This window comes from Williamsia phyllosphaerae (assembly GCF_014635305.1).
Lineage (GTDB): Bacteria > Actinomycetota > Actinomycetes > Mycobacteriales > Mycobacteriaceae > Williamsia_A > Williamsia_A phyllosphaerae.
The window spans coordinates 1251344-1307636 of the sequence record NZ_BMCS01000001.1 but is presented as its reverse complement, the minus strand read 5'-3'; the positions used below and the strand labels follow the sequence as shown (position 1 = coordinate 1307636).

Annotated in this window: 60 protein-coding genes (2 of these 60 cut by a window edge); 33 read left to right on the top strand and 27 right to left on the bottom strand. The window is 67.7% G+C overall.

Translation table 11 applies throughout. The features are described 5' to 3' along the window. Window positions 1-248 carry the beginning of a HAMP domain-containing sensor histidine kinase gene (locus IEV93_RS06080; protein WP_229705127.1) on the bottom strand. It extends 1330 nt beyond the left edge of the window, so 248 of the gene's 1578 nt are visible here — the first part of the coding sequence; it begins with the start codon at window positions 246-248; its stop codon lies off the left edge, out of view. A 5-nt stretch (window positions 249-253) separates the two neighbouring features. Next, window positions 254-952 carry a response regulator transcription factor gene (locus IEV93_RS06075; RefSeq protein ID WP_229704913.1) on the bottom strand — a complete coding sequence of 233 codons (699 nt, stop codon included), beginning with the start codon at window positions 950-952 and terminating at the stop codon, window positions 254-256. Between the two features lie 133 nt (window positions 953-1085). On the opposite strand from IEV93_RS06075, the gene IEV93_RS06070 reads away from it, so the two are divergent. Further along, a complete protein-coding gene (locus IEV93_RS06070) occupies window positions 1086-1781 on the top strand; it encodes a hypothetical protein (protein ID WP_188487879.1) in 696 nt (231 codons plus the stop codon). Between the two features lie 80 nt (window positions 1782-1861). On the opposite strand, the gene IEV93_RS22590 is transcribed toward IEV93_RS06070, so the two are convergent. Then, a complete protein-coding gene (locus tag IEV93_RS22590; protein WP_268237454.1) occupies window positions 1862-1996 on the bottom strand; it encodes a hypothetical protein in 135 nt (44 codons plus the stop codon). Next, window positions 1993-2430, bottom strand: a complete 438-nt coding sequence (locus tag IEV93_RS06065) for a DUF6263 family protein (protein ID WP_188487877.1) — start codon at window positions 2428-2430, stop codon at window positions 1993-1995. The genes IEV93_RS22590 and IEV93_RS06065 overlap by 4 nt, the downstream gene beginning before the upstream one ends. 178 nt (window positions 2431-2608) lie before the next feature. Between IEV93_RS06065 and IEV93_RS06060 the strand changes: the two genes are divergently transcribed. The 6 genes from IEV93_RS06060 (at window position 2609) to IEV93_RS06035 (ending at window position 6696) form a co-directional block, all read left to right on the top strand. Continuing rightward, on the top strand, window positions 2609-3256 hold the full coding sequence (locus tag IEV93_RS06060; protein WP_188487875.1) for an HNH endonuclease family protein: 648 nt from the start codon (window positions 2609-2611) through the stop codon (window positions 3254-3256). A gap of 2 nt (window positions 3257-3258) precedes the next feature. Next, the gene (locus IEV93_RS06055) at window positions 3259-3507 is read left to right on the top strand and encodes a hypothetical protein (protein ID WP_188487873.1); all 249 of its coding nucleotides are present in this window, start codon (window positions 3259-3261) and stop codon (window positions 3505-3507) included. A gap of 79 nt (window positions 3508-3586) precedes the next feature. Next, window positions 3587-4150, top strand: a complete 564-nt coding sequence (locus tag IEV93_RS06050; protein WP_188487872.1) for a hypothetical protein — start codon at window positions 3587-3589, stop codon at window positions 4148-4150. Between the two features lie 118 nt (window positions 4151-4268). Continuing rightward, on the top strand, window positions 4269-4415 hold the full coding sequence (locus IEV93_RS06045) for a hypothetical protein (RefSeq protein ID WP_188487870.1): 147 nt from the start codon (window positions 4269-4271) through the stop codon (window positions 4413-4415). Further along, window positions 4412-5173 carry a putative protein N(5)-glutamine methyltransferase gene (locus IEV93_RS06040; protein WP_188487868.1) on the top strand — a complete coding sequence of 254 codons (762 nt, stop codon included), beginning with the start codon at window positions 4412-4414 and terminating at the stop codon, window positions 5171-5173. Before IEV93_RS06045 ends, IEV93_RS06040 begins: the two co-directional genes overlap by 4 nt. Before the next feature lie 59 nt (window positions 5174-5232). Then, a complete protein-coding gene (locus IEV93_RS06035; RefSeq protein WP_188487866.1) occupies window positions 5233-6696 on the top strand; it encodes an SDR family oxidoreductase in 1464 nt (487 codons plus the stop codon). Window positions 6697-6699: 3 nt separating this feature from the next. Here the strand turns inward: IEV93_RS06035 and IEV93_RS06030 are convergent, their stop codons facing one another. The 4 genes from IEV93_RS06030 to IEV93_RS06015 form a co-directional block, all read right to left on the bottom strand. Continuing rightward, a complete protein-coding gene (locus IEV93_RS06030; protein WP_188487864.1) occupies window positions 6700-7398 on the bottom strand; it encodes a YoaK family protein in 699 nt (232 codons plus the stop codon). A gap of 12 nt (window positions 7399-7410) precedes the next feature. Next, a complete protein-coding gene (locus IEV93_RS06025; RefSeq protein WP_188487862.1) occupies window positions 7411-8676 on the bottom strand; it encodes an APC family permease in 1266 nt (421 codons plus the stop codon). Window positions 8677-8763: 87 nt separating this feature from the next. After that, window positions 8764-9699 (bottom strand): alpha/beta hydrolase, encoded by a 936-nt coding sequence (locus tag IEV93_RS06020; RefSeq protein ID WP_188487860.1) that lies wholly within the window; start codon window positions 9697-9699, stop codon window positions 8764-8766. 99 nt (window positions 9700-9798) lie between these two features. Next, the gene (locus IEV93_RS06015; protein WP_188487858.1) at window positions 9799-10287 is read right to left on the bottom strand and encodes an SRPBCC family protein; all 489 of its coding nucleotides are present in this window, start codon (window positions 10285-10287) and stop codon (window positions 9799-9801) included. Window positions 10288-10439: 152 nt separating this feature from the next. Here IEV93_RS06015 and IEV93_RS06010 point away from each other — a divergent pair, with 152 nt between their 5' ends. The 3 genes from IEV93_RS06010 (at window position 10440) to IEV93_RS06000 (ending at window position 14256) form a co-directional block, all read left to right on the top strand. Continuing rightward, a complete protein-coding gene (locus IEV93_RS06010) occupies window positions 10440-10892 on the top strand; it encodes a MarR family winged helix-turn-helix transcriptional regulator (RefSeq protein WP_188487856.1) in 453 nt (150 codons plus the stop codon). A gap of 86 nt (window positions 10893-10978) precedes the next feature. Beyond that, a complete protein-coding gene (locus IEV93_RS06005; protein ID WP_188487854.1) occupies window positions 10979-12850 on the top strand; it encodes an MFS transporter in 1872 nt (623 codons plus the stop codon). Between the two features lie 158 nt (window positions 12851-13008). Next, window positions 13009-14256, top strand: coding sequence for a S1C family serine protease (locus IEV93_RS06000; RefSeq protein WP_229704912.1), 1248 nt, complete (start codon window positions 13009-13011; stop codon window positions 14254-14256). A gap of 6 nt (window positions 14257-14262) precedes the next feature. On the opposite strand, the gene IEV93_RS05995 is transcribed toward IEV93_RS06000, so the two are convergent. Next, window positions 14263-14703 (bottom strand): PaaI family thioesterase, encoded by a 441-nt coding sequence (locus IEV93_RS05995; RefSeq protein ID WP_188487852.1) that lies wholly within the window; start codon window positions 14701-14703, stop codon window positions 14263-14265. A gap of 24 nt (window positions 14704-14727) precedes the next feature. Beyond that, window positions 14728-15510 carry a crotonase/enoyl-CoA hydratase family protein gene (locus IEV93_RS05990; protein ID WP_371873831.1) on the bottom strand — a complete coding sequence of 261 codons (783 nt, stop codon included), beginning with the start codon at window positions 15508-15510 and terminating at the stop codon, window positions 14728-14730. A gap of 117 nt (window positions 15511-15627) precedes the next feature. Between IEV93_RS05990 and IEV93_RS05985 the strand changes: the two genes are divergently transcribed. The 10 genes from IEV93_RS05985 to IEV93_RS05940 all read left to right on the top strand — a co-directional run bounded on the left by IEV93_RS05985 (window position 15628) and on the right by IEV93_RS05940 (window position 26886). Next, window positions 15628-16092, top strand: a complete 465-nt coding sequence (locus IEV93_RS05985; RefSeq protein WP_188487847.1) for a hypothetical protein — start codon at window positions 15628-15630, stop codon at window positions 16090-16092. Continuing rightward, window positions 16089-16391 carry a transcriptional regulator gene (locus IEV93_RS05980; protein ID WP_188487846.1) on the top strand — a complete coding sequence of 101 codons (303 nt, stop codon included), beginning with the start codon at window positions 16089-16091 and terminating at the stop codon, window positions 16389-16391. Before IEV93_RS05985 ends, IEV93_RS05980 begins: the two co-directional genes overlap by 4 nt. Before the next feature lie 52 nt (window positions 16392-16443). Further along, the gene (locus tag IEV93_RS05975; protein WP_188487844.1) at window positions 16444-18246 is read left to right on the top strand and encodes a DUF6924 domain-containing protein; all 1803 of its coding nucleotides are present in this window, start codon (window positions 16444-16446) and stop codon (window positions 18244-18246) included. Window positions 18247-18395: 149 nt separating this feature from the next. Beyond that, window positions 18396-19541: an acyl-CoA dehydrogenase family protein gene (locus IEV93_RS05970; RefSeq protein WP_188487843.1), complete on the top strand. Its 1146-nt coding sequence runs from the start codon at window positions 18396-18398 to the stop codon at window positions 19539-19541. A 55-nt stretch (window positions 19542-19596) separates the two neighbouring features. Next, window positions 19597-20358, top strand: a complete 762-nt coding sequence (locus IEV93_RS05965; RefSeq protein ID WP_188487841.1) for an SDR family NAD(P)-dependent oxidoreductase — start codon at window positions 19597-19599, stop codon at window positions 20356-20358. Between the two features lie 112 nt (window positions 20359-20470). Next, window positions 20471-21280: a DsbA family protein gene (locus tag IEV93_RS05960; RefSeq protein WP_188487838.1), complete on the top strand. Its 810-nt coding sequence runs from the start codon at window positions 20471-20473 to the stop codon at window positions 21278-21280. Continuing rightward, complete coding sequence (locus tag IEV93_RS05955; RefSeq protein ID WP_188487836.1) at window positions 21280-21912, top strand: vitamin K epoxide reductase family protein; 633 nt, start codon at window positions 21280-21282, stop codon at window positions 21910-21912. Before IEV93_RS05960 ends, IEV93_RS05955 begins: the two co-directional genes overlap by 1 nt. 49 nt (window positions 21913-21961) lie before the next feature. Further along, a complete protein-coding gene (locus IEV93_RS05950; protein ID WP_188487833.1) occupies window positions 21962-23092 on the top strand; it encodes a GmrSD restriction endonuclease domain-containing protein in 1131 nt (376 codons plus the stop codon). A 114-nt stretch (window positions 23093-23206) separates the two neighbouring features. Then, on the top strand, window positions 23207-26128 hold the full coding sequence (locus IEV93_RS05945) for a DEAD/DEAH box helicase (RefSeq protein WP_188487831.1): 2922 nt from the start codon (window positions 23207-23209) through the stop codon (window positions 26126-26128). Beyond that, window positions 26128-26886, top strand: a complete 759-nt coding sequence (locus tag IEV93_RS05940) for an SWIM zinc finger family protein (RefSeq protein WP_188487829.1) — start codon at window positions 26128-26130, stop codon at window positions 26884-26886. Before IEV93_RS05945 ends, IEV93_RS05940 begins: the two co-directional genes overlap by 1 nt. A 90-nt stretch (window positions 26887-26976) precedes the next feature. Here the strand turns inward: IEV93_RS05940 and IEV93_RS05935 are convergent, their stop codons facing one another. After that, window positions 26977-28227, bottom strand: a complete 1251-nt coding sequence (locus IEV93_RS05935) for an FAD-dependent oxidoreductase (RefSeq protein WP_229704911.1) — start codon at window positions 28225-28227, stop codon at window positions 26977-26979. Between the two features lie 240 nt (window positions 28228-28467). On the opposite strand from IEV93_RS05935, the gene IEV93_RS05930 reads away from it, so the two are divergent. Together IEV93_RS05930 and IEV93_RS05925 are read left to right on the top strand one after the other, a co-directional pair. After that, window positions 28468-28911: an Hsp20/alpha crystallin family protein gene (locus IEV93_RS05930; RefSeq protein ID WP_188487825.1), complete on the top strand. Its 444-nt coding sequence runs from the start codon at window positions 28468-28470 to the stop codon at window positions 28909-28911. A 129-nt stretch (window positions 28912-29040) separates the two neighbouring features. Continuing rightward, complete coding sequence (locus tag IEV93_RS05925; RefSeq protein WP_188487823.1) at window positions 29041-29184, top strand: hypothetical protein; 144 nt, start codon at window positions 29041-29043, stop codon at window positions 29182-29184. A gap of 18 nt (window positions 29185-29202) precedes the next feature. On the opposite strand, the gene IEV93_RS05920 is transcribed toward IEV93_RS05925, so the two are convergent. From IEV93_RS05920 to IEV93_RS05910, 3 genes are all read right to left on the bottom strand, one after another. After that, window positions 29203-31014 (bottom strand): potassium channel family protein, encoded by a 1812-nt coding sequence (locus IEV93_RS05920; RefSeq protein WP_229704910.1) that lies wholly within the window; start codon window positions 31012-31014, stop codon window positions 29203-29205. A gap of 73 nt (window positions 31015-31087) precedes the next feature. Further along, complete coding sequence (locus IEV93_RS05915) at window positions 31088-31600, bottom strand: hypothetical protein (protein WP_188487821.1); 513 nt, start codon at window positions 31598-31600, stop codon at window positions 31088-31090. Between the two features lie 98 nt (window positions 31601-31698). After that, on the bottom strand, window positions 31699-32784 hold the full coding sequence (locus IEV93_RS05910; RefSeq protein WP_188487819.1) for an isocitrate/isopropylmalate dehydrogenase family protein: 1086 nt from the start codon (window positions 32782-32784) through the stop codon (window positions 31699-31701). 41 nt (window positions 32785-32825) lie between these two features. Between IEV93_RS05910 and IEV93_RS05905 the strand changes: the two genes are divergently transcribed. Beyond that, complete coding sequence (locus tag IEV93_RS05905) at window positions 32826-33374, top strand: DUF305 domain-containing protein (protein ID WP_188487817.1); 549 nt, start codon at window positions 32826-32828, stop codon at window positions 33372-33374. Between the two features lie 18 nt (window positions 33375-33392). Here IEV93_RS05905 and IEV93_RS05900 read toward each other — a convergent pair whose 3' ends face one another. Beyond that, the gene (locus IEV93_RS05900) at window positions 33393-33887 is read right to left on the bottom strand and encodes a MarR family winged helix-turn-helix transcriptional regulator (protein WP_188487815.1); all 495 of its coding nucleotides are present in this window, start codon (window positions 33885-33887) and stop codon (window positions 33393-33395) included. 103 nt (window positions 33888-33990) lie between these two features. Here IEV93_RS05900 and IEV93_RS05895 point away from each other — a divergent pair, with 103 nt between their 5' ends. Then, window positions 33991-34356: a DoxX family protein gene (locus tag IEV93_RS05895; protein WP_188487813.1), complete on the top strand. Its 366-nt coding sequence runs from the start codon at window positions 33991-33993 to the stop codon at window positions 34354-34356. A 27-nt stretch (window positions 34357-34383) separates the two neighbouring features. On the opposite strand, the gene IEV93_RS05890 is transcribed toward IEV93_RS05895, so the two are convergent. Beyond that, the gene (locus tag IEV93_RS05890; RefSeq protein ID WP_188487812.1) at window positions 34384-34608 is read right to left on the bottom strand and encodes a hypothetical protein; all 225 of its coding nucleotides are present in this window, start codon (window positions 34606-34608) and stop codon (window positions 34384-34386) included. A 130-nt stretch (window positions 34609-34738) separates the two neighbouring features. On the opposite strand from IEV93_RS05890, the gene IEV93_RS05885 reads away from it, so the two are divergent. Continuing rightward, complete coding sequence (locus tag IEV93_RS05885) at window positions 34739-35908, top strand: acyl-CoA dehydrogenase family protein (RefSeq protein ID WP_188487810.1); 1170 nt, start codon at window positions 34739-34741, stop codon at window positions 35906-35908. On the opposite strand, the gene IEV93_RS05880 is transcribed toward IEV93_RS05885, so the two are convergent. From IEV93_RS05880 to IEV93_RS05870, 3 genes are all read right to left on the bottom strand, one after another. Next, window positions 35909-37390, bottom strand: a complete 1482-nt coding sequence (locus IEV93_RS05880) for a flavin-containing monooxygenase (RefSeq protein ID WP_188487808.1) — start codon at window positions 37388-37390, stop codon at window positions 35909-35911. A gap of 114 nt (window positions 37391-37504) precedes the next feature. Then, window positions 37505-38107, bottom strand: a complete 603-nt coding sequence (locus IEV93_RS05875; RefSeq protein ID WP_188487806.1) for a pyridoxamine 5'-phosphate oxidase family protein — start codon at window positions 38105-38107, stop codon at window positions 37505-37507. A gap of 60 nt (window positions 38108-38167) precedes the next feature. Continuing rightward, window positions 38168-38737 carry a TetR/AcrR family transcriptional regulator gene (locus tag IEV93_RS05870; RefSeq protein WP_188487804.1) on the bottom strand — a complete coding sequence of 190 codons (570 nt, stop codon included), beginning with the start codon at window positions 38735-38737 and terminating at the stop codon, window positions 38168-38170. 117 nt (window positions 38738-38854) lie between these two features. Between IEV93_RS05870 and IEV93_RS05865 the strand changes: the two genes are divergently transcribed. From IEV93_RS05865 to IEV93_RS05850, 4 genes are all read left to right on the top strand, one after another. Continuing rightward, the gene (locus tag IEV93_RS05865) at window positions 38855-40225 is read left to right on the top strand and encodes a lipase family protein (protein ID WP_188487802.1); all 1371 of its coding nucleotides are present in this window, start codon (window positions 38855-38857) and stop codon (window positions 40223-40225) included. A 152-nt stretch (window positions 40226-40377) separates the two neighbouring features. After that, on the top strand, window positions 40378-40539 hold the full coding sequence (locus tag IEV93_RS05860; RefSeq protein WP_188487800.1) for a hypothetical protein: 162 nt from the start codon (window positions 40378-40380) through the stop codon (window positions 40537-40539). A 330-nt stretch (window positions 40540-40869) separates the two neighbouring features. Beyond that, the gene (locus IEV93_RS05855) at window positions 40870-41763 is read left to right on the top strand and encodes an SDR family oxidoreductase (protein ID WP_188487798.1); all 894 of its coding nucleotides are present in this window, start codon (window positions 40870-40872) and stop codon (window positions 41761-41763) included. Then, the gene (locus IEV93_RS05850; protein ID WP_188487797.1) at window positions 41760-43664 is read left to right on the top strand and encodes a glycoside hydrolase family 15 protein; all 1905 of its coding nucleotides are present in this window, start codon (window positions 41760-41762) and stop codon (window positions 43662-43664) included. The genes IEV93_RS05855 and IEV93_RS05850 overlap by 4 nt, the downstream gene beginning before the upstream one ends. Before the next feature lie 33 nt (window positions 43665-43697). On the opposite strand, the gene IEV93_RS05845 is transcribed toward IEV93_RS05850, so the two are convergent. Both IEV93_RS05845 and IEV93_RS05840 read right to left on the bottom strand, forming a co-directional pair. Further along, on the bottom strand, window positions 43698-44582 hold the full coding sequence (locus tag IEV93_RS05845) for an aldo/keto reductase (RefSeq protein WP_188487795.1): 885 nt from the start codon (window positions 44580-44582) through the stop codon (window positions 43698-43700). 19 nt (window positions 44583-44601) lie between these two features. Then, window positions 44602-45483 (bottom strand): SDR family oxidoreductase, encoded by an 882-nt coding sequence (locus IEV93_RS05840; RefSeq protein ID WP_188487793.1) that lies wholly within the window; start codon window positions 45481-45483, stop codon window positions 44602-44604. Window positions 45484-45569: 86 nt separating this feature from the next. Here IEV93_RS05840 and IEV93_RS05835 point away from each other — a divergent pair, with 86 nt between their 5' ends. Continuing rightward, on the top strand, window positions 45570-46145 hold the full coding sequence (locus tag IEV93_RS05835) for a TetR/AcrR family transcriptional regulator (RefSeq protein ID WP_188487791.1): 576 nt from the start codon (window positions 45570-45572) through the stop codon (window positions 46143-46145). 17 nt (window positions 46146-46162) lie between these two features. On the opposite strand, the gene IEV93_RS05830 is transcribed toward IEV93_RS05835, so the two are convergent. Next, window positions 46163-47827 (bottom strand): ABC-F family ATP-binding cassette domain-containing protein, encoded by a 1665-nt coding sequence (locus tag IEV93_RS05830; protein ID WP_188487789.1) that lies wholly within the window; start codon window positions 47825-47827, stop codon window positions 46163-46165. A gap of 43 nt (window positions 47828-47870) precedes the next feature. Continuing rightward, a complete protein-coding gene (dnaB, locus tag IEV93_RS05825; RefSeq protein WP_229704909.1) occupies window positions 47871-50081 on the bottom strand; it encodes a replicative DNA helicase in 2211 nt (736 codons plus the stop codon). Between the two features lie 686 nt (window positions 50082-50767). On the opposite strand from dnaB, the gene IEV93_RS05820 reads away from it, so the two are divergent. Further along, window positions 50768-51292, top strand: coding sequence for a hypothetical protein (locus IEV93_RS05820; protein WP_188487784.1), 525 nt, complete (start codon window positions 50768-50770; stop codon window positions 51290-51292). Between the two features lie 118 nt (window positions 51293-51410). Then, the gene (locus IEV93_RS05815) at window positions 51411-52493 is read left to right on the top strand and encodes a DUF3089 domain-containing protein (protein ID WP_229704908.1); all 1083 of its coding nucleotides are present in this window, start codon (window positions 51411-51413) and stop codon (window positions 52491-52493) included. 74 nt (window positions 52494-52567) lie between these two features. Here the strand turns inward: IEV93_RS05815 and rplI are convergent, their stop codons facing one another. From rplI to rpsF, 4 genes are all read right to left on the bottom strand, one after another. Beyond that, the gene (gene rplI, locus IEV93_RS05810) at window positions 52568-53020 is read right to left on the bottom strand and encodes a 50S ribosomal protein L9 (protein WP_188487782.1); all 453 of its coding nucleotides are present in this window, start codon (window positions 53018-53020) and stop codon (window positions 52568-52570) included. 15 nt (window positions 53021-53035) lie between these two features. Continuing rightward, the gene (gene rpsR, locus IEV93_RS05805; RefSeq protein WP_188487780.1) at window positions 53036-53296 is read right to left on the bottom strand and encodes a 30S ribosomal protein S18; all 261 of its coding nucleotides are present in this window, start codon (window positions 53294-53296) and stop codon (window positions 53036-53038) included. A gap of 41 nt (window positions 53297-53337) precedes the next feature. After that, a complete protein-coding gene (locus tag IEV93_RS05800) occupies window positions 53338-53865 on the bottom strand; it encodes a single-stranded DNA-binding protein (RefSeq protein WP_188487778.1) in 528 nt (175 codons plus the stop codon). Between the two features lie 192 nt (window positions 53866-54057). Continuing rightward, entirely contained in the window at window positions 54058-54345 is a 288-nt protein-coding gene (gene rpsF, locus IEV93_RS05795) for a 30S ribosomal protein S6 (protein WP_188487760.1), read from the bottom strand. Window positions 54346-54534: 189 nt separating this feature from the next. Here rpsF and IEV93_RS05790 point away from each other — a divergent pair, with 189 nt between their 5' ends. After that, window positions 54535-56293, top strand: partial view of a DUF7064 domain-containing protein gene (locus IEV93_RS05790; RefSeq protein WP_188487758.1) — the 5' portion only. It continues 245 nt past the right edge of the window; only the first 1759 of its 2004 coding nucleotides appear in the window; its start codon is at window positions 54535-54537; the stop codon falls past the right edge of the window.

Sequence of the window (56293 nt, the reverse complement as noted above, 5' to 3'; positions counted from 1 at the left end):
AGATCCTGCGGGCTGTACCCCTCGGCGGACAGCGACATCGACCGGTCGGCGCGGTCGGCCAACCGGGACGACAGGTCGCTGCGCAGTTGGTGTCCGAGCGCGATGTCGACCGAGACTCCGACCACGACGAGCAGGAACGCGAACAGAGCGACCACGACGACGAGCACACGACGGCGCAGCGACGGGGTGGCGGTGGTGGGCTGATCGCCGGGCGGCGTCGGCCGCGCGCCTCTGCGCAGGGGCCGCAGTGGCCTCACCGGTCCACCCGCAGCACGTATCCGAGGCCGCGCACCGTGTGGATGAGGCGCGGTCCATGGGCTTCCATCTTGCGACGCAGCGCGCTGACGTGGACCTCGACGAGGTTCACGTCGTAGGCGTCGTATCCCCAGACCGCCTGCAGGATCTGTGGTTTGGTGACGGTCCGCCCGCGCTGGTTGACCAGGAACTCGGCGAGGCGCAGTTCGGTGGCGGTCACGTCGAGGACGGAGTCGCCGCGCGTCACGGTGCCCGCGTCGGAGTCGACGAGCAGGTCCCCGACCGACACCGCCGTCTCGGCGCGGCCGCGCCGCCGCAGCACCGCCGACGCCCGGGCGAGGAGTTCGTCGAGCAGGAAGGGCTTCACGAGGTAGTCGTCGGCGCCGCCGGTGAGCCCGCGCAGCCGGTCGTCGATGTGGTCGCGCGCGGTCACCATGATGATCCCGGCGTCGCACCGCTGGCGGATGACCTCGATGAGGTCGAAACCGTCGCGTCCGCCCGGCAGCATCACGTCGAGGATGAACAGGTCGGGCCTGCGCCCGTCGATGATCTGCTCGAGATCGTCTCCCGACACGGCGCCGTGCGCGGCGTACCCGGCGTCGGCGAAGGCGGCCACCACGGGTTCGCGGATCGCGTCGGAGTCCTCGACGACCACCACCCGTCGTGCGGTTCGGAAGTCCTGCTTCTTGTCGGCCACACCTCAATTGTTGTCACACGCCTGAAGCTGCGCTGAAGAGTTGCTGTCCGGGCCCGGACCTTCAGGGTGACTTCAGCCTGCACCGTCACCGTCGAGGAAGTCGAGATCAACCCAACACACGAAGGAGCACGACGTGGCTGACAAGAATTCCCCCACCAATCCAGACGAGAACCCCACCAGCCGGATGGAGCCGGTCGGCCAGGGCCAGTCGCCGTCGACCGCCCCGATGCAGGGACCGACCGCCTACTCGGCAACCACGCCGACTCCGACCGAGCAGCCCGCTGATCAGCCCGTCGCGACGCAGTCCCGCTGGTCGCGGATGCGTAACCAGGCAGGCAGCAAGCCGTGGGTCCCGGTGACCGCTGTGGGTGTGGGCGCGGCGATCATCGGTGCCGTCGTGGCGTCGGCCGTCTTCCTCGCCAACCCGGTGCACGAGGAAGTGAGCAATGCGTCGTCGAGCAGCGCACTGCCCGCCTCGGGTGGTCCGGGTGAGTCCGGTGCACCGGCTGCGCCGGGCGAGTCGGGAGCACCCGCGGCGCCGGATGCCAACGGTGGTCCGCAGGGTGGACCCGCCGGGCCCGACGGCAAGGGTGCGCCGGACGCCAAGGGTGGTCCCGGTGGACCGGGCGAGAAGGGCGGCCCGATGTGCATGCCCGCCCCCGACGGCAAGGGTGGCCCCGGCGCCGGACCGGACGGCAAGGACGCGCCGAAGCCGCCGGCCGCAGGACAGGGAGCGCCCACGCCGCCGGCCGCAGGCCAGGGAGCACCGACACCCCCCGCCGCAGGCCAGGGAGCACCGACGCCCCCGGCGCCTGCCACCGGTAAGTAGTCCGCAGACGACGAAGACCGGAAGCCGAGGGCCCAGTGGGCCGTCGTCTTCCGGTCTTTCGCGTTCGGTTCAGCGAGCGGTCAGGCCTCGTCAGCCGGTGCCACGTAGGTGTCCGGCTCTTCGGCGGTCTCCTCGTGGCGCTCGCGAGCGCGCTCGAGATGCTCGGTGAGCGGGACGACCGGCTGATCGGCCGAGGTGTCGTCGCCGGCGATCACGCCGACAGTCCGTTCAGCACCTCGGTGAGCTGCTTCTCGGTGTCGACACCGACCTTCTCGAAGACCAATTTCATTGCCGGAGCGCCGATCTTGGCCGCGCCGTGGAGTTCGATCTCGTTGGTGTAGGTCAGCTCCGTGCCCGCGCCTGCGGGCTTGACCTCCATCGTCTCGGTGGACGTGGCGGTCTTGTTCTCACCCACCAGGACGATGGTGTCAGCGGTCAGGGTCTTGAGCGTGTAGGTCAATTCAGTGCTGACGCCGGCGATCTTGGACTCGTTGTGCCAGCTCGATCCGACCTTGACCGGACCGTCGTCGACGCGCACACACTTCTCGGTTCCCGGGTCCCACTCCGTGGCGTTCGAGAAGTCGGACAGGTACTCGACGACCTTGTCGGGCGTGGCGTTGACGGTGAAGGTGCGTGAAACAGTAGGCATCCGTGCTCCTAAGGGAGTTGCGTGAGGGCTTGCTACTGAACCCGGAGTACTCCTCCACCGTAACCACAGCCACTTTCATTAGTTTTTCTAACATTCGGTCTGCGTCCACATCGCGTCCACCCGTCCCCCCTAGCGTCCATCACAGGGGGTCGACGGGGGTCGAACCAAGGGCGCAGACATGTTCCATCGCTTCACCATTCGATCGGCGGCCACCGTGTCCGTCGTGATCGGCTGCGTCGCAGCCGGGCTCGGCTTGACGACCTCGGTTGCCGGTGCCACACCACCGGCCATCCCGTCGGTCGCGACCGCGAAGTCGGAACTGGCCGGGCTCCCGGTCGCCACCGAGGGTTCGATGAGCGGCTACTCACGCGAGCAGTTCCCGCACTGGATCGCCCAGTCGGGCACCTGCGACACCCGCGAGACCGTGCTCAAACGCGACGGGTCGGGTGTGACCGTGGGCAGCGATTGTCAGCCGACGGCGGGGTCGTGGCGTTCGCCGTATGACGGTGTCACCGTCGCCACCTCCTCGGGTGTCGACGTCGACCACATCGTCCCGCTCGCCGAGGCCTGGCGGTCCGGCGCCGCGTCGTGGACCACCGCGCGCCGCCAGGCGTTCGCCAACGATCTGACGAACTCGCAGCTCATCGCCGTGTCGGCGAGCTCGAACCGCTCCAAGGGCGACCAGGATCCGTCGACCTGGCTGCCGCCGGTCAGCTCGTATCACTGCACCTACGCTCGGATGTGGATCGGCTCCAAGCACGCGTGGGGTCTCTCGCTGCAGTCGAGTGAGAAGTCAGCACTCACCTCACTACTGAACGGATGCTAGAGATGGCCGAACTGTCGACGATCGTGACCGCCGCGCCGGGCGGGGTGATGACCGACGAGGTCGGTGTCATCACCGGTTCGGTCGAGATCGCGTGTGCCTGCGGCGATGACAACCTCGGCGTCGCCCGCGTCCGCTACGAGGACGCCGGCGAGTGGTACACGATCACCGACACCTCGCGGCCCCTGACCGGGCCCGACGAGCTCGAGTCCTACCACCGGTCCGTCGTCGACAAGTTCCGCGCACCGGCGTAGCCGCAACAGCCGCAACGTCCCCTCAGCGGGAAAATCAGTACCGATTCGCAACAGTCGTGAGCCGTGCATACTTCTCGGGGTGACAGACCATCGGGCGTTTCGGATCTGCAGGGTCACCGGCCACGCGGCCTTCTGGTTGCTGATTGTCGCGACGTTGTTCGCGGGTGGGCTCACCTGGCTGGTCGCCGACGACGGAAGTGCCGCGGCCACCTCACTGATCCGTCTGCCGAGCGGTGCCGAGTCGTTCGTCGCCTCGGATTCCGGGGTAATCACGCAGACAGCCGGCACGCCGGTTTTCGACACCCGCATCGGCACCGCCAGTGTCCTGGAGAAGCGGTCGACCAGCTTCCCCACGTTCTCGCAGATCTCGTTCGCCTGCGCCGCGGTCCTCGTCTTCGCCGCCCTGGGTGAGGCGATACTGATGCGTCGGCAACCTCGGAAGCTCGTCACCATCGCGATCCCGTTCCTCGTCCTGGCCATCCTCTGGTACGCGACGCCGGGCGCGCGGTCGAGCGTCCGACTCGACCCCGAGGTGGCCTTTCTCTTCGTCCTCGCCGCCATCGCGGTCCGAGAGATCTGGTTCCGACGTTTCGCGCCCACCCTCGCGGTGGCGCAGGACGAGGCAGCCACCGACGATCCGTAGCAGTTCCGCTCGCCTGACGACACGAACTGCTACAGATCTGGCCGTCCGACGTACGGTGGGAGTCTGCCGTGCAACGGTGAAGCAGCGAACACCATCACCGACGAGAGCGAGGGTCACCATGACCTTTCCGCACCAGAACGAGAAGCCCGTGGGCGAAACCGAGGAGATCTCGGACGAGGAAGCCGCCTACGAGGCCTCCGAGAAGAGCACCGACAAGCGCGACCACGCGGTCGGCGGGAGCAAGGGAACCACCGACGGCCAGTGACGCCTGACGACATCGTCGCCTCCCTGCGATCGGCGGGATGTGTTTTCGCCGAGGACGAGGCCGCACTCCTGATCGATGCCGCGGACGGTCCTGCGGAGTTGGCGGCGATGGTGTCCGACCGCGTCGCCGGCCGTCCACTGGAATACATCGTCGGCTGGGTTGCGTTCGGAGACCTGCGAATACAGGTTGCCGACGGCGTCTTCGTGCCCCGCTCCCGAACGCAGCTGCTCGCGGCGCAGGCCGCCCGACTCGTGAGCGGCGACGCCGTGCTCATCGAGATGTGTTGCGGGGCAGGCGCGGTCGCGGCGACGGTGGCCAGTCGGGTACCGACCGCGCAGATCGTCGCCTGCGACATCGATCCGATCGCCACGGACTGCGCCCGTCGCAACCTGTCCGATGCGCAGGTGTGCACCGGCGACCTGTTCGACGCCCTCCCCGACACCCTCCGCGGGCGAGTCGGCGTGATCGCGGCGAATGCGCCCTACGTCCCCACCGACGCCATCGCGACGATGCCGCGTGAGGCCCGACAGTACGAGCCGCGGACCACGCTCGACGGCGGTCCCGACGGCCTCGACATCGCCCGGCGGATCGTGGTCGGCGCACCGGACTGGCTCGGACCGGGCGGGCATCTGCTGATCGAGACATCCACCCGCCAGGCCGGCGCCTTGTGTGCGGCGATGGTGCGGCGTGGGTTCGACGCCCGCACGATCACCGACGAGGACAACGGCGGCACCGTCGCCGTGGCCGCCCTTCCGTAGGGTTGATCACATACCGGCACCGGCAGTTCCCGGCGCCGAGAGCAGCAACGGAGTGATTGATGACGAAGACGACCTGCGTGGTCACCGGCGCCACCGGATACATCGGAGGCCGCCTCGCGCCGCGCCTCATCGATCGGGGCCACACCGTGCGCGCCCTGGTCCGCACGCCGTCGAAACTCGCCGACGCGCCGTGGGCCGACGAGAACACCGTGGTCAAGGGTGACCTCTCCGATCGCGCGTCCCTCGATCGCGCGTTCGCGGGCGCCGACGTCGTCTATCACCTCGTGCACTCCATGGGCGGTTCCGACGACTTCATGGCCGAGGAGCGCCGCACGGCCACCAACCTCGCCGAGGCCGCGAAGGCCGCGGGCGTGTCCCGCATCGTCTACCTGAGCGGTCTGCACCCGCTCGAGAAGGAACTGTCGGACCATCTGACGTCGCGCGTCGAGGTGGGCGAGATCTTCATCGCGTCCGGCGTCGACACCATCGTGCTGCAGGCGGGCGTCGTGATCGGCACCGGATCGGCCTCGTTCGAGTTGATCCGGCACCTCACCGACCGCCTCCCGATCATGACCACGCCGCGCTGGGTGCACAACAAGATCCAGCCGATCGCTGTTCGCGATGCGCTGTACTACCTGGCCGAGGCGGCCACCGTCCCCATCACCGAGAGCCGCACCTACGACATCGGCGGCACCGAGGTCTTCGAGTACGGCGACATGATGCAGATCTACGCCGAGGCGGCCGGGCTGCGGCGCCGGCGGATGGTCGTGCTGCCGTACCTCACCCCGTCGATCGCCAGCCGGTGGGTTCGCCTGGTGACACCGGTGCCCAGCGGACTGGCACGCCCACTCATCGAGTCCCTCGAACACGACGCCGTCATGCACGAGCACGACATCGACGATCTCATCCCCCGCCCCGAGGGCGGACTGTTGACCTATCGGCAGGCGCTCGACGCCGCTCTGGACCGCAAGCATCGCGCCGACACCGACAACACCTGGTCCAACGCCGACGCGTCCGTGCCTGCCGCAGAACCACTCCCGACGGATCCGTCGTGGGCGGGCGAGGACGTCTTCACCGACACCAGGTCGGTGAACACCGGCGCCTCGCCGGAGGCGTTGTGGAAGGTCGTCTCGACCATCGGTGGCGACAACGGCTGGTATTCAACACCTCTCGTGTGGTCGGCGCGGGCCGCGGTCGACGGCGTGGTCGGCGGACCCGGCTTGCGACGCGGCAAGTCCGGCGACACCGCCGCCGAGGGCGAGGCACTGGACTGGTGGCGCGTCGTCGACGTCGAGGACGGTTCCGTGCTCCGCCTGCGCGCGGAGACCAAGATGCCCGGCGTCGCATGGCTCGAATTACGAGTCGTCCCCGAGGGTTCCGGCGCGCGACTGGAGCAGAAGACCATCTTCTACGCCCGCGGCCTGGCCGGTCTCGCCTACTGGTACGGCCAGCTGCCGTTCCACAAGGTGATCTTCTCGCGGATGGCACACAACATCGTGTCAACGGCCGAAGCCGCGCACTGAGGTTCAGCGTCGCCGACGCACCGACCACTCGTCGTAGGAGAACAGGGCCAGTGCGAAAGCCAACAGCGGCAGGGCCAACCACACCGTGTGGACGCCCAACGTCGGCGACGACACCGCGCAGACCACTGCGCCGGTGAGGAACGACCCGATGATGGCGGCCAGGTTCACCGCATGCGGCCGAGCCACGGGATCGTGCCCGAAAACCCAGTCGTACAACGCCATCGACATGCTCTTGAGGTTGCCGGTCGTCATGGTGGTCGAGTAGGCGACGTCGACCAGCGTCTTGAACACCGCGATCTGTATCGCGGCCGCGTAGGCGATCACCACCGTGGACAGCTCGTCGCCGTAGTTCAATCGCTCGGAGCTGGGGATGAACCCCACCGCCAGGAGCAGGACGAACTCGACGACCAACACGCTGCGCACCGGATACCTCAGCCAGGTCCGGGCTGCGGTGGTGGTGAGGTACTGCGCCGTCATCACGCCGGCGACGAACGCGATCACGGGCGGGACGTGCGCTGCGGCATCGCACCAACGCCCCTGCGAGGCCTTGATGCCGAGGAAGATCAGATTGCCGGTCTGGGCATTGGCGAACACCCCGCCCCGATTGACGAACGTGTACACGTCGAGGAAACCCCCGACCGCGGCCATGAGCATGCCGAGTCGGACGGTGGTGGAGGTGACGACCCGAGGCTCACGCGCCATCAGGTCACCATCTCACGGCGTTTCCCCTCCACGTCGGCCGATGAGCCGGTAGGCCACTCCGACGATCACCACGAGCAGTCCGACGGCGATCGCCGATCCCGGTAGTGCGACGACGAGAACCACGCAACCGACCGCCCCCACCACCGCGAGTCCACGGGGATAGCGCCGATGCTCTCGTTGCTGGGTGAGGGCAGCCACGTTCGCGACGAGGTAGTAGACCAGCACCCCGAACGACGAGAAACCGATGGCGTCGCGCAGATCGAGGGTGAGCACGAGGACGGACACCACCGTCGCCACGGCGATCTCGGCTCGGTGCGGAACCCGGTGGCGGGGATGTACGGCCGCCAGCGGACGCGGGAGGTCGCCGGTACGAGCCATCGCCAGGGTCGTCCGGCCCACGCCTGCGATGAGACCGAGCAGCGCGCCGAGTGTGGCCGCCGCGGCCCCGATTCGCACGATCGGGTCCATCCATCCGCTACCGCCCGACGTGGCGACATCGACCAACGGCGCAACCGATCCGGCCAGGCGATCCGGTCCGAGTACGGCGAGGGAGATAGCGGCGATGACGACGTACACGGCCAGCGCGATGGCCAGGGCGAGCACGATCGCCCGCGGGATCGACCGCGCCGGGTCATGCACCTCTTCACCCAACGTCGCGATCCGCGCGTAGCCGGCGAACGCGAAGAACAACAGCCCGGCGGACTGAACGATCCCGTACCACCCGTGCCCCACGACGTCGTCGATCAGATTCGATGTCTGTGGGTCGCCGCCGACGATTCCCGCGACAACCACCCCGGCGAGCACCAGCACCACGACCGTCACGATGACCTTGGTGACGCCGGCGGTCCGTGTCACGCCGAAGTAGTTGACCGCGGTCAGCACGACCACCGCTGCCACCGCGCCCGGTCGGGCCCATCCGTCCGGCAGTGCGTAGACACCGAACGTGAGCGCCATGGCCGCGCAACTGGCCGTCTTGCCGACGACGAACGACCATCCGGCGACGAATCCCCACCAGTCGCCCAGTCGTTCACGGCCGTACACGTACGTGCCACCGGACTGCGGGTACTGAGCTGCCAACTGTGCCGACGACGTCGCGTTGCAGAAGGCGACGAGCGCAGCGATCGCCAGACCGATCAGCAGGCCCGACCCCGCGACGGCGGCAGCCGGGGCGAACGACGCGAAGACCCCCGCGCCGATCATCGACCCGAGACCGATGACCACGGCATCGACCGTGCCGAGACGTCGGGCCAGGGTGTGGTCGGCGCCGGTGCTGCTCATCGGGCTGTCATCGCCTCCATCGGAAACGACACCGCGGACCGATCGCCCTGGGGCGAACGATCCGCGGTGTCGGTGAAACCGGGTGGGTCAGGCTCCGAGCGACGGCCCGAGAGTCGAGAACCACGACTCGTGCAGACGCGCCTGCCAGAAGTTCCAGTCGTGCGTGCCCTCGTTAGTGATGCGCGAGACCACTCGGACACCGTTCATCTGCAAAGTCCCGAGGTACTGGCGACTGGCGATGCCGGACGCGACCTCGAGCGGGACCACCTGCGCGAACTTGGTCGGGTTGGTCACCGGGTCGATGTTCGATCCACCGGTACCCGCCGAGATGTAGACGCGCTTGCCACGCAGAGCCGCGGCCCGCAGCGCGGGGTCGTTCTCCAGCCACCGGCCGCCCGGCCAGACGCCCCACATGTTGTCGGCGTTGCCGCCGACCTGGCTGATCGCGACCTGGATGCCCTGCGCGAAGCCCGGCTCGGTGGTCAGCGGGTAGCCGCTGTAGGACGCGACGCCACGGAACATGCCCGGGTGGCGGGTCGCCAGGTTGAGCGCAGAGGTGCCGCTCATCGACAGACCGGCGATCGCGTTGTTGGTGCGCGAGCTGTTGTAGCGGTTCGCCATGAAGTTGGGGAGCTCACGCGTCAGGAAGGTTTCCCACTTGTTGAGGCCCAGCACCGGGTCGCGACGGTCCCAGTCGGTGTAGAAGCTGCCTGCGCCACCGAAGGGCATGACGACGTTGACGTTCTTGTTGGCGAAGAAACGACGGACGTCGGTGTTGATCAACCAACCGTTGTCGTTGTTCGGCGCACGCAGTCCGTCGAGGAGGTACAGCGTCGGCGCGCCCCGGCGCTGGGCGCCGAGGATCTCGACCGGGATGTTCCGCTTCATCGCGGGGGAGTAGACCTGGGTCGTCGCGACGCGGGCCTCAGCGGGTCCGGCGGTGACGACGGTCGCGAGTCCGGTGGTCGCGACCACCGCGCACACACCGGCCAGCAGGCGAGTACGAAGCCTGTGAATCGACATTGAAGGGTCCTTCGTTTCTCACATGAGCTGGGGGACCCACGCAGAGTAACAGCCGCATAACGAGACGGCAGAATCGCCGACGGCGTGCTGGTGAAGCGGCTATCGCGGGGTCGGTTGTGGATATCCCCGGCGAACTGTGCGATCGAGGATGCCCAGTGTCCCCGACAGCGCCGCCTCGGAGATGACAGGGAAGATGCCGCGGTCCTTGATCTCCTGGCGGGCGTTCGACCAGTCGTAGAACGATGTCACCAGCGTCCCGTCGTCGTTCGGCTCGAGTCGGTAGCCGTAGACATGACCGATCGGCGGCTGCACGGTGCCGCTGATACTCCACGAGATCTCCCGTTCTGCCTCGAACGACTCGATGATCACCGTGACGTCGTACTTCCCCATCTCGGGGATGTCCTTGATCGACTCACGGTCCATGTGGACGACGAACCGATCCCCCACCGCGGTGACCCGATTGCCGTCGGCACTCATCAACATCCCGGACGCGTCGATCGCGACGTGGCCCTGCGGATCGGCCAGGACGGCGAACACGTCGGCCGGCACCGCGGCGATCTGACGGTGGACTTCGAGACGTTCGGTCATGGATTCGCGCCTTTCGTGGGTCGCACCGATGTGGCGTGGGTCTCATCCTGCGAGGTCACTGGCCTTTACGGTTCGATTACTTAGCGTTATGCAACTAACGTCATTCAAGCACAGCCGAGACGACCGTCATCGACAGAGAGGTGGGCCGGGAGATGACCAACACGCAGTCACGCGCGGTATCGGTCTACACCGCGCTCGCCCGCATCAACCGCATGCTGCGCAACGGGGTCGGTCCGGGAGCACTGACCCTGGGCGCCACCTCGGCGCTGTGGGTTCTGGTCAACAGTTCGCCGATGCGTCTGTCCGATCTCGCCGCCAAGGAGAACGTCAGCGCGCCGACGATGTCTCGTCTCGTCGCGGCCCTGGAGCGCGACGGGATGGTCGAGCGCACCGCCGACCCGCTCGACGGACGCGCCAGCCTGATCGCACCGACGCCGGCCGCGGTCGAACTCATCCGTGGCGCCACCTCGCGTCGCGCCCAGTTGATGGAGTCCGCGCTCAACCGCCTCGCCCCCGAAGATCGTGCCGCCGCCGAACGATCGATCGAGCTGCTGGCCGAGGTGCTCGCCGAACAGGTCTGCGCCAGCGGCGACCCACCGCTGTAGATCCGACCCGACCTCCACGGACTCCGCGTACGACGCCGTCGCCCCCGTGACCCGCCCGATTCATCCCACCCGCTGAGGAAGAAGTCATGGCCAATCACCTTCTCGAGAAACCGGCCGAGTCGGCCGACAAGCGCAGCCGCACGCGGTCGCTGGAAGAGCTCGGTCCCAACTACAAGTGGATCGCCCTGTCCAACACCACGCTCGGGATGCTCATCGCGACGATCAACTCCTCGATCGTCCTGATCGCCCTCCCCGACATCTTCAAGGGCATCAAGCTCAACCCGCTGGAGTCGCAGAACACCAGCTACCTGCTGTGGATGATGATGGGATTCCTCGTCGTCACAGCGGTTCTCGTAGTCAGCTTCGGACGGCTCGGCGACATGTTCGGCCGCGCCAAGATGTACAACATCGGCTTCCTGGTCTTCACCGTGTCGTCGATCTTCCTGGCGGCCACCTGGTTCGACGGCAGCAAGGCCGCGATCTGGCTGATCTTCTGGCGGGTGATCCAGGGCGTCGGCGGAGCGTTCCTGATGGCGAACTCCTCGGCCATCCTCACCGACGCGTTCCCGCAGCATCAGCGCGGACTCGCACTCGGCATCAACGGCGTCGCCGCGATCGCCGGATCGTTCCTCGGCCTGCTCGTCGGCGGTGTCCTGGCACCGATCGACTGGAACCTCATCTTCCTGGTGTCGGTCCCGTTCGGTGTGGTCGGAACCATCTGGGCCTATATGAAGCTGCACGACACCGGCGTCCGTCAGAAGGCGACGATGGACTGGTGGGGCAACATCACCTTCGCGGTCGGTCTGATCGCGATCCTGGTCGGCATCACCTACGGCATCCAGCCCTACGGCGCGTCGAACATGGGGTGGATGAGCCCGATGGTGCTCACCTGCCTCATCGGTGGCGCCGCAGTGCTCGCCGCCTTCGCCGTGATCGAGACGCGGGTGTCGAACCCTCTGTTCAACCTGTCGCTGTTCAAGAACCACTCGTTCCTCTACGGCAACATCGCGAACCTGATGGCCTCCATCGGTCGCGGCGGACTGCAGTTCATCATCATCATCTGGCTGCAGGGGATCTGGCTTCCGCAGCACGGATACGACTACACCCGCACCCCACTGTGGGCCGGTATCTACATGGTCCCCATGACGATCGGATTCCTGCTCTCGGCGCCGGTCTCGGGTTACCTGTCGGACAAGGTGGGTACCAAGTGGTTCACCACCTCGGGCCTGTTCATCACGGCGGCGACCTTCGCCGCGCTGATCGCGATCCCGGTCGACTTCAACTACTGGGCGTTCGCGGTGATCCTGTTGATCAACGGCATCGGCATGGGCCTGTTCGCCTCGCCGAACCGCGCCGAGGTGATGAACAGCCTGCCCGCCAACGCCCGTGGATCGGGCGCCGGCATGATGACGACCTTCCAGAACGCGGCCATGGTGCTCTCGATCGGACTGTTCTTCAGCCTGATGATCGCCGGTCTGTCCAGCGATCTGCCGTCGGCCATGAGCAACGGCCTGCTCGCACACGGCGTCTCGCCCGCTGACGCCAACCAGGTCGCCAACCTGCCGACGGTGGGCATCCTGTTCGCCGCGTTCCTGGGCTACAACCCGATCAAGGAACTCGTCGGACCCCACCTGGACACACTGTCGCAGTCGAACCAGGACACCCTGACGGGGCTGAAGTTCTTCCCGCACCTGATCTCGGAGCCCTTCTCCAACGGTCTGTCCGCGGCGTTCACCTTCGCCATCGTCTGCTGCATCCTCGGTGCCATCGCGTCGCTGTTCACCGGTCGCGCAGGCGACAAGGCCACGATCGAACCGCACGAGAGTGTCGGCGAGGAGCTCGCGAGCGTGTCCATGGGCGCCGTCGCCGCCCGCGACGCGGAGCACTCCGAGAACGATTCGGACACAGGCGGTCCGGGTTCGAAGCGGCCACATCGTCCGGAGCACGCCCACCGCTAGACGGGTCCGATCTCGCCCACCACACGGCGCGTCTGCTCCTCGGAGCAGGCGCGTCGTCTGCTGTGCGGGGCCGCGGTCAGGATTTTCAGCGAAGTGGGGGCTTGCTGTTGGGAACCTCTCAGGATCGCGGAGTTGTCTGGGTGGTCAGGAGGAACACTGTGAATCACGAACCGCACCACGACATCCATCGCGCCGACGGCCACCGTCCGTACGACCCGGGCATGCCGCCCGGCGGGTGGCAGCAGGCACCGCCCAACGCATACGGCCCGCCCCCGCAGCCGACCATGCCACCGGCCCGCAGGTACAACCCGTTCGGGATGTTGGCGCTCGCCGCGCTCACCGTCGCGGTCGCCGTCCTGACCGCGTTCGGCGCCACCGCGCTGCACGAGCAGGCGGCGTCCCCGACGCGATCACAGGCCGTGGCGCCGGTCCAGCGCGTGGACAACACCGTCGACGGCACCGCTTCGGCCACGCTGCAGCGCGCCGCGCAGGCCGTGGTCCCCGGGATGGTCTACATCAACACCGAACTCGGCTATCAGAACGGTGCGGGCGCCGGAACCGGGATCGTCCTGTCCTCCACCGGTGAGGTGCTGACGAACAACCACGTCATCTCCGGTGCCACGTCGATCACCGCAACCGATCTCGGCAACGGCCGTACCTACCCCGCGACCGTGGTCGGATACGACCGCAAATCCGATGTCGCCGTGGTGAAGTTGACCGGCGCCACCGGCCTCACCACCGCGCCGCTGGGTGACTCGAGCGCCGTGAAGGTGGGCGACGCCATCGTGGGTGTCGGCAACGCAGGCGGCGGAGGGGGTGACCCGACCGCAGCACCGGGCCGAGTCACCGCCCTCGACCAGGCGATCACGGCAAGTGACGAGTCGACGGGGTCGGCGGAACAGCTGACCGGGCTGATCCAGATCGCGGCGAACATCCAACCCGGGGATTCCGGGGGCCCGTTGGTGAACTCGTCCGGCAAGGTCGTCGGAATGAACACCGCCGCCAGTCAGGGCTACCGTCTCGGCGGCCAGAACACCGGTGGTGGCGAGGGATTCGCGATCCCGATCGCCCGAGCCCGTACGGTCGCCGATCAGATCACCTCCGGATCGCGCTCGGCGACGGTCCACATCGGCGACTCGGCGATGCTGGGCGTGACCGCGAGCGACGGCCCCAACGGCTCCGGTGCGCTCGTGCAGCAGGTCCTCGAGAACGGGTCAGCGGCACAGGTGTTGTCGGCCGGCGACACGATCACATCGATCAACGGCACACCGATCGGTTCGGTCACCGCACTCACCGAGGCCATCGACACCCTGTACCCCGGCGACTCGGTGCCCGTCAACTGGATCGACGCGAACGGGCAGCAGCAGTCGGCGACCGTGACCCTCGCCGAGGGAGCCGCAGCCTGAGCGGCGTCACAGGATCAGACAGGTCGTGGTCGCATGGGCGACCAGCTGCCCTTCCTGGTTGTGCACCTTGCCCTCTGCTGTCGCGACGCGGCGCCCGACGTGGATCGTGGTGCCGGTCGCGACCAGGGTGACGTCGTCGGTGGCGACGGCCCGGATGTAGTTCACCTTCAGCTCCAGGGTCGTGTACCCGACACCCGCGGCCAGGTGGGTGTGCACGGCACACCCCATGACCGAGTCGAGCAGGGTCGCGCAGATCCCGCCGTGGACGGTGCCCAACGGATTCGAGAAATCGGGACGCGTGTCCAGCGACATCACCACGCGGCCCTCGTCGATCTCGTCGAATCGCATGCCCAGCAGACGTCCGATGGACGGCGGAGGGTCGTCCAGGCTGGTGGTGTGGCGCAGCAGTTCGAGTCCACTCAGAGTCGACAGATCCTGGTCGTTCATCGGCTTCTCCATTCACGGTGCCCGTCAGGCGCGGGGGCGGAATTCTGGTTGGGTGCCGGTCGCGGCGGCCTTACGGGCGATCGTCGAATTGCGTCCCGTCAGCAGCCGGAGCTGAGCCAGGCGCTCGACACCGAACGACCTCCGCGGACCCCGATGCCATGTTCGCTCGAACAGCCGCTTGGCCGAGGCGACCGCATCCGGTGATCGGGTGGCGATGGTCTCGACGAGGTCGTGCGCCGAGGCCATGGGGTCGTCGGCGACGCCGGTGAGCAGACCCAGCGACCGCGCCCTCTCGGCGTCGAACACCTCCCCGGTCATGGTCAGCAGCTTGGCGGTGTCGATCGAGGTCAGTTGGGCCAGGGACGCGGTGGCCGACATGTCCGGGATCAGACCGTATTTCGTCTCCAGCACGGAGAACTCGGCGTCGGGTGTGGCGAACCGGAAGTCGGCGCCGAGCGCGATCTGCAGCCCGCCGCCGAAGCACCGGCCGTGGATCACGGCGATCACCGGGACGGGCACCCGCCGCCACGCCCATGCGGCGGCCTGAAAGCGGTTGGTACCGCGGAACGGGTTCGGCAGGAAGGCGTTCCCGACGCGCACGCCCTGCTCGGCGACATCACCGAAGTCCAAGCCGGAACAGAACGACGGGCCGTCGCCGTGCACGATCACCGCCCTCAGCGATGGGTCACCGGCGGCACGTCCGGCGGCTGCGACCAACCCCGACAACATGCCGAGCGTCAGCCCGTTGTGCTTGTCCGGGCGATGGAGGCGGACGTACGCGACGCCCCCTTCGGTGCTGTACTCGATCTCCGCCACGGCTCCACTATGACAGAAACCATAGAGCTCGGGCAGTTCGGGCCGGACGTTGACTTTCCCGATAGGAAAGTGAAAGCTACTTTCCAACCAGGAAAGCGAGGTGACGTCATGGAAGATCTGACACCTGAGCAGGCCCGCGAGGCGCTCGACGTGGTGGGGCGAGCACGCGCGGACGTGGCCCTCGAGGTGGGGCTACCGCGGTGGTACTGGTGGGCGATGGCGGCGGGGTGGGTGGTGCTGGGCGTCATCGGCGCCGTCGGTCCCGTCTGGCTGACGACCGTGGCGACAATCGCCTTCGGCGCCGGTCACTCGGCCGTGGCGTCGCGCCTTCTCGACGGTCGACGACGGACCCGCGGGCTGCAAGTCTCGCGGGCGGTGGCCGACCGCCGGGTGCCGCTCGCCGTGATCCTCATGTTGCTCGTCCTGGTGGCTGTCACAGTGGGTGCGGCACTCGCCCTGGACGCCGACGGCGCCCGGCATTCGCAAGTGTGGGCGGCGGTGATCGTCGCGGCCGTCATCGGTTTCGGTGGCCCGGAGATACTGCAGACGCTTCGGCGGTGGATGCACGCGTGAGCGAGGCCCGTTTCGACGAACTCATCCACCCGAGCACCCGCCTGTCGCTGGTGGCGACGCTGGCCGCGACCGACTGGGCGGAGTTCGCGTACCTGAGAGACCTTCTCTCGCTGTCGGATTCAGCGTTGTCGAAGCAGCTGTCCACCCTGGAGGCCGCGGGCTATCTGGTGACCGAGCGCCTGAGTGCCGGGCGCCGACGCACCGTTCGCGCGCAGTTGACCGACACCGGCCGCGACGCGTTCGCGGGCCACGTGGCCGCATTGCAGGCGATCGTCGGTGGGGATGGTCCGGTCGGATGATTTTCTTCGAAAGACTAATGAACTGCGACCAACCGCCTTTATCTTGTCGACCATGACGAACTCGTGGCCCCAGATCCGTGGGCTGAGCTACAGCACCATCGGACGCACGCTGCGTGCGACCGTGCACGGGGAGGCCGGCGACAGCACCATCTGGTTCGGACCCCCAGACCGGTGGAGAGTCGTCGGCACCGACGGAACACCGCGTTACATCGAGAACGAGACGGACGAGTACCGGCTTCGCGAGGACGGCGTGGCCGTGCACACGTCGAAGTCACCCAATCGCATGGTGGCGACGTTCGGGCTCTCGCCCACCCTGCTGTTCAGAGCGCACACCCTGTGGCCGATGCCGGGGCCGATGGCGCACCCACAGGTGGGAGCACCGGGCGAGCCCCTCGAGGTGTCGATACGCGGCCGACGTGGGTGGCAGATCGAGTTCGCCGACCTACGGGGTGGCTCGCCGGTAACTGTTGTCATCGACGCCGAGACCGGGGTCACCCTGTCCTGGAGGCAGGACGACAGGTGGCTGGAGATGTCGGATCCGGTCCTCGACGAGGATTTCGACCCACAGCTGTTCGTGTGGGACGGTCCGACCGTCGAGACAGAGGAACAGCTCGAGTCGCCGGAACAACTGGCCCACGAACAGAAGATGCGAGAGGTCGCAGCGATGCCACCGACGCAATTCGGATGGCCGCCCACCGAGGTTCATGTGTCTGCGCTGGACGGGGATCCGCTGTCGGGGGCACTCGAATCGACCGCGACCGTCAGTTCGATCCAGGTCGGCGTGCGTCGGTGGCTGACCGAGGTCGGCGAGCCGGAGGTCAGTTTCATGTTGGACCACTGGCCGTCTCTGAGACGCAGGGTCATCGGGCCGTGGGCGGTCGAACTGCGCGCGTTCAGTGCGATCACCGACGAGGATTCCGATCGGATCCTCAGCTCGCTGATTCTCCCCGACCCGCCGGTCTCACCGGAGGCCGTTCGAGAGAGGGCCGCGTCGCGTGAAGCGGAGCTGCGAGAGGCCGCGGTGGTCGAACAACTCGGCACCGGGCGCAAACTCGACGACCACCTGGGCGGCGACGGCGGGGCCTCGCTGCTCATACGGACTGATTTCAGCGACGACGAACTATGGCGAACCGTGGTCGGCGAGGCGACAGCGCCCAATGACGACGGGTACGGGAATCAGTTCAGCGCCAACCTGCTCTGCATAGATGACCCGAACAACAGTGGGATGACCGTCGATCAGCTCCTCACACGGATGGGGGACGGCCCGCCGTTCTACGCGTTCATCGCCGACAGCAGAACTCTCACCGATCCCGAACACCCGATACTCGCGGTCGACAACGAGAGAGCCGAGTGGGGAGACGGACGCGGTCGGACGGTTCGGATCATCCCGCGGGAGATGTGGGGAATCGAGAACAACCTGTCGATATCCAACATGGACTTTCGCGAGTTTGCCGATTCCGCCGATGACGACGGCGTGTTCCGAGGCTTCCCACCGTCGCCACCGGTGGTGACCATCATGGAACGCGACGACCTCATCGCGCTGTCCGCCTCCAATCTCTCGACACCCGCACTCGTTCGCTTCGCCGAAGACCTGGCCGAACTCGAGCGCGCCCACGCAGTCATCCATGAGGTTTCGCGCAAGGGTCTACACGACGGCGTCGTCCAGTTGGAAGACTCGGAGAACGAGATCCGAGACGGTGTCGACGAGTACCTCGCTGCATCATCTCGCGATGGCATCTGTCACTGGGGCTTCGTTCAGATACTCGCCGGGCACTGGAGCCTGGTGATCGAACCGGCGTCTGGCCGGTTGGAGGCGGCGATGCTCCGAAAGTATTCGCCTCCGTCATCGGACTGAAAGCGTTCCGCGGGGGGTAGGACCGGCTACTCACGCCGGCGCCCTGCCGGCACCGGCGCACGACCGTTTTGACCCGGTCACGGTTGTCGCGCAGCATTGACACGACTGAGGAAGCACCGCCGGTCACCACACTGAGGTGGGAGAAACCAATGCGCAGGACCCTGTACGGACCCGACCACGCCGCGTTCGGCGAATCGGTCAGCGAGTTCATCGACCGATACGTGACCCCACGGCACGAGGCGATCATCGAACAGCGCTACATCGACCGTGAGATCTGGAAGCACGCCGGCGAGTCCGGCTTCCTCGGACTCGAGGTACCCGAGGAATACGGCGGCTCCGAGGCCGGCGACTACCGGTTCAACGCGATGTTCACCGAACTGCTGTCCGGGGTCAGCGCGGCGCTCCCCTCCGCGTTCGGCATCCACGTCGACATCGTCGCCCCGTACCTGGTGAACCTGACCACCGACGAGCAGCGCAAGCGGTGGCTGCCCGGGTTCTGCACCGGCGACATCGTGACCGCGATCGCGATGACCGAGCCCGCCGCCGGCTCCGACCTCGCCGGGATCAAGACCACCGCGAAGCAGGAGGGCACCGACTGGGTCATCAACGGGTCGAAGACCTTCATCACCAACGGCTTCAACGCCGAGCTCGTGGTCGCCGCGGTGAAGACCTCACCGGAGAAGAAGTCCAAGGGAATCACCATGTTCGCGATCGAGAAGGGCATGCCCGGATTCGAGCGCGGACGCAAGCTCGACAAGGTGGGCCAGCCCGAGTCCGACACCGCCGAGCTGTTCTTCACCGACGTGCGGGTCCCGGCCGAGAACGTCATCGGCGAGGTCGACCGCGGGTTCATCCACATGATGACATTCCTGCCGCAGGAGCGCCTGAACGCGGCGGTGTCGAACCTGGCCCACGCCAAGGCGTTGTTCGGCGAGACGCTGACCTACGTCGAAGAGCGGAAGGCGTTCGGGAAGTCCATCGGATCGTTCCAGTTCAACAAGTTCACGATCGCCGAGCTGGCAACCCAGATCGACGTGACCCAGGCGTTCATCGACGCCTGCATCACCGCGCACACCGAGGGCGAGCTCAGCGCGGCCGACGCGGCGAAGGCCAAGTGGTGGACCGCCGAGATCCAGAACAAGATCCTCGACGCCTGCCTGCAGTTGCACGGCGGCTACGGCTACATGAACGAGTACCGCATCGCGCAGGCGTGGAAAGACGCCCGGGTCACCCGCATCTGGGCCGGTTCCAACGAGATCATGAAGGAGATCATCGGCCGCGATCTCGGCTTCTGATCCTCCCCGTACTCTGACCAGACGAACGCACGTCGCACCACCAGAGGAGACCCCGATGCCCGTTCTCGACATGTTCCGTCTCGACGGCAAGGTGGTCATCGTGACCGGCGCGTCCTCCGGGCTGGGCGTGGCCTTCGCGCAGGCGGCGGCCGAGGCCGGGGCATCGGTGGTGTTGGCGGCGCGTCGGGTCGAGAAGCTGGGCGACACAGCGCAACTGGTCGAGGCAGCCGGCGGCCGCGCACTCAGCGTCGCCACCGACGTGGCCGATCCCGAGCAGGCCCAGGCGATGGTCGACGCGGCCATGGGCGAGTTCGGTCGGGTGGACGTGCTCATCAACAACGCAGGCATCGGCACCGCGGTCCCGGCGACGCGGGAGACCCCCGAGCAGTTCCGGTCGGTCATCGACGTCAACCTGAACGGCTCCTACTGGGCCGCACAGGCCGCCGCCCGGGTGATGGAGCCGGGCAGTTCGATCATCAACATCTCGAGTGTGCTGGGTCTGACGACCGCCGGCCTGCCGCAGGCCGCCTACGCGGCGAGCAAGGCAGGAATCATCGGACTGACCCGCGACCTCGCGCAGCAGTGGGGTAGTCGAAAAGGCATCCGGGTCAACGCGATCGCGCCCGGATTCTTCGAGTCCGAGATGACCGATCAGTACGACCACGGCTACCTCGACGCGCAGGCCGCACGCCGACTGTTGGGCAGGATGGGCGACCCGGCGGAACTCGCCGCGACCGCGGTCTGGCTCGCGTCGGCCGCAGGCGGATACGTCACCGGACAGACGATCGCGGTCGACGGCGGCGTCACCGTCACGTAGTCCGTTCCGGGCGGCCGATCTTTCATCTTCTCCTCATTCGTCCCGCGTATCATCGGCGGCCGAACGCCCCGTGGCCCGTCCGGCCGACAATCGAGAAGAGTTCAGGAACCTCATGGCTGCCAATGACCACAACCGTCGCCCGACGGTGACCGACCCCCGTGCCGACGAACGCCGTCGCAGCCTGCTGATCAAGGTCGGCGCGACCGTTGTCGTCGTGGTGGTCGCCGTGGCCGTCGGGGTGTGGCTGATCGTGACCAAGGACAACGGCAACAACACGACGGCCTCGATCGCGGGCCCGCCGCGGACGGCGGCAGCCGGTTCGCCCGACGCCTCCGGGACGACACCGACGGGGACGACGCCCTCGGTGGCCACCGACACCGGCGCGTACCGGGTCGGCAAGGTCGAGGCGCCGAAGGCCACACTGACGCTCATCGAGGACTTCCAGTGCCCGGCGTGCAAGCAATTCGAGTCGATCTTCGGTGACGCCATCAAGGAGATCCGCGGCAATTCGCAGGTGGCCGTCGATTACAAGCCCGTCGCCATCCTCGACCGGATGTCGTCGACCAAGTACTCCACGCGTGCGGCCAACGCATCGGCGTGTGTGGCCGAGGCGACCGCGGGCGGCGGTGACTGGTCGACCTGGCTGGGCTTCCACGACGAGCTGTACGCGCAGCAGCCCGAGGAGCAGTCCTCGGGACTCACCGACGAGCAGCTGACCGCCATGGCGACCGACGCCGGCGCACCCGCGTCGGTGTCCACGTGCGTCAACGACGGCCAGTACGCGGGCTGGGTGACCGAGCAGACCCAGAATGCGGCGCAGAACGGTCTACAGGGGACGCCGCAGGTGGAGCTCAACGGCAAGATCGTGCAGCTGAGCACGCCGCAGGCGCTGATAGACGCCGTCGACGCCGCGGTCGCGTGATGACGCTGACCGACGCCGACCACGGACCGGACCCGGCTGTCGACGACGACATCGAACAACCCGACTGGGCGCCGGGCCGGGTTACCGGTCTGATCATCCTCATCGCCGGGGCCATCGGACTGGTCGCCGCGGCGACACTGACCATCGAGAAGTTCAAACTCCTCGAGGACCCGAGCTACCGACCGAGCTGCAGCATCAACCCGGTGCTGTCGTGCGGCTCGGTGATGAGCACCGAGCAGGCGCAGTTCTTCGGATTCCCCAACCCGCTCATCGGCATCGCGGCGTTCGCGATCGTCGTGGTGACGGGTGTTCTGGTGGTCGCCCGGGTGGCACTGCCGGTCTGGTACTGGATCGGGCTCACCCTCGGCATGACCGCGGGCATGGTGTTCGTGTTCTACCTGATCACCGAGAGCATCTACCGCATCAACGCGTTGTGCCCGTACTGCATGGTGGTCTGGACCATCACCCCGATCCTGTTCGTCGTCGCCGCGCAGACGGCCGCTCGCCTGAGCAGCGTTCCGGCACTGTGGCGCGTCGTCGGATGGTTGTGGCCCGTCCTGGTCATCTACTACGTCGTGGTCATACTGCTGATCGCAGAACACTTCTGGTACTACTGGTCGACCCTGATCTGATCGGCGGTATGTGCGCGTGATGCGCCCCCGACGATGATTCAATGACCAGATGACCGGCAGCTCCAGTTCGTCCACGCCGGCCGAATGGAACAGGCCCCCCGGCTACAAGACGTCCCCACGTCGACGTCGGCGATGGCCCTGGATCGCGCTCGGCGCCGTGGTGGCGATCACCGTGGTCGGCCTGATCGCGCCGGACGACACGAAGCAGAGCAACGACCAGGCCGCGGCCGTCATCGGCAGTGCCCCGGTCACGCCGACGGAGTCGGCCACCGCCACCTCCGCACCCACCCCGTCGTCGGAGACACCCGCGCCGGCCCCGTCGACTGCCGGGCAGGTGGGGTCGGGGTCTGCGGCGCAGAGCTCCCTCACCCTGTTGAACACACTGGCGGTCAAAGGTCGTGCGCCGCGAACCGGCTACAGCCGAGCGCAATTCGGGCAGGCGTGGACCGACGACGTCAACGTCGCCGGTGGACACAACGGGTGCGACACCCGCAACGACGTCCTCCGACGGGATCTGACAAGCATCGTCGCGCGCGCCGGAACCCGTGGGTGTGTCGTGACGTCCGGGGTACTCGCCGATCCGTACACGGGAAACCGCATCGACTTCGTCCGCGGCGAGAAGACCTCGCAGGCGGTGCAGATCGACCACGTCGTGGCCCTCGACGATGCATGGCAGAAGGGCGCGCAGCAGCTGTCTGCCGACACGCGGCGTGACCTCGCGAACGATCCCCGCAACCTGCAGGCGACGGACGGACCGACGAACTCCCGCAAGGGATCCGGTGACGCGGCCACCTGGCTGCCGCCGAACCGGTCGTTCCGGTGTACCTATGTCGCCAGGCAGGTCACGGTCAAGGCCGCGTATCGGCTGTGGGTCACCCAGGCCGAGAAGGATGCGATCGCGCGCGTGCTCGGATCGTGCGGCGCGGCGAACGCGGCGCCGGTCGCCCCGGCGCAGCCCACCCGAACCCAGACCCGGACGCCGGTCCCACGGCCCGCGCCTCGCTACACCCCACCGCCCCCGGCTCCGGTCGCGCCCGTGGTCCCGGATGGCGGCAGTGTCTATTACGCGAACTGCACGGCTGCGAAGGCTGCCGGTGCGGCTCCGATTCAGGCCGGTCAGCCCGGTTACCGGCCTGCCCTGGACCGTGACGGGGACGGAACGGCCTGCGACAAGAGTTGACGTCAGCGCCGCTGACATCGTCCGCGTGCAGCGTCACCTCCGGCATGGTGCCGACACCGCCCCTCCAGACGGACAATCTCCGCGCGAATCGGACCGTCTGTGGCCCGTGCCAGGATGGAACGCGTGACATCCGCCGATACGACGCACGCTCTGTGGCGTCCCGGTATCGGTCTGTCGCTGTGGTTCACCGACGCAGATGGTTCGCCCACCGCGACTCCGGACGCCGCGACGCTGCCTGCACCGGTCGCCGAGGTGGTGTCGGGGCGGACCCTGCGTCGCACCATCAGCGTCACCGGGCCCGAACCGAGCACCGTGCGCCAGGTGGGGTCGCTGACGTTGGGGCCGGCCGCGGCCACCGCCCTGCTCGACGACCCGGGACTCCCCCGCACCGGCGAGCTCGGTTACTACACCTACCTCGCGGCGTCGGTCCGGCGCTTCGTCTCCGCCGGGGCGGTCACCCCGACCCTCGCGTGGACCACCGGCAGCTGGGTGACGCGATGGACCCCCCTGCCGAGTACGCATTGGCGGGCTTGGCTGTCCCACGCGATCTCGGCGGCGCCACCGGTCGTCGTCCAGAACGGTGGTGGCGAGGCGGTCCTCGACTTCTGCCGCGAGGTCACCGATCACGAGTGCCGACGCCGCTGTGATGGGTTGTCGGCCGGGGTCTTCCGGTCGTCGCTCGTGCGCTCACTGCTGCCCGGCGCCGACGACGAGGTACCGATGTCGTCGGACCGCGCGTCCTCGGCGTCGACAGCTTGGCAGGAGTGGGCCGACGGGGTCCGCGAGAACGAGAGCTCCCTCGTCCTACGGCTGCACGAGCCGGAACACGCCGACGACGAGGACCCGCACTCGGTTCCCGATGATCGCTGGCGGTTGCAGGTCTGCCGGCGCAGCGTCGACGGCCTCGATGTCCCGATCGATCTGCACCGACTCGACCCGCACGAGTTGGACGAGGTGACCACCGAGGTCGCCGCCGCGGTGCGGGCGTTCTCGGGGTTGTCCCGCGCCGGACACGATCGCGCCACCCTCGACTTCCTGCTCAACACCGATCTCGTGACCGACCTGCTCGACTCCGGGGCCGCCGACCTCGCGGGCGCCGGGATCGTCGTATTGCTGCCGCGAACGCTGGCCGAGGTGACGCCGACGCTGTCGCTGCGTGGACGGACAGGCGTCGGCGCGACAGTCGAGCGATCGGTCATGGTGGGTCTGTCCGAGATCCGGGACTTCCAGTGGCAGTTGGCGATCGGAGACGACGTCCTCGACGACGGCGACCTCGCCGCGTTGGCCGCGCAGAAGGGCAGCCTGGTCCGGGTCCGTGGTGTGTGGATCCGCGCGGAGGGGTCGGCGCTGAGTCGGGCCGCGGAGTTCATCACCACGCAGCGCGCGCTGGCCGCATCCGGCGACCCCGCCGACATGGGTGAGCTGTTCAACCTGGTGACGACCGGATCCGACCGGCTCGGGGTCCCGGTCACCTCGGTCTCGGGTCTGTCGTGGCTCGACGAGGTCGCCGCGGGCGGCACCCTCACCCCGGACCCGCTGAGTGCGCCGGCGTCGTTGGCCGCCGAACTGCGTCCCTATCAGCATCGCGGGATGGAATGGCTGGCCCACCTGGCCTCACTCGGCATCGGGGCGGTGCTCGCCGACGACATGGGTCTGGGCAAGACGGTTCAGGTGATCGCCCTGCTCTGCAGCGAGCGGGAGGTCGCGGCGGATTCCGACCCGGCCGGCCGGGGACCGACGCTGATCATCTGTCCGATGTCGGTGGTGGGCAACTGGGAACGCGAGATCGCCCGGTTCGCGCCGCATCTGCAGGTGCTCGTCCACCACGGTCCGGGCCGATCACGTCGCGGACCGTTCACCCCGGCCGCCCGTGCCGCCGACGTCACCATCACCACCTTCGCCATCGCCACCCGCGACACCGAGGCCCTGCAGAGCGTGTCCTGGCGGCACGTCGTCGTCGACGAGGCGCAGCACATCAAGAACGTGAACACGGCGCAGTCGCGCGCGGTACGGGGTATCGCTGCGCGACAACGGATCGCGCTCACCGGCACCCCGGTGGAGAATCGGCTCGAGGATCTGCGGGCGGTCGTCGACCTGGTCAACCCCGGACTGCTCGGCTCGCCGTCGGTGTTCAAGGCGCGTTTCGCCGAATCCATCGAGCGCGAAAGGGATCCGGATGCCGCTCGCCGCCTGAACGCGATCACCTCGCCGTTCATCCTGCGCCGTGTCAAGACGGATCCGACCATCATTGCCGACCTGCCCGAGAAGACCGAGCTGACCGTGCGCGCGAACCTGACCGTCGAGCAGGCGGCGCTGTATCGCGCCGTGACCGACGATCTGATGCAGGCGCTCGGGCGATCCGATTCCGACGGAACCCACGAAGGTCACCGCGTACGAACAGTTCTGGCCGCACTGACGCGACTGAAGCAGGTGTGCAATCACCCTGCGCATTTCCTCGGCGACGGATCAGCGCTGGTGCGTCGCAACGCGCACCGCTCCGGGAAGCTCGAACTGCTCGCCGACATCCTGGAGAACATCGTCGCCGACGGAGAGCGCGCCCTGATCTTCACCCAGTTCACCGCGTTCGGCGAGATGCTGGCGCCGTGGTTGTCGAAGGTGTGCGGTGAGGATGTGTCGTTCCTGCACGGCGGACTGTCGCGGACCGCGCGCGACCGGATGGTGTCGGAGTTCCAGGACGAGGCCGGGCCGCCCGTGCTCATGGCCTCGCTGAAGGCAGGCGGAACCGGGTTGAACCTGACCGCCGCGAATCATGTGGTGCACCTCGATCGCTGGTGGAATCCTGCCGTCGAGGCACAGGCCACCGACCGCGCGTACCGGATCGGTCAGACCAAGCGGGTCGAGGTCCGCACGTTCGTGTGCGTCGGGACGATCGAGGAGCGCATCGACGCGATGATCACCGACAAACGGGCACTGTCGGATCTGACCGTCACCGCGGGCGAGAGCTGGTTGGCCGACATCGCGAACGACGATCTGTACGACCTGATGCGGCTGCGCGACGAGGCGGTGGGCGACTGATGGCACGCAAGAAGGAGGCGCCAACCCGGGGATACGGCCTCACCGCATGGTCACGCGCCGTCCTCGCGGTCGTCGACCGACCGGAGGACACCCGTCGGGTCGGCAAGGCTCGCAGCTACTTCCGCGAACGCAAGATCCTCGACGTCCGTCTGCGCCCCGGCCAGGTGAGCGCGCTGGTACAGGGCAGCCAGGTCGAACCGTTCGAGACCTCTCTGACGATGCGGACCGTCGAGGCCGACACCGTCGTTGCCCTGCTGCGGGAGAAGGGCGCCACCGACGACCTGCTCGCCGTGGCCCGCGGTGAGCAACCGCGCATTCTCGGTTCGGTGGTCCTGCCCACCGAACCGGCCGACGTCCGCGGTGACTGCAACTGCCCCGACGACGAACCCCGATGCATCCATGTGTTGGCGCTGGCCTACGAGATGGCCGCACAGATCGACAAGACACCCTCGGTGGCACTGACGATGATGGGTGCCGAGGTTGCGACGCTGCTGGCGCACCTGCGTGACGACGGTCCGGACGACACCGCTCGCCCCGTGCCGCCCCGCGCCCCGGAACCAGTCGACTTCTTCGGCGCCCGCCTCACACTGCCGCCCCTGCCCAGCCCCCCATCGGTGGACGTCTTCGCCGACCTCGACGTGGCGGGCTTGAATCGGGCGCTGCGGATGTCGGGCGTGGGGCCCCTGGACGTCGGCGAGGTGACCGATGAGCTGGCCGAGCTCTACGCCCAGCTGACCCGCACCGATCGCGCGAACTGACGGTGACCCAGCCGCCCGCTCGGCGTCCGCAGCCGCCCACTCGGCGTCCGTAACCGCCCAGTCGACGTCCGCAGCCGCCCAGTCGACGGGTCAGGCGAGGAGTCGCGCCACCTCGGACGCGGCCCGTCCACCCGACACCAGCGCACCCTGGATCGACGGTGTGTCGCGGTGATCGCCGGCCAGAACGATCCGCTCCCCCACCCGGAGAGAGCGTTGCAGCGGCGTTCCCGGAACCTGTTCGGGCAGTGCGTCGTAGATGTCGTGCCGGATCAGCAGATCCCAGCCCGCGGCCGACGCGCCCCAGATCCGGGACACCTCTGCGCGCACCTGGGTCTCGGGTGCGGGTCCGTCCTCGTCGAGCAGTGTCGTGGCCTGGACCAGCACCCGACCGGGCGGTGCGTACTCCGGCGCGAAGGCGCTGAGCTGGGCGGTGTTGACGACCGGCCCACCTGATCCCGACACCCGCAGGAACTGGTCGGGCGCCAACCCGTCGGCGGCGAACCACCACGTCGACAGTCCCCGCATGCGGGCGGTGGCCTGACCGGTCAACGCGCCCGCGACCGGGGCCTCGGACGCGACGACGACGGCGCGTGCGCGCAGCGTCTCCCCACCGGAGATACGCACCGACGGCGTGAAGCCGTCGATCACCTCGTCGACCACGGTCTCGTAGCTGATGTCATCGCGCAGCGGCGCGGCCAGCTGTCGGGGCAATGCCTGCATCCCGGCGGCCGGTACGCCCGGCGTCGCCCGGAGGAAACTCCGGAGGACCAGTCGCACATAGCGATCCGATGTCGACCCGACACCGTCGGCGAGAACGCCGGACAGGAACGGCGCCAACACCGCGTCCCGGATCGGACCCTGCACTCCGAGTCGATCCCAGTCGTCGCCGAGCCCGGCGTCCGGGGCCGTTCCGAGCCGGCGGACCGAACCCACCGCGGGCAGCGCCCAGCGGATGGCGCCGGCCACCGCTCGCGGCCGCAACAGCCCCACGGCACGGGCCGAGCGGATCGTGGTCGGCAGCAGTCGGGGATGACGGGTCGGGTCGGCAAGGGTGGCCACCCGCCCGGCGGCGTCGACGGTCCGCACGCCGCGACCGCTGGTCCGCAGGTTGAGCGCCGCGACGTCGACGTGTCGCTGCACCGCCGGGTAGGACGGGTTGAGCAGCTGGAACCCGCGGTCGCAGCGGAACCCGTCGATGATGTCGGTGCGGATCCGCCCGCCGGGCGACGCCTCACGTTCGAGTATCCGGACGGTGAGTCCACGAGCCCGGACGGCGGTCGCGGCACGCAACCCGGCCAGCCCGGCTCCCACCACGATCACGTCGACATCTGCGTCAGTCACACCCCATCGGTACCACAGCGACGACTCCGGCCGTTCCCACCCGATCCGCGGGGGCCGCGTGATCTGTGCACTGCAGCCGAGTGCTGCACGCAGACAGCATCTTCCGAATCGACGACTTACCGAAAAATTTCGATCAGACCACTGGCACTCCGCCACCGAGAGTGCTAAAAATGTCATCGCACAGTGATTGATCGCCCGTCGAGGTGACGGGCGGAGGACATGATCAGGAGGTGGGTTGCTGTGCTTCGATTCGATCCCTTCGGTGATGTCGACACGTTGGCCCGAGGACTGCTGGGTGCCCAGCAGACAGGGTCGACGCGAACTCCACGGTTCATGCCGATGGACCTGTACAAACTCGACGACCACTACGTACTGACCGCCGATCTCCCGGGCGTGGACCCCGGTTCGGTCGATCTCAATGTCGACAACGGCGTCCTGACGGTCTCGGCGCAGCGCACCGCGCACTCCGACGAGGGCGTTCAGTGGTTGACCAGCGAACGTTTCTACGGCACGTATCGCCGTCAGCTGACCCTCGGCGACGGTATCGATGCCGCCGGGATCAGCGCCCGATACGACAACGGCGTACTCAGCGTGACGATCCCGGTCGCGGAGAAAGCCAAGCCCAGACGCATCGCGATCGAACACTCCGACTCGCAACAGTCGATCGAGGCGACGACCGGCTGAGTGGTAGTTCTGTCCGCTGACCACGGGACCGATCGGACGCGTCCGACCGGTCCCGTCCGTCTCGTCTGTTCGTCGCGATCATTCGACCGCGTACCGCACGGCCACGATCGACGATCTCGAGGAGGAACGATGAATCCCCTGGACAATCCGCTGCGCGTGTGTGATGACGCCGACCGTCTCGAACAGCTCACCGAACTCGGGGCCGATCCCGCCGGTCTCGAGGAATACCCCCATACAGACCACGCCACACCGGCTCTCGACGCCCACATCTGACACGCGCCGTGACGATGCCTACGGCTGCACCCGGGTCGCGGCGCGCTGGTGTTCGAGGACCGCGAGCAGTTCCTCGTACGGGCCAACCACGTAGGCGTCGTCGCCGGCCGCGAACGCGGTGCCGCGCCGCGGCGGGTACTCGACCTCACCCGTCGCGGCACGGCGCAGTCCGATGACCCGGGTGTTGGCCGACAATTCCTGCATCTGCACTCCGACGAGTCCACCGTCCACGTCGATCCCGAGACGACCCACCATGAATGACTGGGATTGCACCGAGAAAGTCCCCAGCACAACGAGACCGAGGGCGGCGCCGATGAACCAGGGTGCCGCGAGTTCCGCGGTCGAACGGACGTGACGGAATCCGAATCGTTCGGCGACGGCGTCGCCCATCGACCGATCGAAGATGCGCAGGACCACCGGTACGCCCACTCGCTCGGCGTTGTCGAACCACCGCTCCCCCAGGATTGCGCGCACCGCGATTCCGGTCTCGACGTTGACCATGTCGTCACTGGTGAGCACCGCGACCGCGGACGCACGATGGACGCGGGCGTCGCTGAGCGTCTCCGCCACGGTCGCGTCACCGACCACGACGGGGATGCCGAGAGTGGCTGCTGCGGACATGAACCGATTCGACTGAGACCGTTCGACGATGACGACGTCGCGGCCACGCGCCTGTAGTTCGCGCGCGACCCGGATGCCGAACGCGCCGAGCCCGATCACCACGACGTGTCCGTCCATGAACCGCGCCCTGCGTCGACCGGCGGCCTCGGCAATCCGTCGCGAGATGAGCAACTCGGCCAGGAACGCCATGATCATCGCAGTCGTGGTCAGACCGGCGAACATGAGGATGATCGACCAGATCCGTAGCAGGGGCGGCTGATCGGCGAAGTTGAAGTCGCCGTAGCCGACCGTGGCGACGGTCTCGGTGCTGAAGTAGATCGCATCGAGAACACTCATGCCCGGCTTCTGGTAGCCCAGCCGTAACACCGTCGTCGACAGCACCAGCAGCGTGAACAGGACGCCGAGCATTCGGAAGAAGTTCGGGTTGGCGTCCCGGACGAATCCCCGCACTCCCGCTCGGGCCCGCAGCAGTACCCCGGGCCTGCTCGTGGGGATCGTCTGGTTCTCGTCAGCGGCGACCGCGATTCCCCGCGTCTCGAATTGCGCTGTCGTCCCGAGCATCGTGGCGACATCACCGAGTCGCACGCGGTGGTCGCGGCCGGGGCAGGTGACGACCCGCGCGCCATTCGGGCCCGACGATCCGGCGGCGACAGCCAACGGGGCGAGGTCGCCGAACGCCTCACGAAGGGTGCCTCCGACGGTCACCGGGATCGCCGCCGCGACGAAGTCGATACCGGCGACATCGACGTGATGGGTGCTGATTCCCAGGCAGGCCTCCACTACCGACGGGGCAGCGAGATCGGCGACGTCGAGGACCACGCCCGGTCCGCCCCCGTCATTCAGGGCGCCACCCACGGTCGAGTTGTCCAGGTGTGTGACCACGCGGATGTCGGGCCGCAACCTCGTTGCGATGAGAGCGGATTCGAGGTTCCACAGTTCGTTCTCCTCGACGCACACCACCGCGGCCGCGGCCTCGATGCCGGCCTCGGCCAAGGCGTCGCCGATGCTCACGAACGCGGTGTGAACCGGTATTCGCCACCGCGCGACGGCCGCGTCCAACGCCGGGTCGACCTGACGCACCACCAGCGACACCGACTCACCGGACGCGAGGAACTGGTCGACGATCCGTGCCGCGAGCCCGACGAAGCCGCAGACGATGACATGCCCGGATCGGCACATTCCGGCCGCTCCGGTCGGATCCTCGAGCATCACGCACCTCCACCCGCCACTGTTGTGCAGTGACTTTACGGCGGAACGCGCAGTTCAGCGGGGTGAACGGTCCTCAGGAGATGACGTCGAGCGAGGTGGTGAACGCCAGCAGGGCGGGATCGTGTTTCCAGAAGAACCGGGCCGCACGACGCGAGAGTGCCAGTGAGTCACAACGCCACGGCGCGATGTCGCTGCGGCATGCGCGGCCGGTGAGTACGAGGGTGTGCAGTGCGGACGTGCAGGCGAGGCCGTCACCGACGAGATGATGTGACCGGGTGACGGCCAGCGGGCCGAACGCGAAACCGGTCAGGTCCGAGTCCATGAGGGCGTCGCGCATCTCGTCGGTCACCGCGTACAGGTTGCGGCTGACGACGATACCGCTGGTCACCGGGTACTCGAGGGCCACGTGGCCGGACGTGGCCCGCGGCGGGTTGTGGCTGCGATCCCAGGTGGCGGTAAGCAACCGGATCGGGGCCGGCGGGCGCAGTCGGAAGAACGACGGACCGTCGGCGCGCTGCACCGTGTCAGCGGTGATGGTCTCGACGACGGACGGAAACGGTTCTGCGGCAACGGCGGTGGAGGTCATGATTCATGGTCACGCGCCCCGGCCGGCGGCACCAGACACGCGGCGTAAAGAAACCCGCGACGGCGTCAAGATGTCGTATCGAATGCCCCGGGGGTGGTTCAGCCGAGCCGACGGATCACCTCGGCCGCCGCGTCCACGGTGCTCGCGGCGCCGCCGAGGTCGGGGGGCACGACCGCACCGTGCCGGACCACATCGCGGACGGCAGCCCGGATGCGGGCCGCTTCGCCCGGCGCTCCGAGTTCGCTGAGCATCTGTGCGACGGTGAGGATCGTCGCGAACGGGTTCGCCACCCCGCGTCCGGCGATGTCGGGTGCACTGCCGTGGACGGGCTCGAACAGGCTCCCGTGCCCACCGACGTTCGCGCTGCTCGCGAGGCCGAGTCCTCCCATCACGCCGGCGCCGAGGTCGGAGAGGATGTCGCCGAACATGTTCTCCGCGACGATCACCCCGAACGACCCGGGCGATCGCACCATCGCCATCGCGACCGCATCGACGTTGGCGGTGTGCGCCTCGATGTCGGGGTGCTCGGCCGCGATCGCATCGAATCGCTCGCGAGCCAGCTCCCCACTCGCCCGCAGGACGTTCGGCTTGTCGGCGAGCGTGACGCGGGTGAAGCCGCCGGCCGCGGCCCGCTCGAAGGCACAGCGGAAGATGCGATCGAGACCCGAGCGGGTCTGCAGACGGAGGGCGACGGCGGTGTCGTCACGACCGGATTCGACGGCACCGGGATGGTCTCCGACGAGATCCCACAGAGCATCGTCGAGGCCGCGGTAGTCGTATCCCGCGTAGAGACCCTCGGTGTTCTCGCGGATCACGACGAAGTCGAAGTCGTCGCCGTACAGATCGGTGATCGGGCGGATGTTCGCGAACAGCCCGAGCCGCCGACGCAAAGCGATGACCGGAGACGCGTAGCGCCGACCGGTGCCACGCAGATCCGGTGGCAGCTCGGCCTCGGCCTCGCGCGGGGGTTTGCTGGTGATCGCGCCCATCAGCGTCGCGTCACACCGCTCGATCAGATCCCAGGTGGACGGCGGGATCGGTTCGCCCTCACGGCGCCAGCAGCCCCACCCGATCTCGCCGAACTCGACGCTCCACCCCACGCCCACCGCATCGAGGACCGGCAGCGCCGCATCGACGACCTCGGGGCCGATCCCATCGCCGGGGAGCACCGCGATCGTCGTCATCGCGCCATCGTGTCATCTGCGAGGAGGCGCACTATGGAGTGATGCACCTGTTCCGCAAACATGTCATCGCGTTCTCCGCGGCCGTGCTGGTCACCTCGGCGGGGCTCACCGCATGTGGGAGCGACGACGCCGCAGCAACGCACAACGACACCGACGGACTCTTCATCTCGGCGATGGCCATGCATCACGAACGCGCCATCGAGGTCGGACAACTCGCCGCCAACAAGGGGTCCGATGCCCGGGTTCGCGACTTCGGGCGGCTCATCGTCTCGCAGCAGTCACCGGAACTCAAAGCCCTGCGTGGTTGGTCGAGCGAGGTGCCGGCGCCCCCGAACGTCGACATGGGCATGCCCGACGGCTACGTCACCGACGCGGAGTTGGCCCGACTCCGTGGCGAAACCGGGGTCACGTTCGACCGCGACGTGCTGCTCGCGTCGGCGTCCAGCGAGACGGGAGCCGCGGCGATGGCGCAACGCGAGCTGGCGTCGGGCATCTACGACCCCGCACGCACGCTGGCGACCTCGATCGCGACCGCGCCCACCACGCAGATCCCGAAGCTCCACGAACTGGCCGCTCAGCTTCCCGGCTGAGTTCACGGGGGTGCGGGATCAGCAGAGGTCCGGGGGCGTCGGCCCGGTCAGTCCCTCGAGCGCCGCGCCCAGCGCGTCCTGATCGAGACCCGAGAGCGGCGCCATGACGCGTTCACGCACGCTCGCCAGGTGCGCCGGATAGGCCTCGACGAGCCGCGCGAATCCAGCGTCGGTGAGATGGGCGATCATGCCGCGACCGTCGGCGGCGTCCCGTGTCCTGCGCACCAGCCCCAGCTCCTGCTGGGCGTCGACGAGCCGCGTCATGCGGCTGGCCGAGAGCCCGACGAACGTCGCGAGCTCGCTCATGCGACGTTGCCGCCCCGGCGATTCCGACAGGATCATCAGCACCTGGTACTCGCTCAGGGTGATGTCGGAGTCGCGCTGCAGATCGATGTCGAGGGCGCGTGGGACCAGGATCAGAGCACGGGCCACTGCGCGCCACACCCGGGCCTCGGCATCCGACAGCGGACGTGACCGATCCGGCAGCACGTCACGTTCCTCGGGATCCGCCATGCCCGCAATTATTGCGTACGCAAATACTTTGTGTCACGCTGACCGGCAGTACTTGCGTAGGCAAGTTCCCTGGGCGAACCGCCCCGCGACCGAAGGAATGTCCATGTTCATCACCGCCGTGATCCTCAGCATCATCCTGGCGCTCGTCAGCGCAGCCGCCGGAGCTCCGAAAGCCCTGCTCAAGGGCCCCGCGTCCGAGCAGTTGACCGGCCGCAACCTGAGCCCGAACCTGGTCCGATTCATCGGTGCCGCCGAGGTCGCAGGCGCGGTCGGGCTGATCATCGGCATCTTCTGGCACCCGCTGGGGATCTTGGCCGGCATCGGTCTGGCCATCGTGTTCATCGGCGCCGTGGTCTTCCACGCGAAGTTCGGTGACTACAGCAACGCCGAGACCCGTGGCGCGTCACTCCCCGCAGCGGTTCTCGCGATTGTCTCCATCGCCGTGGTGATCACCCTCGCCGCTGCCTGAGTCCTGCGGCGACACCGGAGGTGACCTCTAGTTCGGACGATCTCGGTGCCGGGGCGTGATCACCGGGGAGGCGCACTCAGCCGCCCACATCTGCTGGAGCATGTGGAGTTCGCGGCGGCGGGCCCGACGGGCGGCGAGCCGGTGCATCGATCCGGCCAGCATGTGACCGAGTCCCACCCCCAGCATCGCGACCGCCCCACCGGGGCAACACGACATCGCGGCCATGTTCTGCGGAGTGTCCGGAGATGCCATGCTCACTACCCATCATGTGTCGTTCATCACTTGATCACCGCACTGTAATACAGATCACCCCAAGCGCAAACCACGTCCGACCAGGGGGTTAGAGTTCTGGCAGGGGGCCGGACGAGCACGAGGACGATCTGTGGCGCACTGGCAAGGCAATTCTTCGTTCGACGTGTTCGCTCTCCCGGACGAGCACAACGAGCTCCGAGCGGTGCTCCGTGACCTGTGCGAGAAGCAGATCGCCCCGTACGCCGCCGAGGTCGACGAGGACTCCCGCTACCCCGACGAGGCACTGACCGCGCTGAACGCCGCGGGGTTCTCCGCGATGCACATCCCCGATGAATACGGCGGCCAGGGCGCGGACGCGGTCGCGGCGTGCATCGTCATCGAGGAGGTGGCGCGGGTGTGCGCGTCGTCGTCGATGATCCCGATCGCCAACAAGCTGGGTACGCAGGGGATCGTGCTGCGCGGGTCGGACGAGATCAAGCAGCAGGTGTTCCCGTCACTGGCCTCGGGCGAGGCGATGGCCGCCTACGCACTGTCCGAGCGCGAGGCGGGCAGCGACGCCGCCGCCATGCGAACGCGCGCCCGTGCCGACGGCGACGCGTGGGTCCTCGACGGGTCGAAGTGTTGGATCACCAACGGCGGCAGGGCGACCTGGTACACCGTCATGGCGGTGACCGACCCCGACAAGGGCGCGAACGGGATCTCGTCGTTCGTGGTCCACAAGGACGACGAAGGATTCACGGTCGGGCCCACCGAACGGAAGATGGGCCTGCACGGCTCACCGACCGCAGAACTGTACTTCGAGAAGTGCCGGATCCCCGGCGACCGGATCATCGGCGAACCCGGAACCGGTTTCAAGACCGCGCTGGCCACCCTCGACCACACCCGCCCGACCATCGGGGCGCAGGCGGTCGGGATCGCGCAGGGAGCGCTCGACCACACCATCGCATATGTCAAGGAGCGCAAGCAGTTCGGCAAGTCGATCGCCCAGTTCCAGGGTGTGGAGTTCATGATCGCCGACATGGCGATGAAGATCGAGGCCGCCCGGTTGATGGTCTACTCGGCGGCCGCACGTGCCGAACGTGGCGAGGAGAAGATCGGTTTCATCGCCTCGGCGTCGAAGTGCTTTGCCTCCGACGTGGCGATGGAGGTGACCACCAACGCCGTGCAGTTGTTCGGCGGTGCCGGCTACACCCGCGACTTCCCCGTGGAGCGGATGATGCGCGATGCCAAGATCACGCAGATCTACGAGGGCACCAACCAGATCCAGCGCGTCGTGATGTCGCGGGCGCTGCTGCGCTGATCAGGCCGACGACCGACCCCAGGTGTAGTCGTCCTCGTCGACCGAGCGCGTCATCCGGATGTACTTCGCCGTCGACGCCGGCCAGTTGTTGGTGTTCTTACCGCTCGCGGTCTTGTACCAGCTGTTGCACCCCTGATTCCAGACCGTCTCCGACAACGCCGCCTGCACAGCGTCATTCGACACCGACTGGGCATCGGTACGGACCTCGATGGCCGAGCCGCGTCGCACGCGCAGCAGCCGGGTGGCCTCGATGATGTACCGCATCTGGGCCTCGAGCATCAGGATGATCGACGTGTGGCCGAGGTTGGTGTTCGGGCCGTAGAGCAGGAACATGTTGGGGAACCCGTTGACGGTCAGACCCAGGTGCGCGTACGCGCCGTCGGCCCACACGGTGTGCAGGTCGGTGTCGTCGCGTCCGGTCACCGAGATGCCGCGGAGGAAGTCGGTCGCGTGGAATCCGGTGCCGAAGATGATGGCGTCGACCTCGACCGACGTCCCGCCGGCGACGGTGATCGACGACGGCCCGACCTCGGCGATGGGTTCGGTGACGACATCGACGTGCGGGCCGGCCAGTGAGGCGAGGTAGTCGTTGGAGATGAGGATCCGCTTGCAGCCGATCGGATAGTCGGGCTTGAGCGCCTCGCGCAGATCGGGATCGGGGATCGACTTGGCCACCAGCCGTCGGTACCGCCAGGCGAACAGTTTCATCAGACCGGGATACCGGTTGAACGCGATCACCCGCGGCTCGAGCGTCACGTAGGTGAGCCACCTCGACAGCCGCTGGACGGCGGGCAGCGCGGCGAACACACGGCGCACGCGTTGCGAGTACGGGTAGTCGGCCTTGGGGATGACGTAGGGCGCCGACCGTTGGAACAGGTGCAGGCTCGCGACCTCGTCGGCGATCTTCGGGACGAACTGGATCGCCGAGGCACCGGTGCCGACGACGGCGACCCGTTTCCCGGCGAGCGGGTAGTCGTGGTCCCACTGCGCCGAGTGGAAGACGGTGCCCTCGAACTTCTCGATGCCGGGAACGTGCGGGGTGGCCGGGCGGCTCAGCTGCCCGCAGGCGAAGACGACGAGGTCGAAGACCGACACGGTGCCGTCGGCCAGGGTGACGGCCCACGTGTTCTCGGTGTCGTCATAGACCGCTGACTCCACTGCGGTCCGCAGTCGGATGTGTGGGTGCAGGTCGTATTCGCGGGCACAGTGCTGCAGGTAGTCGAGGATCTCCGGCTGGGGCGCGAATCGTCGGGACCATCGCGGGTTCGGGGCGAACGAGAACGAGTACAGGTGCGACGGCACGTCGCAGGCGGCGCCCGGATAGGTGTTCATCCGCCAACATCCGCCCACGTCGTCCCCGCGTTCGAAGACGGTGAAGTCCGTCAGGCCGGCGCGTTTCAGGCTGATCGCCATGCCGAGGCCGGCGAACCCGGCCCCGACGATCGCGATCGTGGGACGGTTGATTGTCGAGCCGTGGGTCATGGCCTGCCTTCGTCTGCTCGCGAGTCGGCACCCGCGCGGGTACCGATTGTGCGACACCGAGGTCCACGTTATCCGTCGGGGAGACCGGGGCGACCACTTTCTCGGGCGGCGTTCTCACGCCTGATGCTGCCTCAACAACTCGACCTGCTTCTCGAGCTCGGCGATTCGGTTCTGCAGGGGTTCGGCGGCGGCGCGGACCTCGTCCGCGGTGAACCGCGGGGTGATGAACTTCGGGCAGTTCCAGTCGAACGCCTCGACCGTGACCGTCAGCAGCGCATCCATCGGCCCGTCGATGCCGAGCCGGGCGAGCACGTCGGGCGACGGCGCGGTGTCGTATCGCGCACGACCGTAGATCTTCAGCCGGCGGCGAGCCGGGTAATCGACCGCGATGAGCGACACCCGATCATCGCCGTCGAGGTGTCCCGCGGTGATGTACTGCCGGTTCCCGGCACGCTCGGCCCACGCGATCTGTCGCGCGTCCGGACTGACGGTGACGAAGCCTTGCGGTCCACCCCGATGTTGCACATACGGCCATCCGTCTGCGCCCACCGACGCAATGTAGAAGCTGTCGCGGTCGGCGAGGAATTCGATCTCCTCGGGCCCGAGGCCGTCGGGTCCCGGCTGCGCGGCCATCATCTCGTACCGCCGTGCCGAATTGTGTCGCTCCTGATGGGCGACCTCATGTGGTCCGAATGCGATGTCGTAGTAGTTCGGCATGGGCTGGTCCTCGGTGGCAGTGGGTGTGGTCGCACCACGACGGTGCGCGGACGGTCGCTCTCAGCTGGGTGAGCTCCCCAGGAGCAGTGCGGGAAGACGGGTCAGCGCGCGATGGAATGCGTCGGTCTGACCGGTGACGCGGGCGAGCACGAGGGCACCCTCGATGGCGCAGATGGCGTCCTGAGCTCGAGCCGTGGCGTCATCGCGAGTGGCTCCGGCGGCGCGCGCGACGTCGGCGAAAGCGCTGATCCAGTGGTCCGCACCGGCGCGGAGATTGGTGCGGGCCGCGGTCCCGGCGTCGCCGACCGACAACATGTTCAGCAGGCACGGGTGCTCCCCACCCCGGTAGAAGGTCTCGAGATTGGCGGCGACACCGTCGATCCGATCAGCCGCGGGCGCGTCGGTGGTCAACGGCGACAGGATGTCGGTCGCGAACTGTGCGCCCACCGACCCGGCCACCTCAGCCGCCATCTGTTGCTTTCCGCCCGGGAACCGGTTGTAGAGGCTCGACTTCTGCAACCCGGTCGCTTCCGCGATGGTTGCGAGACTCGCACCGTCGTAGCCGACATCACGGAAGACGGTCTCCAGACGGTCGACGAGGTCGGTATCGGAGATGCTGCGAGGCGCCATGACTCCATTTGTACCGAACGATCGGTACAAATACAAGGCGGCGGCGCAACCACCGGGGCGAGCGGTCGAAGTGTGACCTGCGCTACGGTCAGATGATCGGACACGACGGTGTGTCCAATGGCCACCGAGGAATACGACATCTCGATTCACGACGAAGAGCGCAGCGTGCCCGCAACGGGGTCTTTCGACGCCCCCCATCACGATCTCACCGGCCGGCGCCCACTGCTCCCCCGCGACGACCCGTTCTACGAGACGGTCGACGGCCTCGCCGACCTCGCACCCGGAACGGTCCTGCGGTCCCGCGACGTCGGTCTGGCCTTCCTCGGGGTGATCCCTCAGCGGATCGCGGCGGTGCAGCTGTCGTATCGCACCACCGACATGAACGGTGATCCGATGGCCGCGGTCACGACCGTGTTGTCGCCGTCGAGCCGGCCCCCCGGCGAGGTCTACCCGATCGTCTCGTACCAGTGCGCCATCGATGCCATCGCGGGCCGGTGTTTCCCGTCGTACGCCCTGCGTCGCGGATCCAAGGCTCTCGGCGCTCTACCGCAGCTCGAATTCCTGCTGATCGCAGCCCTTCTGGCCGAGGGATGGGCGGTCTCGATCCCTGATCACGAAGGGCCGCGCGGATTGTGGGGCCTGCCCCGCGAGCCCGGCTACTGCGTGCTCGACGGGATCCGCGCCGCGATCAACCACGCCCCGCTGAACGTGGCCGGCTCCGCGCCGGTGGGTTTGTGGGGATACTCCGGCGGCGGCCTCGCCTCCGCGTGGGCCGCGGAGATGTACGCCGAGTACGCACCCGAACTCGACGTCGTCGGAGCCGTGTTGGGTTCTCCGGTCGGCGATCTCGGCAAGACGTACGAACGTCTCAACGGCAGCTTCTTCTCAGGTCTGCCCGCCCTGGTCGTCGGTGCGCTGACGCACGTCTACCCCGAGCTGCAGCGGGTCATCGAGACCCATGCCACCCCCGCGGGCAAGAAGTCGCTCGCCCGCCTGCAGAAGATGACCACCGTCGAGGCCGTGGTGCGGTTCATGTTCACCGACATGGCCTCCATGCTCGACCGCCCCCTCGAGGAGATCCTCGCGCTGCCCGAGGTGCGAGAGGTCTTCGACTCCATCCGACTCGGGCGATCGACACCCGCCATGCCGGTGTTGATCGTGCAGGCCGTCAACGATCGGATCATGTCGGTCGACGACATCGACGAGCTCGCGCGTCTCTACTCCGAGGGCGGCGCCAGCGTGACCTACCACCGGGACCGGTTCAGCGAACACATGCTGCTGCACCCGATGTCGGCACCGATGGCGTTGCGGTGGCTGCAGGATCGCTTCGATGGTCGCCCGGTGCGCGAGAACCGACTGCGCACCACGTGGCCCACGCTGTTGAACCCGGCGACCTACCAGGGCATGGCGCGTCTCGTCGCGATCTCGGCCAAGGTGGTCGGTGGGCGGGCCATCGCCCGCGCACCGCTGTCCGTGTTCGACAGGTGACCCTCACCGACTGAGACGGCCGTCCACATCGGCCGATCGTGTGGCGCACGACTCTCTCGTCGGGACGCTGTGACTCCCATGCCAAACCCTTTTCAGTGAACACGTGTACTCGTAGCATGGAGTCATCACGAGCAGACCGTGGGAGATCACAGATGATCCCACTCGATCGCTCCACGACCACCGCACAAAAGGGGTACACCATGGTCACCACCGTTCTCATCGTCGCCGGATTCGCCGCCCTCTCCTGGGCCTTCATGTCCTCCGGAGGCGGCCTCGAATTCGGCCGTCGCGAGATCTCGTCCGGGCGGCGCTGAGCGCACCCGATCCACATCTCGACCACCGCGAATCCCGCCCACCGTGGCGGGATTCGTCATGTCCGGGGTCGGTCGAGACGACCGGCTGGCATCGCACACTGCACGCACCCGAGGAGGGACTGTCGTTCCGTAGACGTGGTTACAGTGGAATGGTGTCGACGATTACAGCGTTGATACTTCGCGTAGCTCAGTAGTCGCCTCGTCAAACCTCTGCGGGGACTCATTCATCGCGGCTGACCGCCGCTCTTCGATTGTCGCGTCCCGATTTCCGTCTGGTGACGTGCGCATTCGATGTTCGAGCCCAGCCGTCCCATCTGCAGGAGGCCTGACATGACCGATCAATACACATTCCGCGACCCCAGCTCGATGTACGACGACTTCGACCCCAAGAGGGTCAGCCAACCCGGAGCCGGACTGGATTCCGAGATGCGGGACAAAGCCGATCTCGGCGCGGACACCTACCGCGGTTCGGGCCGTCTCGAGGGACGCAAAGCCCTCATCACCGGCGGCGACTCCGGGATCGGCGCCGCCACGGCGATCGCGTACGCCCGCGAGGGCGCCGACGTCGCGATCTCGTACCTACCCGAAGAAGAGTCCGACGCCGATGCCGTCGCAACTCTGATCACCGAGGCCGGCCGCAAGGCCGTCAAGATCCCCGGCGATGTCACCGACGCGGAGTACTGCCGGTCCGCCGTCGAGACCGCGGTCCGTGAGCTCGGTGGCCTCGATGCACTGGTGATCAACGCGGGCAAGCAGCAGCACGTCGAACGGATCGAGGACATCTCCGACGAGGAGTTCGACGCCACCGTGAAGACCAACGTCTACGCGATGTTCTGGACGGTGAAAGCCGCGGTGCCGCACATGCCCCCGGGATCGACGATCGTCGGGTCGTCGTCGATCCAGGCGTACCAGCCCTCGCCGCATCTGATCCACTACGCGATGACCAAGGCCTCGATCAACGCCTTCTTCAAGGGGTTGGCACAGCAGGTCGCCGAGCGCGGGATCCGCGTCAATGTCGTTGCTCCCGGACCGGTCTGGACGCCCCTGCAGACTGCGGGCGGACAGCCGACGGATGCTCTGCCCACCGTCGGCGAGCAGACGCCACTGGGTCGATGGGGACAACCGGCCGAACTCGCGACGGCCTACGTCTACCTCGCCTCACCCGAGTCGAGCTATGTGATCGGTGAGACCCTGCACGTCAACGGTGGGATGCCCACTCCGTGACCGATGTCGAACACCGTTCCGGCGCCGACCCGTTCGCGGGCGGCGCCGGTGACGGCACCGGTGAACCGCAACCCGTCACCGATCGGGACGAGCGCGGATACGCCGACATCCGTTCGTACGCGGCCCTCGGCGACGGGCGCACGGTCGCCCTCGTCGCGCGCGACGGACGCATCGACTGGCTGCCGCTGCCCGATCTCGACTCGGTGCCGCCGTTCGCGGCGTTGCTCGACGCCGACGAGGGTGGCTACCTCGCCCTGGAACCGACGGTGCCGTATCGGATCACGCGTCGCTACCTCCCGCTGACCGCTGTACTGGAGACGACGTTTCACACCGCGGACGGTGTCGCGCGGATCACCGACTCCCTCAACACCGGACTCGCCGGACGGCTGCCGTGGTGTGAACTCGCACGCCGTATCGACGGCGTGAGCGGAACGGTCGAGTTCCGCGGAACCGTTGCTCCCGGAACGCTTCTGCGTACGGCATCGCCATGGATCTCCGACACCGTGCACGGCACCGTGCTGCGCCTGGACGGTGTCACCATGGCAGTGCGGACCCTCCACGACGACGGTGTCGACGTCACCCCGCGCCGCATTGTGGCCCACTATCGCGCGACCCCCGGCTCACGGCACCTGCTCGGGCTGGTCAGCACCAACCGCGAGCCCCTGCACCTGCCGAACCCCGAGGACCTCGACAGGGGGATCACCCTCACCATCGGCAACTGGGAGCAGTGGGCGGAGTCGATTCACTACGACGGCCCATGGCAACAGACGGTCGTACGCAGCGCGATCGCGTTGAAGCAGCTCATCTACGCACCCACCGGTGCGGTCGCAGCAGCGGCCACGACCTCGCTGCCCGAATCCCTGACCACGGCCAAGAACTGGGACTACCGGTTCGCCTGGATCCGCGACGCCGCCTTCTCACTGACCGCCTTGTTCCAGCTCGGGATCCGCGAGGAGACGCACGGCGCCATCAGCTGGATGCTGCGCGTCCTGCGCTCGCAGGGACACGAGATCAGCGTTCTACAGGCGCTCGACGGGCACCTCCCCGACAGCGAGGTCACCGAGTTCGATGTCGAGGGGTGGCGAGGTCACGGACCGGTCGTCGGCGGCAACCGCGCCAGCGGTCAGCTGCAACTCGGGGTGTACGGCGACCTGTTCAACATCGTCCAGCTCTACGTCGACAACGGGAACGTCCTGGACGACGCGACCGGCCGACTCATGACGAGCATCGCCGATCAGGCCGCCGACCAGTGGCGTCGTGCCGATGCCGGGATCTGGGAACTCGAGGACGTCCGGCATTACACGACCTCGAAACTCGGCTGCTGGCAGGCACTCACCAAGGCGGTGCATCTGGGCGAGATCGGCCAGATCCCCGGACCCATCGAACGCTGGCAGTTCGAGGCGGACGCCATCGCCGGATGGATCGACGACAACTGCTGGTCCGATGAGCTGGACGCCTACGAGTTCTACCCCGGCAGTGGCGAACTCGACGCGTCGATCCTGCTGCACGCGATCAGCGGGTTCGACCGCGGCGATCGCATGCGTCGCACCATCGACGCCCTCATCCGCGATCTCGGCGACGGCCCGCACCTGTATCGGTTCACCGGCGCAGCCGATGAGGAGGCGAGCTTCGTCGCCTGCTCGTTCTGGATGGTGGCGGCGCTCGTGCACACCGACCAGCGGGATCGGGCCCGCGCCCTCATGGACGAACTCGTCGGATGCCTCAACGACGTCGGTCTGGTTTCGGAGATGATCGATCCTGCCGACGGCAGCTTCCTGGGCAACGTTCCGCAGGCGCTCAGCCATCTCGCGATCATCAACGCCGCGTTGACCATCCACTCCGACAACCCCTCCAGCGTGGGAGGCGAGGCACCCACCCGGCGGCCCGATCGGAACCGGTAGGACCCGTCGTACGCACGACGCCGGGCGCGGACCTCAGGCGTCGGGGATCTCCATGCCGAAGCTCTCCCGCGTGATGTCCTCCGGCTCCGGTCCGCCGCGGACACCGGTGTCGAGTCCGTCGATCGCGTCGAGTTCCTCGGCGGTGAGTTCGAAGTCGAAGATGTCGAAGTTCTCCACGATCCGCGACGGTGTGACCGACTTGGGGATCGACTGACGGCCCTGCTGCAGGTGCCACCGCAGCATGACCTGGGCGGCGGACTTCGAATGCGCGGTGGCGATCTCGCCGATGACCGGGTCCTGCAGGGTCGACCCCTGCGATCCGTCCCGGTAGAAGGTGATGCCACCGATGGGAGACCACGCCTGGTTGAGGATGCCGTGTTCGCTGTCGATGGTCAGCAGGTCGGACTGCCGGAAGTACGGGTGCACCTCGATCTGGTTGATCGCGGGGACCACCTCGGTCTCGGCGAGCAGGCGTTCGATGTGCGCCGGCATGAAGTTGGAGACACCGATGGCGCGGACCTTGCCGTCGGCGTAGAGCTTCTCCAACGCGCGGTAGGCGTCCAGGGTCAGATCGAACTCTCCGGGCAGCGCCTGGTGCAGGATCAACAGGTCGAGACGCTCGAGTCCGAGCTTGCCCGCGGCCTTGTCGAAGGCGTGCAGCGTGGCGTCGTACCCGAAGTCGGTGATCCAGATCTTCGTCTCGACGAACAACTCGTCGCGATCGAGGTCGGCTCGATGGATGGCCTCGCCGACCTCGCGCTCGTTGCCATACGCCGCGGCGGTGTCGATGTGGCGGTAGCCGGTCTCGAGAGCGGCCGCCACCGCCGAGCGGGTCTCGTCCGGCGGTGTCTGGTAGACGCCGAATCCGAGTGCGGGGATCTCGACGTCGTTGTTCAGGGTGAAGGTGGGAACGGTCATGACCCCACCGTAGGCATCGTCAGAGCCGGATGTTCTCGAGGTCGGCGAGCAACGCGGGGTGTGTCGGTTCCCATCCCAGGGCGTGGCGCGTGTGTGCGGCCGACGACGGTTGGTCCATCGCGAAGATCGGACCGAAGGGGCCGAACGTGTCGTCGGGCACCGACTCGACGGGGAGTCCGAGACGTCGACCGATGATCGCGGCCATGTCGCGCACCGCATCCCCCTCGTCGGCGACCGCGTGCCACGCCGTCCCCGCGGGCGCCGTCTCGAGCACCAGCCGGAACAGGACGGCCGCATCGAGGGCGTGCACCGCCGGCCAGCGCTGGGTCCCGTCGCCCGGATAGCCGGCCACCCCGGTGCGCCGGGCCGCCTGGGTGAGCAGCCCGGCGAATCCACCCTGGCCGTCGTTGTGAACCGTGCGCGGCATCCGGACAGCCGACGCACGCACACCGCGAGACGCCAACGCCAGCAACGCATTGACCGACACCGCGCGGCCCCCGACCGGCCCCTCGGTGGGGAGCGGATCGGTTTCGGTGGACGCACGACCCGGCACCCACGGCGTCCCCGACACGGTGACCAGCGGGCGGTCGGAGCCGATCAACGCCTCCCCCAGCGCGGCGAGCGCGGCCCCCTCCTCGGCGATTCCCGCGGTCAGTGCGTCCGCGCTGCTGTAGTCCCGCCCGAACGCCAGACTGACGACACCGTCGGCCGACGCGGCCGTCTTTCGCAAGAGGTCGAGGTCGGCGAGTTCGCCGCGGACCGTCGTCGCTCCCGCCCGGTCGAGGGCCTGCGCGGAACTCTCGGATCGGGCCAGCGCCACGACCGTGTGGCCGTTGCCGATGAGTTCATCGACCACGGGCGACCCGATGGTGCCGGTACCTCCGGTGACGAATACGTGCATGGTGATGTCCTGACGAGTGATGGGATAGTTGTCCCGTCACCGTACACCCGTGATGGGACTGTTGTCCCGTCGACTAGTATCGACCCATGGCTCGATGGCAACCCGGTGCGACCCAGCGACTCGTCGTCGCAGCGGTCGACCTGTTCACCGAGCAGGGCTACGACGCGACGACCGTCGCCCAGATCGCCGAACGTGCCGGTGTCACCAAGAGCACGTTCTTCCGGCACTTCTCGGACAAGCGCGAGTTGCTGGTCGCCGGACAGGAGACGCTGAGCCGACTGCTGGCCGAGGGGATCGGCGAGGCCCCGGCGGGGGCGAGTCCCCTGGAGGCCGTCGCGGCGGGCCTCGAGCGGGCGTCCGGTGAGATGGGTCCGGCCAACCGGGAGCTCGGGCCCCGGTTGAAGGCCGCGGTGGCGGCGAGCACCGAGCTGCAGGAACGTGACGCCCTCAAGAGCGTGGGTCTCGCGGCCGCGATGACCGAGGCCCTGGTGGCCCGCGGAGTCGCCGACCCTCTCGCACATCTCGCGGCGGAGCTGGGCGTTCTCGCCTTCAAACGCGGCTACGCCCGCTGGTCGGAGAACCCCGTCGACGACACCGGTCTTGCCCCACACGCACTGGCGGCACTTGCCGAGTTACGAGACGCGACAACATCTCTCGGCTGAGTCACCCCGGCGCACACTCACCCCTCGGTGATGCGGCCGTTCTCGACGTGCAGTGATCGGTCCAGCCGGACGTTCTCCAGCATTCGCCGGTCGTGCGTCACCAGCAGCAGGGTGCCGTCGTAGCTGTCCAGCGCCTGTTCGAGTTGCTCGATGGCGGCCAGATCGAGATGGTTGGTCGGCTCGTCGAGGACGAGCACGTTGGTTCCGACGGCCTGGAGTAGGGCCAGGCCCGCGCGGGTGCGCTCGCCCGGGGACAGCCCGTCAACCGGGCGGTCGACGTGGTCGGAGCGTAATCCGAACTTGGCGAGCAGTGTTCGCACATCCGCTGTGGTCCAGGTCGGTACGCGCTGCTCGAATCGGTCGACCAGCTTGCCCGTCCCGGCGAAGTCCGCGCGTGCCTGGTCGATCTCGCCGATCGCGACGTTGGCGCCCAGACTTGCGCGACCCTCGTCGGGTTCGCGACGACCCAGGAGCAGGCGCAGGAAGGTCGACTTCCCGGCACCGTTGGGTCCGGTGATGCCGACCCGCTCTCCCGCGTCGATCTGTAGCGACAGCGGCCCGAGGACGAAGTTGCCCTGCCGTACGACGGCGTCGTCGAGAGTGGCGATCACCGAGGACGAGCGGGGCGCGGATCCGATCGTGAACTCGAGCGACCATTCCTTGCGTGGCTCGACGACCTCGTCGAGACGCGCGATCCGGCTCTCCATCTGTCGGACCTTCTGCGCCTGCTTCTCACTCGACTCCGCAGCGGCCTTTCGACGGATCTTGTCGTTGTCCGGCGACTTCTTCATCGCGTTGCGCACGCCCTGGCTGGACCATTCCCGCTGCGTGCGGGCGCGTCCCACGAGGTCGGCCTTCTTCTCGGCGAACTCTTCGTACTCTTCGCGACGATGTCGCCGGGCGGTCTCGCGTTCTTCGAGGTAGCTGTCGTATCCGCCACCGAACACCGTGGTGGTGTTCTGAGCCAGGTCGAGTTCGAGCACCCGGGTCACGCTGCGGGCCAGGAACTCTCGGTCGTGACTGACCAGGACGACCCCGCCACGGAGGTTCTGCACGAAGCCCTCGAGCCGGGCGAGGCCGTCGAGGTCGAGGTCGTTGGTGGGTTCGTCGAGCAGGACGATGTCGAAACGCGAGACCATCAGAGCGGCGAGACCCACCCGGGCCGCCTGCCCACCGGACAGGGCGGTCATCAGGGTCGAGTCGGGCCGAACCGCGTCGGTGTCGAGGCCGAGGTCGGCGAGTACCGCCGGAAGGCGTTCCTCGAGATCCGCGGCGCCGGATGCGAGCCAGCGGTCGAGGGCTGCGGCGTAGACATCTGCCGGATCGTCTCCTGCGGCAACGAGATCCGGGTCGGCCAGGGCCGCGGCGGCGTCGTCCATCGCCTGTGTCGCCTCGGTACATCCGGCGCGGCGGGCGGTGTAGGCAGCCACCGTCTCGCCGGGCACCCGCTCGTGTTCCTGCGGCAACCAGCCGACGAACGCGTCGGCCGGAGCCAGGCTGATGGTGCCGTCAAGCGGCGCGAGGTCTCCGCCCAGGATCCGCAGCAGGGTGCTCTTACCTGCACCGTTGGCGCCGACCACCCCGATCACGTCGCCGGGAGCGACGGTGACGTCGAGTCCCTCGAACAGGGTGCGATGCGCGTAGCCGCCGGCCACATTCTTCGCGACGAGCGTTGCGGTCATGGGTAGATCATCCCATCACCGGCCGGTACCGCAGAAATCGTCGTCAGCCCTTGGCCATGTCGACGAAGCGGCTCAGATGCAGCTGATGTGCGACGGTGATCGTCGCGGTGGGGCCGTTACGGTGCTTGCCCAGGATGATGTCGGCCTCGCCGGCCCGGGGATCGTCGCGCTCGAACGCGTCGGGGCGATGCAGCAGGATGACCATGTCCGCGTCCTGCTCCAGCGAGCCCGACTCACGCAGGTCGGACACCATCGGCCGCTTGTCGGTGCGCTGTTCGGGACCACGGTTGAGCTGACTGATCGCGACGACGGGAACCTCGAGCTCCTTGGCCAGCAGCTTGATGCTTCGGGAGAACTCCGAGACCTCCTGCTGGCGGGACTCGACCTTCTTGCCCGAGCTCATCAGCTGCATGTAGTCGATGACCACGAGCTTGAGATCGTTGCGCTGCTTGAGCCTTCGGGCCTTGGCGCGGATCTCCATCATGGTGAGGTTGGGTGAGTCGTCGATGAACAGGGGCGCCTCGGAGATCTCGCCCATCCGGCGTGCCAGGCGCGTCCAGTCGTCGTCGGTCATCCGGCCCGACCTCATGTCGGCGAGCTTGATCTTGGCCTCGGCCGAGAGCAGACGCATGACGATGTCGGTCCTGCCCATCTCCAGGGAGAAGAAGGCGCTCGTCATGTGGTGGGTGATGGAGCAACTGCGCACGAAGTCCATGGCGAGCGTCGAGTTGTGCGTCGGGACCATCGATTCGCCGGCGAGGTACATCTGCCGCGGGTTGTCCACCTGGACGCAGCGGACCGGGACGCTGTCCACCGGACGTATCGACACGATGCAGCGGAGCCCGCTCTGACGACGAAGTTCCTTGTGGCGAACAGCTTTCCGATGCACCGTGAACACATCGTCGTCCGCGTCGACACGCAGCCACCCGGTGGCGGCACGCCGGAAGCTGTAGCCGAGACCGGCCACGAGGTCGCCGATGACGGTGCTCATGTGCTGGGTCGCCGCGGGCACGGTGATCCAGCCGTCGTCGTCGACGATGCCGCGGGCGTCGAGCAGACCCGCCAACAACGCACGCCGCTGGGCGACGGATCCGCGGAGGTACTCATAGGGCACCCGTCCACCGAGATCCGACATCAACGCCATGACGTCGACCGGGCCCTCGGCATCGATCCGCATGCCGATCTCGTGATCGTCGAACGCCATGCCCGCCAGCGCCGCAACGGTGTACGGGCCATACCCGAAACGCCTGCGCGGGAGGTCGAGGGGTTGGGCGTTGCGGACGGCGACGGTACCGACCTGGTCGAGGAGGGCGCCGGTGGTCTGCACCGTGCTCACCCCGTCGGACTCGGTGACCCACTGGTGCTCCTCGTCGGCGACGAGCACCGATCCGTCGGAGAACTCCACCTCGTAGCAGGGGCGATCGGTGAGCACCTCGGTCGTCGCGACCACGCGCGTCGGGCAGCCGTCGGCGTCGATCAGACGATCGCCGACCTTCACCTCGCCCATCGTGGTCCAACCGTGCGGGGTGGGCAGCGGGGTGTCGAGCGCGAGTGCCTTGCCCACACCGGGACGGGCGGCGACGATGATCATCTGCCCCGGGTGCAGACCGTTGGTGACGGAGTCGAGGTCCGCGAAACCCGTTGGCACACCCAGCGAGATGCCGCCGCGCGAGGCGATGGAGTCGATCTCGTCCATGGTCGGCTGCAGCAGTTCTTCGAGCGGGATGTAGTCCTCGGCGGTGCGGCGCTCGGTGACCTCGTACACCTCGGCCTGCGCGCGATCGACGACCTCGGCGACATCCTGGCCGTCGGCGCCCGCGTATCCGTACTGCACGATCCGGGTGCCTGCCTCGACGAGACGCCGCAGCGTCGCCTTCTCGGCGACGATCTCCGCGTAGTAGCCGGCGTTGGCCGCGGTCGGCACCGTCGCGATCAGCGTGTGGAGGTACGGCGCGCCACCGACGCGACGCAGTTCGCCGGACCGGTCGAGCTCCGCGGACACCGTGACGGCGTCTGCGGGCTCCCCCTTGCCGTACAGCTCGAGCACCGCGTCGTACACGGCCTGATGGGCCGGGCGGTAGAAGTCGCCGGGACGGAGCACCTCGAGCACGTCGGCGATGGCGTCCTTGGACAGCAGCATGCCGCCCAGCACCGACTGCTCGGCAGCGAGGTCCTGAGGGGGCTGGCGGCCGAACTCCTCAGCCGGAGGCGGCTCATCACGCGGCGAATGGCCGCGCTCGTCCACTACTGCCACCGTGCACCCTCTCCCCATCGACCCTGCCTGGCATGCGTCCACGTCCGCACCCGCGATACCCGCTGGTGTTCGCGACCACCTCGTCGCGCCGAACCGATCACGCCCGCTCGTGTTTTCTACTCCCGGGGTCCGACAGAGCGGACCCGGCACGAGGCACGGTCACGAGATTAGGTCCCGTTGTGATCCGCACCAAACCACCCTGTGGACCAAGTTGTTAGGTTCCTGTGGAGCAATCCCCCAATCGTGTTGACCGACTGTTGGCGCTTTGGGGACAAGCCGTCGTGCCAGAAGCGTTCACGCTGGTCACCGGCATCTGTGGGCACGCACAGGGTGTGCATCGAATTGCCTTCGGCGTGTCGTGAGACCGCGCAACCCGGGCGTGTTCGAATTTCGCAACAAATGCTGTCGGACGATCAGATGAAGGCCGCCACAATGCGGGGTTACGCCCAGCTGACGTCGACAACGGACATCGAGACATCCCGTGAAGGAGTACGTCCGTACCTCTGCAAGTCTAACGGCCGGGATCGTGGAGACGCACCAACCGCGAGCGGCGAAGGTTCTGACATGTCTGATCTCGCATCCGAAACCGTCACGCCCGTATGGATTTCGTCAACGCGCGGGGGCATGCCGTGCAGATCGTGTCACCGCGCCATGACGGCGCGCCTCGGGCGCGTAGACCTGTTCGGGTGACACTCACCGACATCATGCCGACGCTGCGCATGAGCATCCCGGACCCCATCGACCTGTCCGCGTGGCCGCCGCACACCTCCACCACCATTGATGACGTTGTCGTGGAGGGACTTTCGATGCACCGGGTCGCCGATCTGCTGGGCACGCCCTGCGACTGGACCACGACGACGTCGCAGGTCGGATGCGCACGGGTGGTGCTGTGTCGGGTCAGCGCCGTGGTGCACGACGGGGACGAGCCCATCGCCCTCGTCGATTGCGCGGCCGGCCACATCGGCGCCGACTGGACGCACGTGCGCCTGATCGACCGGATCTCGGTAGCGCACAAGGGGACGTTCCGGGTCCTCGGTGACGGCTCAACCGCACACGCCCGTCCGGACCGCCCGGCGCCTGTGGACGGCGCTGAGGTGTCGCTGCCACGAGACCTGCAGCTCGGCGACCTGCTCATCGTCCCCTGCCCTTCCTCGGTCGCACCCGCCTCGCGAGAGCCCGCGGCCCGGCGCGCACCCGCAGCACAGGTCTGATCCGCGCTCTGCCGAACACCCGCGAAACGGTGGTGCGCACCGTCGCGGTGCGGTCTACTGAGATCGACAGCGGCGCACCGACTTCGTGCCGCGCGGATCACACAGGCCGGGGAGCGACATGACACCGACGACACATCGCAACGAGGGCCGTGACCGGCGAGAACACCCGACTCTGTGGCAGATGGTGGTCATCACGGTCGTCGCGTCGATCGCCGTCGCGATCGGCGGAGCCACGGGCGTTGCGAGCGCGACACCGACCGAGGCCACCACATGGCTGTGCCGACCCGGACAGGCCGCCGACCCGTGCGGCGGCCGGTCGGGCGCACCCGTCGACTGCTTCTACGTGTACCCGACGGTCTCGCTGCAGCTGACCGCCAACGCCAACCGGGCCGTCGGCCCGGAGGAGCGTCTGATCGCCGGCCAGCAGGCCGAACCCTTCGGCGCGAACTGCAATGTATGGGCTCCCATCTACCGCCAGAGCACCCTGCGCGGACTGTTCACCGCCACCGGCAACCAACGCGCCACGGCCCTCGACCTCGCCTACGACGATCTCGAGAAGGGATGGAACGATTATCTGGCGCACCACAACAACGGTCGCGGTGTCGTCCTCATCGGACACTCGCAGGGGACGTTGATGCTGCGCACTCTCATCCGCAAGCGCATCGAGAACACCCCGGTGCAGGCACGATTGGTGTCGGCGATCCTGCTCGGCGGAAACGTGTTGGTGCGCAAGGGTTCACTTGCCGGTGGTGACTTCTCGTCGGTCCCGGCGTGCACCACCGCATCGCAGAACGGTTGCGTCATCGCGTATTCCGCGTTCAACCGGCAGCCACCGGCCGATTCCCGCTTCGGACGCCCTCCGTCCGAGGCCGGGACACAGGGCGCGCGCGGTGACCTGCCGTTCGGGCCCGACTACGAGGTGCTGTGCACGAATCCGGCCGCTCTCGGCAGCGGCGCCCCGGCACGACTGCACAGCGAGATCGCCGGGCGGTCGGCGCGCGGCTACACCGGGGTGTGCAGCACCGACGGGGGTGCACACGTGCTGCGGATCAGCGGCGGCGGGAACGGTGCGCCACCGGCGGGCGCGCTGCCGACCCTGCCCAACGCCACCTGGGGCCTGCATCTGCTCGACGTGAACCTCGCGCAGGGCGACCTCGTCGACCTGGTGGGCACACAGGCCCGGGCGTACATCGGGCGCTGAGGTACCCCACCCCTGACGCATTTCGGCCCCCGCAGAGGATCCTGCGGGGGCCGAAATGGTGGTTCAGGTGACGATCAGCTCGCGACAACCGAGAGGTTGAGCGACGCCGACACGTCGGGGTGCAGGTTCACGACGACGGGGTAGGTACCCGTGGCCTTGATGTGTCCCTTGGGCAGTTCGACGGCACGCTTGTCGACGACCGGGCCGCCCGCGGTGCGGATGGCGCCGGCGACGTCGGCCACGGTGACCGAGCCGAAGAGCTTGCCCGAGTCGTGGGTCTTCACCGGGAGTGAGACCGACTCGAGGTTCTCCAGAGCCTGCTTCAGCTCGTTGGCGTGATCGAGTCCGCGCACCGCGCGGGCCTCCTGCGAACGCCGGATTCCTTCGACCTGCTTCTGTGCGCCACGGCTGGCCGGGATGGCCAGACCGCGGGGCAGCAGGAGGTTGCGACCGTAACCGTCTTTGACCTCGACGGTGTCGCCTGCGACTCCGAGGTTTTCGACCTCGGCGGTGAGAATGAGCTTCATTTTGTCCCTTTCCGCTCAGCGCGCCGTGGAGGTGAACGGCAGCAGTGAGACCTCGCGTGAGTTCTTCACCGCAATGGCCACGTCCCGCTGGTGCTGGACGCAGTTCCCGGTCACACGGCGTGACCGGATCTTGCCCTTGTCCGACAGAAACCGCCGCAGCTGCGAGGTGTCTTTGTAGTCGATGTCAGGTTGTGTAGCTGTACAGAAGGAACAGGCCTTGGCCGTGATGTCCTTCTCGGCACGGACTCTGCGTCCGCCGCCTGATGTTTTCGGCATTTCCTTGCTCCGATATGTGATGCGAGACCGCCGCAGCGGTCCTAGAACGGTGGTTCGTCGTCCCCGCCGCCGAACGATCCGCTCGCCGGGGCACTGCCCCACGGATCGTCGTTCGCCGCTGCGCCGCCGCCGGACGAACCGCCGCGGCTTCCGCCTCCGCCGCCCGATGATCCGGAGTTGCCGCCGCCTCCACCGCCGCCACCACGCGATGCGCGGTTGACCTTGGCGGTGGCGTACTTGAGCGAGGGACCGACTTCTTCGACCTCGAGTTCCACGACCGTGCGCTTCTCGCCCTCACGCGTCTCGTACGACCGCTGCTTGAGCCGGCCGGACACGATGACGCGGGCGCCCTTCGTCAGGCTCTCGGCCACGTTCTCCGCGGCGTCGCGCCAGATGCTGCAGCGCATGAAAAGCGCCTCGCCGTCTTTCCATTCGTTGGTCTGACGATCGAACATCCGGGGGGTGGAGGCAACCGTGAAGTTGGCAACCGCCGCACCCGACGGGGTGAATCGCAGCTCGGGATCCGCTGTCAGGTTTCCGATGACGGTGAGAATGGTGTCGCCGGCCATGGTGAAACTCCCTATGCGTGTGGGTTGTTCTCGGGATCGATGCGCACCGGGGACGAGAATCGGTCACGCTCGTGCGTGTCGACCCTATTTCCCGGTACCGACATGAGACTCGACTTCGCTCCGATCGGTTCCATCGACCTCGGGAGAGGTGCGGTGGCGACGACCGGACGGCGTCGGTTCACGTCCGACGTTCTAGTGCTCCGACCGCAGAACCTTGGTGCGCAGGACCGACTCGTTCAGCTTCAGCTGACGATCGAGCTCGCTCACCGTCTTGGGCTCCGCGTTGATGTCGATGACGGCGTAGATCGCCTCGGTGTGCTTCTGGATCTCGTACGCCAGACGGCGCTTTCCCCAGATGTCGACCTTGTCGATCTTTCCGCCGTCCTTGCGGACAACGTTGAGAAAGGTGTCGAGCGAAGGGGCAACGGTGCGCTCGTCCAGATTCGGATCGAGGATGACCATCAATTCGTAATGACGCATAAGACCACATCACCTCCTGTGGGCTGGTCGGCCACGGACGATCCGTGGCAGGAGGGTCGCCTGCGTCGGCAACCGGGCAAGGCTACATCAGTGTCCTGTGACCTGCGAAATCGTGCGCAGGGCGCCCACCGTTGGAACAGAATTGCGAATCTGCTTCTTCGAGACGTGACCTGGGTTACGTTTCGAGCCATGACCAGTTCACTCGCAGTGGCAACCGTCGCCGATCTCACGCCCGAGTGGTTGTCCGCGGTCGTGGGCACCGGGACGGTGTCGGACTTCTCCACCGAACGTATCGGCACCGGGCAGGTGAGCGAGAACCATCGCGTCACCCTCACCTACTCCGCCGGTGACGGACCCGCTGCGGTGATCGTCAAGGTCGCGGCCTCCGACGAGACCAGCCGCAGCTCCGGTGTGTCGATGGGCCTCTACGAACGTGAGGTCCGGTTCTACCAGGACGTGGCGCCGTCGATCGACAGCCGCGCGCTCGCCGGATGCCTGCACGCCGAGTACGAGCCCGAGAGCGGGACGTTCTGTCTCGTCCTCGAGGACGTCAGTCCGGCGACGGTGGGCAACGAGCTCGACGGCGCCTCCCCGGGTGCGGCCCGCCTCGCGGTCGCCGCCCTCGCCGAGCTGCACGCCCCCTGCATCGGACATCCCTCACTCGAGTCCGCGCCGTGGCTCAACCGTGAGTCCCCCATCACCGGGCCGATTCTCTCGATGCTCTACACCGGTTTCGTCGAGCGATACTCCGACCGTCTCGATCCGCGGCACACCGTCGTCGCGGACACATTGGTCGCCGGTTTCGAGCGCTACCAACAGCTCTCGACCGATTCCGTGAGCGCCACCGGCCTGGTGCACGGCGACTACCGACTCGACAACCTGCTCTTCAGCACCGACGACGCCTCCCGCCCGGTGATCGCCGTCGACTGGCAGACGGTGACCTGGGGCCCGGCGGCGACCGATCTGTCCTACCTCCTCGGCACGGCGATGACGACCGACGACCGTCGCGCCCATTCCGATGAGCTGGTGGCGCTGTACCACCAGGGTCTCGGCGACAAGGCGCCCGCACACCTCGACGAGTTTCGCGAGGACGTCCGGCTGCAGACGTTCTTCGGGATCATCATGGCGATCGTGTCGCCGATGCTCGTCGAACGCACCGGCCGCGGGGACGAGATGTTCATGGCGGCCTTCAGCCGCAACTGCGAGCACGCCCTCGATCTCGACGCCGTCGCGCTCCTCCCCGAGCCGACCGACCCCACACCGCTGCGTCCCGAATCGACCGACGAGGCCGCCCACACCCCGGGAGCCGACGAACTCTGGAACGAGAGTTGGTACTTCGACGTCGCCGACGAGGCAGCAGGCATCGGCGCGTTCGTCCGTCTCGGCATCACACCCGCGCTCGACAACGCCTGGTACACCGCGATGATCTGCGGTCCGGGCATCCCGACCATCGCGATCCTCGACTTCGATCTCGCACCGCCGGCCGGCCTTGCCGTCTCCACCGACACGGTGACCGCGACCCACGAGATCGTCGAGGAGCTGACCCACGCCCACGTGACGCTCACCGGCCGCGGCGAGGCGTTCGACGACCCCGCCGACATCCTCGGCGACCATCCGAACGGTCGCGCGGTGCAGGTGAGCCTCGACCTGCACTGGCACACAGACGGCGACCCCTACCTGTATCGCCTCACCCCGCGCTATGAGATCCCGTGCCGGGTCACCGGGGTCATCACCATCTCCGGCGACGGCATCGACTTGGCGCCCATCACCATCGGCGCCCCCGGCCAACGCGACCATTCCTGGGGTGTCCGCGACTGGTGGGGCATGGACTGGGTGTGGACGACATCGCACTTCCCGGACGGCACACACCTGCACGGACTCGATCTGCGCATCCCGCAGATCCCGGCCATCAGCATCGGATACGCGCAGCACCCGGGGCAGCCCACCG

Excerpts from the sequence above, each read along its gene's own strand:
- IEV93_RS05910 (WP_188487819.1), bottom strand. The coding sequence starts at position 32,784 with ATGACGACGATCGCGGTGCTCCCCGGCGATGGGATCGGCCCCGAGGTC.
- IEV93_RS05970 (WP_188487843.1), top strand. The coding sequence starts at position 18,396 with ATGCGCAGGACCCTGTACGGACCCGACCACGCCGCGTTCGGCGAATCG.
- IEV93_RS05965 (WP_188487841.1), top strand. The coding sequence starts at position 19,597 with ATGCCCGTTCTCGACATGTTCCGTCTCGACGGCAAGGTGGTCATCGTG.
- rplI (WP_188487782.1), bottom strand. The coding sequence starts at position 53,020 with ATGAAGCTCATTCTCACCGCCGAGGTCGAAAACCTCGGAGTCGCAGGC.
- IEV93_RS06015 (WP_188487858.1), bottom strand. The coding sequence starts at position 10,287 with ATGACCGAACGTCTCGAAGTCCACCGTCAGATCGCCGCGGTGCCGGCC.
- IEV93_RS05940 (WP_188487829.1), top strand. The coding sequence starts at position 26,128 with ATGGCACGCAAGAAGGAGGCGCCAACCCGGGGATACGGCCTCACCGCA.
- rpsF (WP_188487760.1), bottom strand. The coding sequence starts at position 54,345 with ATGCGTCATTACGAATTGATGGTCATCCTCGATCCGAATCTGGACGAG.
- IEV93_RS05915 (WP_188487821.1), bottom strand. The coding sequence starts at position 31,600 with ATGACCTCCACCGCCGTTGCCGCAGAACCGTTTCCGTCCGTCGTCGAG.
- IEV93_RS05925 (WP_188487823.1), top strand. The coding sequence starts at position 29,041 with ATGAATCCCCTGGACAATCCGCTGCGCGTGTGTGATGACGCCGACCGT.
- IEV93_RS05895 (WP_188487813.1), top strand. The coding sequence starts at position 33,991 with ATGTTCATCACCGCCGTGATCCTCAGCATCATCCTGGCGCTCGTCAGC.
- IEV93_RS05800 (WP_188487778.1), bottom strand. The coding sequence starts at position 53,865 with ATGGCCGGCGACACCATTCTCACCGTCATCGGAAACCTGACAGCGGAT.
- IEV93_RS05920 (WP_229704910.1), bottom strand. The coding sequence starts at position 31,014 with ATGCTCGAGGATCCGACCGGAGCGGCCGGAATGTGCCGATCCGGGCAT.
- rpsR (WP_188487780.1), bottom strand. The coding sequence starts at position 53,296 with ATGCCGAAAACATCAGGCGGCGGACGCAGAGTCCGTGCCGAGAAGGAC.
- IEV93_RS06030 (WP_188487864.1), bottom strand. The coding sequence starts at position 7,398 with ATGGCGCGTGAGCCTCGGGTCGTCACCTCCACCACCGTCCGACTCGGC.
- IEV93_RS05955 (WP_188487836.1), top strand. The coding sequence starts at position 21,280 with ATGACGCTGACCGACGCCGACCACGGACCGGACCCGGCTGTCGACGAC.
- IEV93_RS05945 (WP_188487831.1), top strand. The coding sequence starts at position 23,207 with ATGGAACGCGTGACATCCGCCGATACGACGCACGCTCTGTGGCGTCCC.
- IEV93_RS05840 (WP_188487793.1), bottom strand. The coding sequence starts at position 45,483 with ATGCACGTATTCGTCACCGGAGGTACCGGCACCATCGGGTCGCCCGTG.
- IEV93_RS06025 (WP_188487862.1), bottom strand. The coding sequence starts at position 8,676 with ATGAGCAGCACCGGCGCCGACCACACCCTGGCCCGACGTCTCGGCACG.
- IEV93_RS05985 (WP_188487847.1), top strand. The coding sequence starts at position 15,628 with ATGGAAGATCTGACACCTGAGCAGGCCCGCGAGGCGCTCGACGTGGTG.
- IEV93_RS05860 (WP_188487800.1), top strand. The coding sequence starts at position 40,378 with ATGATCCCACTCGATCGCTCCACGACCACCGCACAAAAGGGGTACACC.
- IEV93_RS06010 (WP_188487856.1), top strand. The coding sequence starts at position 10,440 with ATGACCAACACGCAGTCACGCGCGGTATCGGTCTACACCGCGCTCGCC.
- IEV93_RS05855 (WP_188487798.1), top strand. The coding sequence starts at position 40,870 with ATGACCGATCAATACACATTCCGCGACCCCAGCTCGATGTACGACGAC.
- IEV93_RS05865 (WP_188487802.1), top strand. The coding sequence starts at position 38,855 with ATGGCCACCGAGGAATACGACATCTCGATTCACGACGAAGAGCGCAGC.
- IEV93_RS05830 (WP_188487789.1), bottom strand. The coding sequence starts at position 47,827 with ATGACCGCAACGCTCGTCGCGAAGAATGTGGCCGGCGGCTACGCGCAT.
- IEV93_RS06055 (WP_188487873.1), top strand. The coding sequence starts at position 3,259 with ATGGCCGAACTGTCGACGATCGTGACCGCCGCGCCGGGCGGGGTGATG.
- IEV93_RS05890 (WP_188487812.1), bottom strand. The coding sequence starts at position 34,608 with ATGGCATCTCCGGACACTCCGCAGAACATGGCCGCGATGTCGTGTTGC.
- IEV93_RS06005 (WP_188487854.1), top strand. The coding sequence starts at position 10,979 with ATGGCCAATCACCTTCTCGAGAAACCGGCCGAGTCGGCCGACAAGCGC.
- IEV93_RS05875 (WP_188487806.1), bottom strand. The coding sequence starts at position 38,107 with ATGCCGAACTACTACGACATCGCATTCGGACCACATGAGGTCGCCCAT.
- IEV93_RS05950 (WP_188487833.1), top strand. The coding sequence starts at position 21,962 with ATGACCGGCAGCTCCAGTTCGTCCACGCCGGCCGAATGGAACAGGCCC.
- IEV93_RS05880 (WP_188487808.1), bottom strand. The coding sequence starts at position 37,390 with ATGACCCACGGCTCGACAATCAACCGTCCCACGATCGCGATCGTCGGG.
- IEV93_RS05905 (WP_188487817.1), top strand. The coding sequence starts at position 32,826 with ATGCACCTGTTCCGCAAACATGTCATCGCGTTCTCCGCGGCCGTGCTG.
- IEV93_RS05815 (WP_229704908.1), top strand. The coding sequence starts at position 51,411 with ATGACACCGACGACACATCGCAACGAGGGCCGTGACCGGCGAGAACAC.
- IEV93_RS06020 (WP_188487860.1), bottom strand. The coding sequence starts at position 9,699 with ATGTCGATTCACAGGCTTCGTACTCGCCTGCTGGCCGGTGTGTGCGCG.
- IEV93_RS05995 (WP_188487852.1), bottom strand. The coding sequence starts at position 14,703 with ATGAACGACCAGGATCTGTCGACTCTGAGTGGACTCGAACTGCTGCGC.
- IEV93_RS06065 (WP_188487877.1), bottom strand. The coding sequence starts at position 2,430 with ATGCCTACTGTTTCACGCACCTTCACCGTCAACGCCACGCCCGACAAG.
- IEV93_RS06035 (WP_188487866.1), top strand. The coding sequence starts at position 5,233 with ATGACGAAGACGACCTGCGTGGTCACCGGCGCCACCGGATACATCGGA.
- IEV93_RS05975 (WP_188487844.1), top strand. The coding sequence starts at position 16,444 with ATGACGAACTCGTGGCCCCAGATCCGTGGGCTGAGCTACAGCACCATC.
- IEV93_RS06045 (WP_188487870.1), top strand. The coding sequence starts at position 4,269 with ATGACCTTTCCGCACCAGAACGAGAAGCCCGTGGGCGAAACCGAGGAG.
- IEV93_RS05900 (WP_188487815.1), bottom strand. The coding sequence starts at position 33,887 with ATGGCGGATCCCGAGGAACGTGACGTGCTGCCGGATCGGTCACGTCCG.
- IEV93_RS05960 (WP_188487838.1), top strand. The coding sequence starts at position 20,471 with ATGGCTGCCAATGACCACAACCGTCGCCCGACGGTGACCGACCCCCGT.
- IEV93_RS05870 (WP_188487804.1), bottom strand. The coding sequence starts at position 38,737 with ATGGCGCCTCGCAGCATCTCCGATACCGACCTCGTCGACCGTCTGGAG.
- IEV93_RS06060 (WP_188487875.1), top strand. The coding sequence starts at position 2,609 with ATGTTCCATCGCTTCACCATTCGATCGGCGGCCACCGTGTCCGTCGTG.
- IEV93_RS05835 (WP_188487791.1), top strand. The coding sequence starts at position 45,570 with ATGGCTCGATGGCAACCCGGTGCGACCCAGCGACTCGTCGTCGCAGCG.
- IEV93_RS05845 (WP_188487795.1), bottom strand. The coding sequence starts at position 44,582 with ATGACCGTTCCCACCTTCACCCTGAACAACGACGTCGAGATCCCCGCA.